Raw genomic sequence first — 55078 nt, 5'->3', positions numbered from 1 at the left:
CGCCGGCCCGCCCTGCTCCTGCTGCCCGCGCTGCCGCTCGCCGCCGTCAACGCGCTGCTCGGCATGGAGGAGGGTTTCGCGGGGTGGAACCGCTGGGCCTATCTGCTCTTCTTCGTCTGCGGGTTCGCGTTCGCCGACGACGAGCGGGTCCGCGAGGCCACCCGCCGTGTCGCGGTACCCGTGGGCGTGCTCGGTGTGGTGCTGTTCGCCGGGGCCGCGCCCGGCTTCGTCGCCGGCGACGACCCGTTCACCGACCGGACCGCGTTCGCGCTGACGACCCGGGCCCTGTTCGGCGCGGCCGGCTGGTGCTGGGTGACCGCGATCCTCGGCCTGCTGGACCGGCCACGGCCCGGGCCCCCGGGCGGGCGGTCCCGGGCGGACCGCGGGTCCGGGTTCCTGGCGTATCTGGGACTCGCGGCGCTGCCCCTGTACGTACTGCACCAGCCGGTCGTCGTCGCCTTCGCGTACGGGGTGGTCGGCTGGTCCGCTCCGATGGCCGTCAAGTACGCGGTGATCGTGGCCGCCTCGCTGGCGGTGCTCCTCCCGCTGTACGAGTACGGGGTGCGCAGGACGGTGGTGACCCGGTTCCTGTTCGGGACGCGGACGGGTGCCTCACCGGGGCCGGCGCCGTCACCGCCCGGCCCGCCGCCCGCGTCCGTGCCGTGATCTGCTTTCCTTCTCACGTCGGACAGGAAACACTCGGCCCGGGCCAGGAGGATCATGCGAGCAGCGGTGCGGCATGTCGCGGACGGCACCTTCCTGGTGCACGGCGAGGACACCAACTGGGTGATCCTCACCGAGGGGGACGCCGTCACACTGATCGACACCGGTTACCCCGGTGACCGCGCGGGGCTGCTCGCCTCCCTGGCCGAGGTGGGGAGCTCACCGGAGGCGGTGACGGCCGTGCTGATCACCCACGCCCACAACGACCACCAGGGCTCCGCCGAGTACCTGAGCGCCACGTACGGCGCCCCGGTTCTCACGCACCAGGCCGAAGTACCGCACGCGCGCCGGGACTTCCTGCACCAGGTGAGCGTCGGGCGGGTGCTGCGGGGCGGGTGGCGGCCGGGCGTGCTGCCGTGGGCCGCGCACGCCCTGCGCAGCGGCGCGACGGCGAACGTCGCGGTCACCGCGCCCGAGCCGTTCCCGGGGCCGGGCCCCCTCGATCTTCCGGGCCGGCCCGTGCCCGTGCACACGCCCGGCCACACCGCCGGACACTGCGCCTTCCACCTCCCGGACACCGGGGTGGTGGTGTCGGGCGACGCCCTGGTCACCGGTCACCCCACCGCACGGGCGCGGGGGCCGCAGATGCTGACCGACATGTTCCACCACGAGCGCGCCACCGCCGTGGCCTCCCTGGACGTCCTGGCGGAGCTGGACGGGGACCTGCTGCTGCCCGGCCACGGCCCGCTGCACAAGGGGCCGGTGCGGGACGCCGCCCGGCTGGCCCGGGAGCGCGCGCAATAGAGTGAGGTGACGATCACCCGCGAGACGAGGACACCGCAGCCATGGCACTGCAGATCAACGCGACCAACCCGGAGCACCCCGCGCTCCTGTTGGAACTGCCGTGGCACCTGCCGCTGGAGGAGTGGCCCGAGGAGTACCTGGTGCCGCTGCCGCGCGGCATCTCCCGGCACGTGGTGCGCTACGCGCGCGCCGGCGACGAGGTGATCGCGGTGAAGGAGCTCGCCCAGCGGCCCGCGCTGCGCGAGTACGAACTGCTGCGCGACCTGGACCGGATCGGCATACCGGCGGTCGATCCCCTCGCGGTGGTCACCGGCCGCACCGACCCGGCCGGGGAGCAGCTGGAGAGCGTCCTGGTCACCCGGCATCTCGGTGGCTCGATGCCGTACCGGTCGATGTTCGAGACGACGCTGCGTCCGGCGACCATGCACCGGCTGATGGACGCGCTCGCCGTGCTGCTGGTGCGGCTGCACCTGGCCGGGTTCGCCTGGGGCGACTGTTCGCTGTCCAACACCCTGTTCCGGCGGGACGCGGGCGCCTACGCCGCCTACCTCGTGGACGCCGAGACCGGGGATCTGCACCCCGAACTGAGCGTGGGGCAACGCGAGTACGACCTCGATCTGGCCCGGGTCAACATCAGCGGCGAGCTGCTCGACCTGGAGGCCTCCGGGGCGCTGCACCCCTCCGTCGACCCCATCGAGTTCGGCACCGAGATCTGCGCCCGCTACCAGAAACTGTGGCAGGAGCTGACCCGCACCTCCGTCTACCCGGCGGGCAAGTACCACTACATCGAGCGCCGCATCCGGCGGCTGAACGACCTCGGTTTCGACGTGGCCGAGATGCAGATCGAGCACGCCTCCAACGGCGACACCGTCACCTTCGTGCCCAAGGTCGTCGACGCCGGCCACCACCAGCGGCAGCTGCTGCGGCTGACCGGTCTGGACGCCGAGGAGAACCAGGCCAGGCGGCTGCTGAACGACCTGGAGAGCTGGATGGCCACCCAGGACGACTACGCCCCGGGCGACCCTCCCCCGGGCTCCCGGCTCCGCTCGGGCGGGGGTGACCACCACGGCGCCCGCCCGGAAGTCCTCGCCCACCGCTGGGTGCGTGAGGTCTTCCGGCCCACCGTGCGCTCCGTCCCGCCGGAGCTGCGCGGTCCGATGGACGCCGCGGAGATCTATCACGAGCTCCTGGAGCACCGCTGGTACCTGTCCGAGCGGGCACAGCAGGACATCGGTCTCGACACGGCCGTCGAGGACTACATCCGCTCCATCCTGCCCAGGACGCGGACCACCCTGCGGCCGGCGGACGACTGAGCCGGCGCCCGGCTCAGGCGGGCGGCACCACGGCGACCGGGCAGTCCGCGTGGTGCAGCACCCCGTAGGCCACCGAGCCGATCCTGGTGCCCACCGCCGTACGGCGGGCACGCCGGCCGACGACCATCAGCTGGGCGGTGCCCGACACCGACAGCAGCACCTGGCCGGCGCTGCCCATCTCCACGTGCTCGACCACCGGCACGTCCGGGTAGCGCTCCCGCCACGGTGCGAGCGCCGCCGCCAGGGCCTTCTGCTCGTACGGCTCCAGCCCTCCGGCCTCGTCCATGAGCTGGAGCGAGGCGGGGCTGTAGGCGAACACCGGCGGCAGGGTCCAGGCGCGCACGGCGCGCAGGCTCGCGCCGCGCCGGGCGGCGGTCTCGAAGGCGAACCCGAGCGCGGCGGCACTGTCCTCCGGGTCGCCCTGCTGTCCGACCACGATCTCCCGCGCGGCGACCTCGTTCGACGCCCGGTCCCCGGCGCGGACGAACACCACCGGCCCGCCCGCCCCGACGATCACCTGCTGGCCGACCGAGCCGACCAGGAAGCCCAGGATCCGGCCGTGCCCGCGTGAGCCGAGGACCAGCATCTCCGCTTCAGCCGTGAGGGCCGTCAGCGTCTCCACGGCGTCACCCTCGAGGACGTCCACCGTCACGGACAGCTCCGGGTGCCGCTCCCGGACGGCGCGGGCCCCCTCCCCGACGGAGTCGCGCACCCACTGCTCCTGGGTCGCGCTGTCCCCGGTGTCCACCGCTTCGTGTGCCTCGAACCGCCAGGCGTGCACCACCCTGAGCGGCAGCCCCCGGCGAACCGCCTCCCTGGCCGCCCAGTCCAGCGCGGCGAGGCTCTCCCCGGTTCCGTCGATCCCTGCCGTGATCGGGTGCGTCATGCGGTTCCTCCAGGCGTCGTGTCCACTGCGCGGGTCCAGTCTTCCCTACGCCGTTGCGGGGACGCCGAGGTGGGAGCGGGTGGGACACCCGGAGCGACACGTTCCTGAGCGGATCGTGGCGAACACCCATACGCTGGGCAGGGCCGGTGCGGTGGCCGACGGCAGAACGGGTTCGCCGTGCCGGGGAGCCCATGCCGACATGGGGGACTCATGGCCGAGGCCGCCGACGCAGCACGGACCGTCGTCGCGACCGTGGACGACGACCCGGGAGCCTCCCGCGCCGTGGCCCGCGAAGCCCGCGACCCCAGGCCGCGCTGCGGGGCGTCGTACCGGATCGTGCGCGCGGAGTCCGGCGAGTCCGCCCTGGACGCGCTGCGCGAACCGGAACTCCGCGGCGACCTCGTCGCCGTGATCCCGTGCGACCACCGGATGCCGTGGAAGAACGGCGTCGAGTTCCCGGAACAGGCCCCGGACGTGCACCCGGGCGCGCGGGGATGCTGCTGTCCGCGTGCGCGGACACCGCCGCGGCGATCGACGCGATGCCGCCCCTCACCGCACCGCACCCCGACGACACCCCCGAGGAGCCCGTAATGACCAGCGAGCACACCATCGACCCCAGTGTCCCGCCGACCGGAGCGGGATGCGCCGACTGTGAGACCGCGGGCGGCTGGTGGTTCCATCTGCGACGCTGCGCGACCTGCGGCCACATCGGCTGCTGCGACAGCTCACCCGGTCAGCACGCCACGGCGCACTTCGAGTCCACCGGGCATCCCGTGGTCCGCAGCTACGAGCCGGGTGAGGCCTGGTTCTGGAACTACGCCACCGACGAGCTGTACGGGTCCGGCCCCGAGCTCGCCCCGCCCGTGAGCCACCCGGCCGACCAGCCGGCTCCGGGACCGGCGGGCCGGGTCCCCGCCGACTGGAGCGCGGCACTGCGCCGCTGAGCCGTGCGGGCGGGAACCCGCGTCGCCCGTGCGTCGTTCTCCGGACACCCCCACCCGGTCCGCGTGACGACGAGATCAGGACGGCGCGTTGAACGACATGGTTCCCGGCGGCAATCTGGCCCTTCCGGGCGGTGCGGTGACCATCCGGGTGACCGGGCCCTTCGACGTGTCCGCGCTGATCACGGACGACGGCGGAAAGGCCGGCGGCGACGGCGACTTCGTGTTCTACAGCCAGCCGTCCGCCCCGGGCGCCCGGCTGGCCGCCGACACGCTCACCGTCGACCCGCGGGCGCTGCGCTCCGGCGCCTGCCGGGTCACCGTGGCGGTCAGCCCCGCCGCGCCCGGCACACCGCTGAGCGCCCTGCCCGCCGCCGTGCTCCAGGTCGCCGACGCCGGCGGGCGTCCGCTCGCTGCGCGGCGGACGGTCGGCGAGAACATAGCCTGCGGACAGCGCTCGGCCGCCGAGGTCGTGGAGGGCTGGATGAACAGCCCCGGCCACCGCGCCAACATCCTCAAGGCCGGCTTCACCCATATCGGCGTCGGTTTCGCGGGCGGCGGCCGGGCGGGTACGTACTGGACCCAGCTCTTCGGAGCCTGAGAGCGGCCCCGCCCGCCGTGCCGTACGGACGGCATCCTGGCGCACGGGACGAGTCCGGGCGAGGATGCCCCCATGAAGGGTGACCTGTTTTCCAGTCAGCACAGGGTGCAGCCGGCGACGGCTCCGGGCATGACGGTCGAGAACGCCAAGTGCGTCCGTTACACGGTCGACGGCGAGATGCTCGCCCGCCAGGGCGCGATGGTCGCCCACCGCGGCGACCTGCGGTTCGAGCGCAAGGGCCAGGGCGTGGGCGGCATGCTGAAACGCGCGGTGACCGGCGAGGGGCTGGCGCTGATGGCGGTGCGCGGGCAGGGCGAGGCCTGGTTCGCGCACGAGGCGCAGAACTGTTTCATCGTCGAGATCGACCCCGGCGACGAGTTCACCGTCAACGGCCGCAACGTCCTGTGCTTCGACTCCTCGCTGTCGTACCGGATCTCGACCGTGAAGGGCGCCGGCATCACCGGCGGCGGCCTGTTCAACAGCGTGTTCACCGGACACGGCCGGCTGGGACTGGTGTGTGACGGAGATCCGCTGGTCATCCCGGTGTCGCCGGGGTGGCCCGTCTTCGTGGACACGGACGCGATCGTGGGCTGGACAGCGGGGCTCACCACCTCGCTGCACCGTTCGCAGTCGGTGGGGTCGATGCTGCGCGGCGGGTCGGGCGAGGCGGTGCAGCTGAAGCTGGAGGGTGAGGGGTATGTCGTGGTGCGGCCCAGCGAGGCGACACCGCACAAGGCCCAGCAGCACTGAACGTTGTTGACCACGGCCCCGGCGCGGTTCAGGGTGGGGCACGGTGCGGATCACCTGGCCCCGCGCCGGAGAGGATGAGCGTCGTGATCGGGATCGCCGACATCGAGACAGCGGCCGAGCGGATCGCCGGGCATGTGGTGCGGACCCCGACGGTGCCGAGCCCCGGGCTGTCGGACCTGCTGGGCGTGCCGGTCACGGCCAAGCTGGAGCTGCTGCAGCGCACCGGTTCGTTCAAGGTGCGCGGCGCGGCGGCGAAGCTGCTGGCGCTGACCGGGGCCGAGCGGGCCGCCGGGGTCGTGGCCGTGAGCGGCGGCAACCACGGGGTCGCCCTCGCGGTGATGGCCGCCGCCCTCGATGTGAAGGCCACGGTGGTGATGCCGCGTTCGGCGCCCGCCCGGGCCGTGGAGACCGCGGAGTCCGCGGGCGCGTCGGTGCGGGTGACCGACGACATGGACGGCGCGTTCGGGTTGACGGAGCGGCTCCGGGACGAAGGGCTGACCCTGGTCCACCCGTTCGACGACCCGGAGGTGATCGCCGGTCAGGGCACTGTGGGGCTGGAGTTCGCCGCGGACGCGGGGGACCTCACGGACGTCCTGGTGAGCATCGGGGGCGGCGGGCTGATCTCCGGTGTCGCGGCGGCGCTGCGGGCGCTGCGGCCCGGGGTGCGGGTCTGGGGCGTGGAGACCGAGGGCGCGCAGGCGATGTCCGAGGCGCTGGCGGCGGGCCGTCCGGTGCCGGTGGAGCTGACGTCGATCGTCTCCACGCTGAGCGCCCCGGCCGTCTCGCACCTGACGTACGCGCATGTGTCGGAGCTGGTCACCGAGGTGCTGGTGGTGCCGGACCGGGAGGCGGTCCGGGGGTCCCTCGAACTCGCGGACCACGCCAAGGTGTGGGCCGAGCCGGCCGCCGGCTGTCTGCTGCCCGCCGCGTGCCGGGTGCTGGAGCGGGTCGGCGAGGGCGCCCGGCTCGGTCTCGTGGTGTGCGGCGGCAACGCCACCACCGGCGACGTGATCGCCTGGGCGGAACACTTCGGGCTTCGCTGAGCCTTTCTTTGAACGGACCCGGCCCGCTCCCCCGTACCACTGGGGACAGCGGGATCCAGCGGTTCGACGAGGGAATGGCCATGGGCAGGGCGCACGTCTCCGGGGACCGGCCGGTCGCCGGCCGGTACCGGCTGGTCGAGGTCACGCACCGGGAGACCAATCGCGTCAGCTGGTACGCCGACGATCTGCAGGCGGGACGCCCGTGCCTGGTCACCCTGACCGAACTGCCCCGGGACGCCGGCGAGGCGGCCCGGCGCGCTCCCTCCCGTGTGCTGCGGGCCACCGAGAGCGTGAGCCGGCTGTGCCCGGGCCGGACCGCCACGGTCGTCGACGCCGTCGACGAGAACGGCTCCCTGTGGACCGTCACCGCCTGGATCGACGGCACGCCCCTCGACGAGGTTCTCGCCCAGCAGGGCACGTTCACCCCCGCACGGGCCGCGAGGATCGCGCTGGAGGTGCTCGACGTCCTGGACGCGGCGCACGCCGAGGCGGTCACGCACGGGGAGCTCAGCCCCGGCCAGGTGTTCCTGCGGGAGGAGGGCCCGGTCGTCGTCACCGGGTACGGCCTGGCCGGCACGACGTCGGCGCCCCGGCTCACGGCACCGTCGTACGCCTCTCCTGAGCAGGCCCGCGACCAGCGGATCGGCCCGGCCGCGGATCTGTGGGCGCTGGGCGCGATCGTCTACACCATGCTCGAGGGCCGCCCGCCGTTCCGGGACCGCGGACGCCCGGAGGCCACGCTGAGAGGGGTGGACCGGCTGCCGCTGCGCGCTCCGCTACGGTCCGGTCCGCTCACCCTGGTCGTCCAGGGGCTGCTGCGCAAGGACGCCCGGGAGCGGCTGAACCGGCAGGTGGTCCGGGAGATGCTCACCCGTGCGCTGTCCGAGGGCCCCGGCGCCGCCGCAGCCGAGCCGGCGAACGCCCGGCCGCGCGGAGCCGGCCGCGCGTGGGGCGGGAGAACGCTGGTGCTCGGTACCGCTCTGGCTGTCGTCACCGTCGCGGTCACCGTGCTCGCCGCGACCCAGGAGCTGCCCGGCACCGGGGACGGAACCGCCGCCGACGCGCCACCGGTCTCGGTGTCCGCGCCGGCCGGTCCCGGCACGCCCGGCGACGCGAGCGGCGGCGCGAGCCCCGGCGGGCGGGACACCGCCCCGCCGGCCGCCGCTCCCACCCCTTCCCCGTCGGGCACGGGAGGCCTCCCGCCCGGATTCCGGACGTACCGGGCCCCGGAGGGGTTCACCGTCGCGCTGCCCGCGGGCTGGAAGCGGCTGGACACCTCGGGCACCCCCGGCCTGGCCTATCGCGTCACCTTCGGCGCCCAGGGGGATCCGCGCACGCTCGCCGTGACCTACAGCGAGCGGGTGGGGTCCGACGCGGTGGCCGTGTGGCGGGACGACGTGGAGCCGCGACTGGTGCGGTCCGGCGGCTACCGGCGGATCGGCGGCATCCGGGCGCGGACCTACCAGGGGCGCGAGGCCGCCGACATGGAGTGGTACGCCGAGGACGACGGCGCCCGGGTGCGTACCTTCGGCCGGGGCTTCCTGCTGGGCGGCGGCCGGGGCTTCTCCCTGCGCTGGACGACCCCGGCCGCCGACTGGGACGAACCCGCGGGCCGGGAGGCGCTACGCACCTTCCTCCGGACGTTCCGGCCGGGCACCGGCTGAGCCGCGCGGGGCGCGCAGCCCGCTCAGCGGCCACGCGTGCAGCGGACGGGTGAGCCAGCGGGCGGTGAAGGTCCGCTCCGCCAGGGAGCAGGTGACCGTCAGCCGGTGCGGCGTGTGGAGGAACACCACGTCCACGGTGAGGGTGCCGTCGTCGGACCACCCGCCGCTCGCGGCGGCCGGGACGGGCTCCTCTGCGACACTCCAGCCCGGACCCGCGAACCGCGCGTCGAACGGCTCGCCGTCCTCCGTGAGGCGCAGCGTCCAGCCGCCGGCGTCCGCCACGACCTCGGCCGCGGTCAGTTTCGGCTGGTCGGCGCAGATGCCGCCCCGCGGGACGAAGGCGGCTCCCGGCCAGTCCCCGGCGCCCTGGGGCGGTACCGGACTACCCGCGGCCGGGGGCAGCGCGAGCCGGTCGAGGCGCTCGCGCAGCACCGCGTCCGCACGGCGGCGGCCGCTCAGCGGCGCGGGCCGGAAGGCGGGCAGCAGGTGCCGCCAGACCAGGTCCAGGTACTCCTGCATCCGCTCGGTGGCCGTCGTCACGGCGATCACGGCGTCCTGATCGGGCAGTACCAGGCAGAACTGCCCGTACGCGCCGTCGCCGCGGAAGCCGTGCCGGGAGATCCAGAACTGGTGTCCGTAGCCGCGGTCCCAGTCCTGCCGGTCCCCCTCCCCCATGGCGCCGCGGGTCGATACGTGCGGGCGTGAGGCGCGGGCGGCCCATCCCTCGGGCAGCAGCCGTTCGCCCTGCCGGACCCCGTCGTCCAGGTACAGCAGGCCGAGCCGTGCGACGGCGTCGGTCGCGGCGTACAGTCCGCTGAAGCCGATCTCACGGCCGGTACGGTCCCGCTGCCACACCGTCTCGCCGATGCCCAGCGGGTCGAACAGCCGGGGCCTCAGGTAGTCGGTGAGCGACTGGCCGGTGACCCGCTGCACGATCGCGCCGAGCGTGTAGGTGCACGGCTGGTTGTAGGCGAAGACGGTGCCGGGCTCACGCTCGGGCGGCTGGAGCAGGAAGCCGCGCACGGGTTCGGCGCGGTCGGCGGCGTACGCCGCGTCGATCATCTCGCGCTCGTGTCCGCTGGCCATGGACGCCACATGCCGGACCAGCATCGCCCGGCTGCGCGGGTCGGTGACGTCGGCCTCGAACTCCGGGAAGTACGACAGCACCGGGGCGTCGAAGTCGAGCAGCCCCTCGCCCTCGGCGAGGGCGGCGGCGGTCGCCGTGAAGCTCTTGCTGAGCGAGTACAGCAGATGGAGGCGCGGCGCGGTGTAGGGCGCCCACCAGCCGGAAGCCACGAGATGGCCGTGGCGCAGGATCATCAGGCTGTGCGGCTCGATGCCGGGGGCGGCCTCGAGTGCGTCGAGGAAGGCGTGGACACCGGACGCGTCGACGCCCTGGGCGGCCGGATCCGAGGGGGGAAGGGGGCGAGCGCTCATGGGGCCATCCTGCCCGCGGGGCCGACGGGTGATCCACCGTTTTCACCGCCCGCGTCCGGGGGACCCGGGCGTCATGGTGCGCATCGGATACACGATGATGACGGAGCAGGCCGGGCCGCGTGAGCTGGTCGGACATGTGGTGCGGGCCGAGGAGGCGGGCTTCGACTTCTCGGTGACCTCGGACCACTACTTCCCCTGGCTGGAGTCGCAGGGGCACTCGCCGTACGCCTGGAGCGTGCTGGGCGCCGCCGCGCAGGCCACCTCGCGCATTCCGCTGATGACGTACGTGACGTGTCCGACGTTCCGCTACCACCCGGCGGTGGTGGCGCAGAAGGCGGCGACGGTGCAACTGCTGTCCGAGGGCCGGTTCCGGCTCGGGCTCGGCTCCGGGGAGAACCTGAACGAGCATGTGGTGGGCGGCGGCTGGCCGTCGGTGGACGTGCGGCACGAGATGCTCGAGGAGGCGGTGGAGATCATCCGCGGTCTGTTCGAGGGCGGCCACGTGAACCACCGGGGAACCCACTTCGACGTGGAGTCGGCCAAGTTGTGGGACCTGCCGGACCGGCCGCCGCCGATCGGTGTCGCGGTGTCCGGGGCGCGGTCCTGCGACCTCGCGGGCCGGCTCGCCGATCTGGTGATCGCCACCGAGCCGAAGGCGGAGCTGCTCGACGCCTTCGACCGCAGTGGTGGCCGGGGCAAGCCGCGGGTGGGACAGCTGCCGGTGTGCTACGACCCCGACCGGGAGGCGGCCGTCGCGCGCGCCCATGACCAGTTCCGCTGGTTCGGCAACGGCTGGAAGGTCAACTCCGAGCTGCCGCACCCCGGTTCCTTCACCCTGGCGACCCAGTTCGTCCGTCCGGACGACGTCGCCGCGTCCATCCCCTGCGGCAGTGACCCGGAGGCGTTCGTCGAGGCCGTCCGCCCCTACGCCGAGGCCGGTTTCACCGAGGTCGCCCTGGTGCAGATCGGCGGCGAGTCGCAACCGCCCTTCCTGGACTGGTCGGAGAAGACCCTGCTGCCGGCCCTGCGGGACGCCTTCGGCTGACACCGGCGGCCCGGTGCTCGGCACGGGTGCGGACGGGACGCGTCGCGAGTGCACCCGTACCGGGCCCGGATTCACCCGTCCAGTCGAGCATCACGCGCGGATGCGGGGTACTAGAGGGCTCTACGCCGGTACTGCCCGAAAGGCCTTCACGTGAACTCGTTCGTGCACAAGACCCTGGTGGTGGAGCTCCAGGCGGGCGTCGCGGACCGCTTTCCGGTGCTCGCTCACCTGAGTTACGACCCCTGTGACCCGTTCGCCGTCACTCTCGTCTTCAGTCATGACGGCCGGGTCCTGGCCCGCTGGCAACTGGACCGCGAGATGGTCACCGACGGTCTCGACCGCCCGGTCGGCATCGGGGACGTCCGGCTGTCCCCGGAGTCCCGGGGAGTGGGTCAGGAACTGCGGATGGAGTTCCTCGGTGAGGCGCGCGCCGACGGCGGCCGGCATCACGCGGTGGTGTTCGCCTGGGCCGAGAGCGTCGGGGAGTTCCTGCGGGAGACCCGCGGGATGGTGGCGCCGGGGTGTGAGGAGGTACGCGTGGACGACTTCCTCGCGGACGTCCTGGCCGGGAGCTGAGCCGCCGGGAGCGCGAACCCGGCCGCCGGGCGCGCCCACTCCCCGTCAGCGCGCCGTGTGGCGGTGCCGGGCCCACAGCGGCAGGCCGAACCAGCACAGCAGGTACCAGCACACCACTCCGGTCACCAGGTACGGGACGAAGTCGTCATGGGTGGCCACGCGCAGGATGAGCAGCAGGGAGCAGCTGGTGGTCGCGAGCAGGAGCAGCAGGCCCAGCAGGGTGAGGCGGGACGCCCAGCGCACCGCGTGCGCCTTGATGCGCCGTCCGGAGACGAGCCGGTGCAGTGACACCGGGCCGATGAGCGCACCGGTGGCGCAGGCGCCCAGGACCACCGTCACAATGTAGATCGTCTGATCGGTGTCGGACAGTTCGGCGTACTTCGGGGTGAACACGACGGTCAGCAGGAACCCGAACAGGATCTGCACGCCCATCTGGGCGACGCGGACTTCCTGGATGAGTTCCGTCCACATCCGGTCCGCTCTCTCGTCCTCGGTCTCGTCGCGCCCCCGGCGCACGCTCCCACCCCGCTCCGTGTCCGGCACAGCGCCTCCCTGTCGTGCGGCATCGGCAAGTCCCCAGAAGTCCGACGGGCACAGGCCCGCGGCGCGCGACTGTGGCGTCGGACTCCTACCTGCTTCCCCGAAAACGCCGGCCCTCCCCCGCCGGTCTCCGGTTTGGGCCCGCGGGGCGCGGTTACCCGGGCAGCTCGATGTCAGCGAGGCCAGGAGGTCGTGGGACGTATGCCGGACACCCAGCTCACCGTGACGCTCAGCGGCGGGGACGCCGACGATGCCCGAGCGGTCGTCCGGGCCCTGGAGGCCACCTTCGGTGCGCCGCGGGAACAGCCCTCCGGGGAGCGTGCGACGGTCCGCGTGGCGACCTTCACCGGGGAGGGGGAGGGCCCGCCGGCCGGGCACCGGGACGCGGGGCTGCTGTCGGCGCCGGTGGACGTCACCGTGCAGGGCACTCCGCAGGCGGTGCGACGGGCGGGCGACGCCCTCGCGCGGTCGTTCACCACGCGCGACGAGGGCACCGCCGCAGGCGACCAGGAGCAGGAGAGGCAACTGCGCCTGGAGCCGTGACGCCCGCCGCTACCAGCGGGCCTCCACCTGGTCCCTGACACGGCGGTCGTAGAGGTCCCCGATCGCCGAGAGGGTCGCTTCGGAGAGTTCCGGCAGCCGGGCGGCGGCCGCGTTGGCGCGGGCCTGCTCGGGCGAGCGGGCGCCGGGGATGACGGTGGTGACGCCGGGCTGCTGGACGATCCAGCGCAGCGCCAGCTGGGCCGGGGTGTATCCCTCGGGGGCGAGCGCGGCGAACTCGGCGGCCGCTTCGACACCGGTGGTGTAGTCGACCCCGGAGAAGGTCTCGCCCTGATCGAAGGCCTCGCCGTGCCGGTTGAAGCTGCGGTGGTCGTTCTCGGCGAAGACGGTGTCCCGGGTGTACTTGCCGGAGAGCAGTCCGGAGGCGAGCGGGACCCGGGCGATGATGCCGACGCCCGCCTCGCGGGCGGCCGGGAGCACCTCGCGCAGGGGCTTCATGCGGAACGGGTTGAGGATGATCTGCACGCTCGCCACGTTCGGGCGGGCGATGGCGGTCAGCGCCTCCGCGCAGGTCTCCACGCTGACGCCGTAGGCGGCGACGCGCTCCTCCGCCACCAGGGTGTCGAGGGCGTCGAAGACCTCGTCGGTGGAGTAGACGGGGGTCGGCGGGCAGTGCAGCTGCACCAGGTCGATCCGGTCCACCCCGAGGTTGCGCCGCGATCGGTCGTTCCACGCGCGGAAGTTGTCCAGTACGTAGTTCTGCGGGAGCTGCTCGGCCCGGCGGCCCATCTTGGTGGCGACCATGACGTGCAGATCGGGCCGTCCGCTCAGGAACGACGCGATGGTCTGCTCGCTGCGTCCGTCACCGTAGACATCGGCGGTGTCGAAGAAGGTGACGCCCGATTCCGCGGCGGTCTCCAGGACCGTGAGGGCCTGCTTGTCGTCGACGTCACCCCAGTCGGCCCCCAGTTGCCAGGTGCCGAGACCGATCACCGATGCGTGCTGACCCGACCTGTCGAATGTGCGCTCGTCCATGGGGGTCAGTCTGTCATCCGTGTCACCGGGACGCCGGGCGGCTCCCCCGTGGGCGGGCGCCGCTCAGACGCTCTGGGCCGTCCGGCACTCGGGGTGGCCCCAGCCCTTGTCGTTCTTGGCGATGGCCTCGCCGGCCGCGTAGGACCGTCCGCACGGGCAGCGGCCCGCGAACTTCGCCTTGATGGTGCGGCCCGGAGAGCCGCCGCCGCGCTGCCGGGGCGTCTTCTTCCCGCCGGACCCGCGCTTCGCCGCGCCGCCCGCCGGGCGGTCCGGGGCGGCCGGCGGTTCGGGCGAGCCCAGCGCGCTGCCGGCCCCGTCCTGCACGACGGCCGCCTGGCTCGCCGCGCGGTCGGCGAAGTCATTGAGGCGGTCGCCGTCGACCTGGTGGGCGGGCACGTAACGGAACTCCACCGAGCGGTCGCTCAGCAGGCCGTCGATACGCACGACGAGTTCCTGGTTGGCGACCGGTTTGCCGGCCGCCGTGCGCCAGCCGTTGCGCTTCCAGCCGGGCAGCCACGTGGTGACGGCCTTCATCGCGTACTGCGAGTCCATCCGCACCTCGAGCGGCACGGCCGGGTCCGTCGCCGCCAGCAGCCGCTCCAGAGCGGTGAGTTCGGCGATGTTGTTGGTGGCCGTGCCCAGGGGCCCCGCCTCCCAGCGGACCGGCGTCCCGGACGCGTCGGCGACCACCCAGGCCCAGCCGGCGGGCCCGGGGTTTCCCTTCGAAGCCCCGTCGCACGCGGCCACCACTCGTTCACGCATACGCCGATCATGCCACGCCCTCCGGCAGCTCTCCGCCGTGGTCCCGGGACCGTCCGGCCGCCTCCGCGTGCGTCCTGGGCCGCGGCACACGCACACCACCGCGCGCCGCCCTCCTGGCCCGGTACGGGCGGTAGGACGGCCGCCACCACCCTGCCGTCGGCGTGGGCCCGGGGTGCGGTCGCCGGGCTCCGGCGACGACCCGCCCAAGGCCCCGCGAGGACGGCGCCGCAGGTGCTCCTGGCTCCCTCGACGCCGTGGGCCGCCGCGTCGGCCCGGCACGGGGCACCTTCGGATGCCGTGGGCTTGGCCGCGGCTTGTGCGGACAGGTCGTTCGGTCCGGCTTCTCGCGCCGGTCACCGTTGTCGCGGCCCGCACGCCGGACGCCGGCCCGGCCGGGGCCGTCCGGTGCGTGCGGCGACCGTTCCGCGGGCAGTGCGAAAAGCGTTCGACACCGGATGCGGTCGCTGCTGGGATGAGCGGCATGGGTACGCCGAGGATGCGTCCGGACGAGGTGGACATCGACGTCCCGCTGGTGCGGCGGCTGATCGCGGACGGGTTCCCGCGGTGGGCCGGGCTGCCGGTGGAGCGGCTGTCGTCCTCGGGGACGGAGAACGCCATGTTCCGGCTCGGTGCGGAGCTGGTGGTGCGGCTGCCCCGGCATCCCGGCGCCGTCGGCAGCGTGGCGCACGAACAGCGCTGGCTGCCCCGGCTGGCACCTCGGCTGCCGTTCGCGTCGCCGGAGCCCCTGGGCCGGGGTGAGGCCGGGCACGGGTTCCCGTGGCCGTGGTCGGTGTACCGCTGGCTGGACGGCTCCAACCCGGTCGTGGGGGCGCTGGAGGACCCCGGTTCGCTCGCGGCCGACCTCGCCTCCCACATCACCGCCCTGCGCGCGGTCGTCACGGCGGACGCTCCGGCGTGCCCCCGCGGTGTCCCCCTGTCCACCCGGGACGCTCCGACGCGCGAGGCCATCGCGCGGCTGGCGGGGCGGACCGACACGAAGACGGTGACCCGGCTGTGGGAGGAGGCACTGGATGTCCCCGACTACGCCGGGACGCCGCTCTGGGCGCACGGTGATCTGTCGCCGGGGAACGTGCTGACCGCCGGCGGCCGGCTCGCCGCGGTGATCGACTTCGACTGCGCCGGCGTGGGCGATCCGGCGGTGGACCTGATCGTCGCCTGGAATCTGCTGCCCGCCGGGGTGCGGGACGTCTTCCGGGAGGCGGTGGGCGCCGACGAGGCGGAGTGGGCGCGGGGGCGGGGCTGGGCCCTGTCGATCTCGCTGATCCAGCTGCCGTACTACTGGGACACCAATCCGGCGCTCGCGGCGAATTCACGCCATGTGATCGCGGAGATCCTGGCGGAACGCGGGTAGCGGCGGCGGGACCGTTCGGCGACCGTCCCGCCCACGGCCGTCACTCCCCCGCGTAGGCCTTCTCCAGGGTGGCGATGTCGAGCTTGCCCATCGTCATCATGGACTTCATCGCGCGGTCCGCCTTCTGCCGGTCAGGGTCGCTGATCATCTCGGTCAGCCGGACCGCGTTGACCTGCCATGAGACGCCGAACCGGTCCTTGAGCCAGCCGCAGGGGCCGTGTTCGCCGCCGCCCTCGGCGAGCCGGTCCCAGTAGTGGTCGATCTCCGCCTGGTCGGCGCAGTCGAGCTGGAAGGAGATCGCCTCGCTGAACGTGAACTCGGGTCCGCCGTTCAGCGCGACGAACTTCTGGCCGTTGGCCGTGAAGTCGACGGTGAGCACGGAGTCCTCGGCGCCGGGCGTGGCAGCGGTGTTCCGGACGACGGTGCCGATGCCCGAGTTCTCGAAGACCGAGACGTAGAAGTTCGCGGCCTCCTCGGCCTGTCCGTCGAACCAGAGACACGTGGTGAATCCGTCGGTGGTCATGAGTACCTCCTGTGCGTGCAGCGCGGTCATCAGTGTCGACCGTCGCGTGCTCCGGAACTCATCGCTGCCGCGAGAAGTGGCTCCGGGCGGCGGAGCCGGACGACGGTGGTGGCGGTGCGCCGCCGCTCCCCGGGACCGGGGCGGGCCGGCCGGACCCGGTCGGCCCGGGGCCCGACGGAGCAAAGCCCGACGGAGCAAGGCCCGGCAGAACGGGCCCGGTGGGACGGGCCCGGCAGAACGGGCCCGGTGGGACGGAGCCCGGCAGGGGCACGACCGGACGGGGCAGAACCGGCGGAGCGATACGGGGCGTACCCGGGGGGACAAGGCCCGGTGGGCAAGGCTCTCGGACGGGCCCCTTGGGGCGATGCGGTTGCGCTCTGCCGGTAGCCGATCTGCCAGGGGCAGAGAAGCCCCCGTCCGGCCCGCCGCCCGGTCAAGAGTGGAGGAACGCGGTCGTCCCGGCCGCGCTCGACCGACGACCCCTCAGGAGCGCCGATGTCTCCATTCGCGGCCGGCCCCCGGCCGGCCCCACCGCTTCCCCGGGCCGAGGAGGGCGACACCCCGCCGACCCGGTACGACGACGATCTCGCCGCCCAGCTGCTCGCGCAGCGGATCGTGCTGCTCGGCACCCAGGTCGACGAGGTCTCCGCCAACCGCGTCTGCGCGCAGTTGCTGATCCTGTCCGCCGAGGACCCGCGCACCGACATCAGTCTGTACATCAACAGTCCCGGCGGCTCGGTGCACGCGGGTCTGGCCATCTACGACACGATGCGGCTGATCCCCAACGACGTGTCGACGCTGGCGATGGGCTTCGCGGCCAGCATGGGCCAGTTCCTGCTCTGCGTCGGCACGCCCGGGAAGCGGTACGCCCTGCCGAACGCGCGCATCATGATGCACCAGCCGTCGGGCGGCATCGGAGGCACCACCGCCGACATCGAGATCCAGGCGGAGAACCTGGAGTTCACCAAGCGGACGATCGAACGGATCACCGCCGAACACACCGGACAGTCCGAGCGGACCATCTCCGGGGACGGGGACCGGGACCGCTGGTTCACCGCCGAACAGGCCCTGGAGTACGGGATGGTCGACCGGGTGGTGGAGTCGCTCGACGACGTCCGCCCGGCGTCGGCACGGCGCAGGATGGGGCTGCAGTGATGGGGACGTACACGATTCCGAACGTCGTCGAGCGCACGCCGCAGGGCGAGCGGTCCTACGACGTGTTCAGCAGGCTGCTCTCCGAACGGATCATCTTCCTGGGGACCGAGATCGACGACGGGGTCGCCAACGTCGTCATCGCTCAGCTGCTCCATCTGGAGTCGGCGGCCCCGGAGAGCGAGATCGCGGTGTACATCAACTCCCCCGGCGGCTCGTTCACCTCGCTCATGGCGATCTACGACACGATGACCTTCGTACAGGCGCCCGTCTCCACGTTCTGTGTCGGGCAGGCGGCCTCCACGGCGGCCGTGCTGCTGGCCGGCGGTGATCCGGGGCGGCGGTTCGTGCTGGAACACGCGCGGGTGCTGCTCGGGCAGCCGGCCGCGGGCGGGGCGCGCGGCACGGCGTCCGATCTGTCGCTCCGGGCCAAGGAGATGGTGCGGATCCGTTCCCAGGTCGAGGAGGTGCTGTCGCGGCACACGCACCACGACGCGGAGACGCTGCGGGCGGACATGGACCGCGACAAGGTGTTCACCGCCCGGGAGGCCGTGGCGTACGGCCTGGCGGACGAGGTGCTGGCCCGGCGCCTGGTGCGGGTGTGAGGCGCCGGGCCGGGGTCAGGCGGCCAGGCACATTCCGTCGTGCGCGGAGCCGGACACACCCCGCGGCGCGGCAGTCCGCCGGCCGGTGACGCGGACCAGCTCGCCGTGGGCCCGGGACAGCAGGTCGCCGAGGCCCAGACCGAGCGCGTGGGCGGCGGCCGCGAGAACCTCCGAGGAGGCTTCCTTGCGGCCCCGCTCCACCTCCGAGAGGTAGGGCATGGAGATCCGGGCCTCGTCGGCGACGTCCTTCAGCGTCCGCTCCTGGGCGAGGCGCTCCGCGCGGAGCACATCGCCGACGAGGTCGCGCCACAGCGGATCCCGGGGGACGGCGTGCGGGGCGGGCGGCCGGGCCGGTGCGGGTCGCAGGGGGATGACGCGGGCGTCAGGGGCGCGGTGCGGCGCTGGATCGGTCACGTTCTCACCCTAGGAATTCCGCGGCGGAGGGGAAGACCGCGGCATTCCGCCCTGAGTGAAGTCCGGGTGACGACGGCGCGGCTCGCCGTACCGGGCTGCCGTGCGGGGCGGGACGCCGTACTCTCGGACGCAGACACACGGTGCGCGCCGCGTTGCCGGGCGCCGGGAAATCCGGTGTGCATGAGTTCGTGCGCACCGGGTACTCGCGAGGCCAGGCACATGGCAGCCGTGACGTTCTTGGGGAGAGGAAATGAGGACCGCCGTGAACCGGTCGCAGGCGCAGGTAGTCGAAGGGCACACCGAGGCCGGAGCGGATGGCGGCGAACCGCTGGAACTGGACGCACGGAGCGTCGCTCCGCGCGACGCGAGGATGCTGTCCCGCCAGTTCTTCCGCCGTATGGCGGAGCTGGAGGAGGGCACCCACGACTACCAGTACGCCCGCAACACCCTCATCGAGATGAACATGTCGCTGGTGCGGTTCGCGGCCGGAAGGTTCCGCGGCCGGGGCGACGACATGGACGACATCGTGCAGACCGGGATGATCGGTCTGATCAAGGCGATCGACCGGTTCGAACTCTCCCGCGAGGTGGAGTTCACCTCGTTCGCGCTGCCGTACATCGTGGGGGAGATCAAGCGGTTCTTCCGGGACACCACGTGGGCCGTGCATGTGCCGCGGCGGCTGCAGGAGCTGCGGGTCGAGCTGGCCAAGGCCCGCGAGGAACTCGCAAGCCGGCTGGACCGGGAACCCACGGTCGCCGAGCTGGCCACCCTGATGAACATCACCGAGCGGCAGGTCGTCGAGGGGCAGATCGCCGCGAACGGGTACAACTCCTCGTCGCTGGACGCCGCGCTCACGGGTGACGGCCCGGAGAGCGGCGAAGCGGTCCTCGCGGACTTCATCGGGATCGAGGAGCAGGGGCTGCGGCTCGTCGAGGACTTCCACACGCTGGCCCCGCTGATGGCGGAACTCAGCGAGCGCGACCGGGAGATCATTCATCTGCGGTTCGTGGAGGAGGCCACCCAGGCGGAGATCGGCGAGCGCCTCGGCTGCTCGCAGATGCACGTGTCCCGTCTGATCAAGCGGATCATCGCGCGGTTGCGCGAGGGCATGCTGGGCGAACTCGGCTGCGCCTGAGGGCGGCTCGCGGCGGGTCAGTCGCCGGCGAGGTCCAGTACGGCTCGTACGCGCTTGCCGACCGGTACCCGTTCCACGCCGACCTCCAGTGCCAGCGCCCGGACGATCTCCAGACCGTGCCGTCCGACCCGCTGGGGATCGCGGGGGAAGACGCGGGGCAGGGTGGCACTGCTGTCGTAGACCGACACGGTGAGTGAGGTGTCCGTGCCCTCGAGTTCCAGGACGTACGGGCCCTCGCTGTGCCGGTCCGCGTTGGTGACCAGTTCACTCACGACCAGCAGCACCGCGCCGTCGGACCGCGCGCCGATCGAGGCGCACCACTGGGTCCTGAGCTGTTCGAGGAAGTCCCCGGCGAAGGCCCGCGCAGCGGCGATGCATCCCGGCTCGCCGGTGAAGTGTGCCGCCCGCCGCAGCGGCTCCACGGGCACGTCGGAACCACTCGGTATCACTGCCTCGTCCAAGCGATAGGTCATGCGTTTTCTCTCTGCGAAGCCGGCCCGGCCGGATGATCTGCACCAGTCCTGGTACCCCGAGTCCGGCGGTGCAGTCCACCTGATCCGTGTTCGGTTCCGAGCCGTTGGGAACCCGGGAGTCGCCGGACGCGGCGGAAGGGTGCGCGATGAACGGACTGACCGGCGTACGGAGCCTGACGACCCTGCCCGTGGTGACGCTGGGCGGGGACGTCGTGGCCCATGTGAAGGACACCGTCCTCGACGCCCCGGCCGGGCGGATCGAAATGTTCACCCTGACCGGCCGGACGCTGCTGTCGGGGCCCCTGCCGTACTGTCTGCCCTGGCCCGTGGTGCACTGTCTGGGCCGTCATGCGGTCATGGTGCGCGACGCGGGGGCGCTGTGCGGCCTGCCGCTCTCGGCGGCGCGCCGCGAGGCGGTGCGCGGACGGCTGCTCGGGGCGCAGGTGGTGACCGACGAGGGCGAGACGGTGGGGACGGTGCTCGACGTCCTGGTCGAGGGCGGCACCAGCGGTCGGCTCGTCGCCTTCCGGCTGGCCGCGCACCGGGAGCTGGTGCACGGCTCCCGGCACCGCCGGCACCGGGTGTACGTGCCCCGGGGCGAGGCCCTGAGCGTCACCGGCCGGACGCTGGTGATACCCGCGCACGCGACGACGTACGTCACCGACGACCTGCCGGCGTTCACGGCCCGCGTGGGTGCCCGTCACGACCGCGGACGGGGTGTGTCCCGGTGATGCTGTTCTCCCGGGTGCGAGGGCTGCCCGTGCTGACTCCCGGCGGGGACGGCCGGGTCGGCGTGGTGCGGTCGCTGAGCGTGGACGGGGCGCCCTGGCGGGTGACGCACGTCGTGGTGGCCCGCGGCCGGCTGCACAGGAGCGCGCGGGTGGCGTGGGACGCCCTGCGCGCCGCCGGACCCGGCACGCTGGTCGTCCGCGGGACCGGCGGACGGTCCGGCGGCGGTCCGGGCAAGGTCACGGACCACCACGAACTGGTGGGGAGCCGAGTGCTCACGGAGTGCGGGGAAGAGCGCGGCACCGTGCTGGACGCGGCGTTCGACCCGGTCGACGGCCGCATCGAGGCGGTCCTCACGACGGCCGGCGAAGTGCCGCCCGACCGCCTGCTGGGGCTCGGCGACCACGCCCTGGTGACGCGCGCCGACCACGCCCGCCACGACATCCGGGCGGCGTAGGCGTCCCGCGACACCGGGGACCGGGAGGTCCGTCCGGCGACGCGGACGGACCTCCCGGCAGGCGACGCCGACCGGTGCTGCTTAGCGTGCACACGTGAGCGCACCCACCTCCTCCGGCCCCGCGGTCTCCCGCCACGGCTGGGCGCAGGCCCTTGTCACGGTCCTCGGCGCGCTTGCCGCGATGGGCGTGGTGGCCGCGCTCGGGCTGTGGGCGTCCGGCGCCACGGACCTCCCGGGAGACGCCTTTCCCCAGGTGGTCGCGGCCGCCGTGGTGACGGCCGTCGGCGGCACGGTGGAACTGTCCGGGGACGCCGGCGGACTGGCCGGCACCGAGGGCGGCCTGGCGGTCATTCCGCTGTCCGTCACCCTCACCGGGGCGCTGGTCATCGGCTGGGGGTTTCTGCGTCCGCAGCGTCGCCGGGCGCTTGCCGGCGCGCCCGAGCTGGGCTGGTGGGCGGCGAGGATCGCCGTGCTGTGGCTGCTCGCGCTGCTCGGCCTGGCGCTTGCCGCCCGGCACACCTTCGCGATCTCCCTCGGCGACGGCCCGCTCGGTGACCTCGGCGACCTGTTCGGTTTCCGCCCGGTGGTCGGGTTCTCCGCCGATGTGCTGCCGACCGTCCTCATCGGCCTGGTCTGGCTGGCGGGGGTGCTGCTGGTGGCGCTGATGGTGTCCCGTGGCGCGCCGCTGCCGGGCGGACTGCCGCGCGCGCACGCCTCGGTACGACCCGCGGCGCTCGCGATGGTGCGGCTGCTGCTCGCCTCCGTCGTCATCGCTCTCGTCGTCGCGCTGGTCGTCGCCGCCACCCGGGGCCACCCGGTCGAGACGTTCGCGGTGACGCTGCTGGGTCTGCCCAATGTGGCCTGGCTCGCGTTGACCGTCGGGCTCGGTGCCACCTGGGACGGCCGGGTGGAGGGGCCGTTCGGGCTGCCCGTGCCGCAGGTGCTCGACGAGGTACTGCGCACTCCGGATGTCTCGGAGCTGAACCTGGGGGCGCTCGTGGACCACGACGGGGGCAGGTGGTGGTGGCTGCCGGTGGTGGACGCGGTGCTGCTGCTGACCGTCGCCTTCGTGATGGCGGCCGCGTCACCGCCGCGCGTCCGGATCTGGCAGCACGCGGTGCGCCTGGCGGTGGCGCTCGCGCTGACGGTGCTGATGATCTGTGCCACGGTCCGGATCTCCGCACGGATCGGTCTGTCCGTGCTCGGCATCGGCGACCTGGGCGAGGGGCTGTCCGGAGAGGTGCTGCTGAAGCCCCGGCTGTGGGGAACCCTGGGCCTCGCGTTGCTGTGGGGGCTGGCGGCCGGCTTCGCGGGAGCTTGCGCGGCAGCCGTCGTACGCCGGCGGCGCGGCGGAACGGACCGCTGATCCGTTCACCGGGGTCCGCATCCGCTCAGGCGACCGGGACACCGAGGACACGCGCGGCGCGCTGCATGCGCAGGGCGTCCACGGATTCGGCCAGCAGTTCGTACTCGGTGGTGTCGTCGCCGGTGGCGAGGCGCACCAGGCGTCCGGCGGCGAGCGCCTCGGCCACCTCTTCCTGCCGGGCGTCATCGCCGCACCAGGTGCGCAGCACGGCGGGTACATCGGGCACGCCGTCGGCGACGGGGACGAGCGCGCCCGGCGGTAAGTGCTCGGCGTCGGGCTGCGGGTCCAGCCGCTCGGCGATCCAGGAGGCGCGGTCACGCAGCCACCACAGGGCCAGGGCGAGCGTGGGAGCCCGGTAGGTGCCCAGCGGTACGCCGATCCGGCGGCCGTCGCAGACTCCGTACGCCGTGACGTGGCACAGGAATTCGTCGTGCACGTTCCCGTTCCCTCCCCCGCTGCGTTGCTCGCCCGCCGGGCCGGGCCGGCTGCCCGCCTCGTGGCTCGCATGCTGTGCGTGAGGGCGCCGTCGCGCGGTGTGAAGCGCTCTCGTTGTCGAGTATGTTCACCTGTGAACCACTGTCACCATGTGTTTCCGGCCAGTCTCCTGGCATATTCACGGTGATGTCTGGCCGAAACGGTTCGCCGGGTGGCCCCCCGAGCGTGTGACCACGCAGGGGAGCCGGTGGACGAGGCGGGCGGTCCGGCTCCCGCGGCGGGGGCGGAGGTGATCGTCCTGGACACCGTGGGCCGGAGCCGGGCCGGGTACGGCCGCGGGGAAGGGCCGGGTGCACGCGAGCGCGTGACCCCGGCCCGCCGGGGTCTGTCCTACGCCTTCACGACCGCGTCGACGCGCTTCAGCTCGTCCTCGGTGAAGTCGAGGTTGCGGGTGGCGGCCACGCTGTCCTCGAGCTGCTCCGGGCTGCTCGCGCCGACCAGCGCGGAGGTCAGCCGGCCGCCGCGCAGGACCCAGGACAGCGCCATCTGCGCCAGGGTCTGGCCGCGGGAGGCGGCGATCTCGTTCAGCGACCGCAGCCGGTCCACCAGCTCCCCGGTGAGCGCGTCGGTGTTCAGGAAGGGGCTGTCGCTCGCGGCGCGGGAGTCCTCGGGGATGCCGTCGAGGTAACGGGCGGTGAGCAGCCCCTGCTCCAGCGGGGAGTAGGCGATGGAGCCGACCTGGAGCTCGTCCAGGGCGTCCATCAGCCCCTCGTCCTCCGGGCGGCGGTCGAGCATCGAGTAGCGCGGCTGGTTGATCAGCAGCGGGGTGCCCAGTTCACCGAGGATGCGGGCGGCCTCCCGGGTCTGCTCGGCCGAGTAGTTGGACACGCCGACGTACAGCGCCTTGCCCTGCTGGACGGCCGAGTGCAGGGCGCCCATCGTCTCCTCCAGCGGAGTCTCAGGGTCGAAACGGTGCGAGTAGAAGATGTCGACGTACTCCAGACCCATGCGGCTCAGGCTCTGGTCCAGCGAGGACAGCAGGTACTTGCGCGAGCCCCACTCGCCGTACGGGCCGGGCCACATCAGGTAACCGGCCTTGGTGGAGATCACCAGTTCGTCGCGGTAGGGCGCGAAGTCGGCCCTCAGCGCCTCGCCGAGGGCGGACTCGGCCGCGCCGGGCGGCGGCCCGTAGTTGTTGGCCAGGTCGAAGTGGGTGACGCCCAGGTCGAAGGCGCGGCGCAGGATGGCGCGCTGGGTCCCGGCCGGACGGTCGGGACCGAAGTTGTGCCACAGTCCGAGCGAGAGCGCGGGGAGCTTCAGGCCACTGCGTCCGGCGCGCCGGTAGGGCAGGTCCGCATAGCGGTCGGGGTGTGCGGTGTACAACGCGACTCCAGGGGGGTAGGCACACGTCTCGGCGGTTCCTCGAACCGCCCTTCCACTCTGTCGTGACCTGCGGGCAGTGGTCCAACAGGAGAATCCGATGGAATTCAGCGGATACGCTTCTCAATCATGGAACTGCGCCATCTCCAGCACTTCGTCGCCGTCGCCGAGGACCAGCACTTCACCCGCGCGGCGGAACGGCTGATGGTCTCCCAGTCGGGCCTGTCGGCGTCCATCCGGGCGCTGGAGCGCGAGCTGCAGACACCACTGTTCGTCCGGACGACCCGCAGGGTGACGCTCACCGAGGCCGGGCGGGCGCTGCTGACGGAGGCGGAGCGCGTCCTGGCGCAGGTGCGGGCGGCGCACGAGGCGGTGGCGGCGGTGCAGGGTGTGCTGCGCGGCACCCTCGCGCTGGGCAGCGAGCAGTGCATCGCCGGGGTGAACGTGGCGGAACTGCTCGCCATGTTCCGGCGGCGGCACCCGGACGTGGAGATCCGCCTGCGGCAGTGGGGCTCGGCCGCGCTGGCCGAGGAGGTCGCGGCGGGGCGGCTGGACCTGGCCTTCGCCTACCGGACGGAGGCGGACCCGGAGCAGTTGCGGTCCGTGGCGCTGACCAGCGAACCGATGACCGTGCTGTGCCATCCGGACCACCGGCTCGCGCGCGCCGGGATGCCGCTGACCCCGCACGACCTGGCCGACGAGGTCTTCGTCGACTTCCACCCCGACTGGGGTCCGCGCCGTGCCACCGACGCCGCCTTCGCCGCCGCCGGCGTACGGCGCACGGTGGCGCTGGAGGTCAACGATGTGCACAGTCTGCTCGACCTGGTCGACGAGGACCTGGGCATCGCCGTCGTGCCGCGGCACTTCCGGCACAAGCGCGAGGCCCTCACCGCGCTCGCGCTGAAGGACACCGACGAGGCCGCGTACGAGACGGTCGCCCTGGTGCCGTCCCCGCGGGCGGCCAGCCCGGCGGCGCGGGCGCTGATGGCTTTGCTGGACAACGGGGGCGCGTGAAGGGCCCGGATGCGCGAAGGTGGAGGCATGCATGCCAAGGACATCCTCATCGAGGGCTTCGGCCGCATCCGGGAAGAGGTCCACGCCGCCGTCGGAGGGCTGGGTCCCGACGAGCTGAACGCCCGGCCCGGCCCCGGCGCCAACTCCGTCTCCTGGCTGGTCTGGCACCTCACCCGGGTGCAGGACGACCACATCGCCGACGCCTTCGGCCTCGACCAGGTGTGGCTCTCCGGTGACTGGGAGAAGCGCCTGGCCCTCGGCCTGTCCCGGCACGACACCGGCTACGGTCACACCGCGGCGCAGGCCGGCAGGGTCCGGGTCGACTCCGGTGACCTGCTGACCGGCTATCACGACGCGGTGCACGAGCGGACCCTGGAGGCCCTGCGCGCGCTGACCGCCAAGGAGCTGGAGCGTGTCGTCGACGAGGGCTGGGATCCTCCGGTGACGCTGGGCGTACGGCTGGTCAGCGTCCTGTCCGACGATCTGCAGCACGTCGGACAGGCCGCGTACGTGCGGGGGCTGGTTCAGAGCGCCGCGTCGTAGCCGGGCAGGATCACGTCCCGGATGAGGGCGGCGCGCTCGTCGAACGGGAGGAAGGCGCTCTTCACCGCGTTCACGGTGACGGTGCGCAGGTCCTCCGCCGTCCAGCCGGCCTGCTCGACCAGCAGGGACATCTCCCGCGTCATGGACGTGCCCGAGACGAGACGGTTGTCGGTGTTGAGGGTGACGCGGAAGCCGAGGTCCTTCAGCGCGGTGATCGGGTGCTCGGCGATCGAGCCGGCGGCGCCGGTCTGGAGGTTGGAGGTGGGGCACATCTCCAGGGCGATGCGGCGGTCGCGCACCCAGCCGGCGAGCCGGCCGAGCTTGCCGGCCGCGAGGTCCGGGATGTCCTCGGTGAGTCGCACGCCGTGTCCGATGCGCTGGGCGCCGCAGACCTGGAGGGCCTGGTGGATGCTGGGCAGTCCGTGTGCCTCGCCGGCGTGGATGGTGAACGGCACGTTCTCGCGGCGCAGGTGCTCGAAGGCGGCGAGGTGGTCGGCGGGCGGGAAGCCGTCCTCGGCGCCGGCGATGTCGAAGCCGACGACCCCGGCGTCCCGGAACGCGACGGCCAGGTCGGCTGCCTCGCGGACGCGGTCGAACATCCGCATGCCGCAGAGCAGGGTGCCCACCCGTACGGGCGTCCCGGCGGCGGCCGCCTTGGCCATACCGGCGGCGAGCCCTTCCTGGACCGTCTCCACGACCTCGCTCATCGTCAGACCGCCCCTGGTGTTCAGCTCGGGGGCGTAGCGCACCTCGCCGTAGACGACGCCGTCGGCGGCGAGGTCGAGGACGTACTCCTCGGCCGTGCGCAGCAGGCCCTCGCGGGTCTGCATCACGGCGAGGGTGTGCTCGAACGTGGCTATGTAGCGGACCAGGTCGCCGGACCCGGCGGCTTCGACGAACCAGGCGGCGAGCTCGTCGGGGTCGGTGGTGGGCAGGGTGTGACCGACCGCGTCCGCGAGCTCCACCACGGTGGCGGGGCGCAGCCCGCCGTCGAGGTGGTCGTGCAGGACGGCCTTGGGGAGGTGGCGGATCACAGCGGTGTCTACGCGCGTAGCGTTCATGGCGGGGCCTTCCTTGAGCGGGCGGTTCGAAGCGGCGGAGAGATCAGGCGGCACAGCCGGGGCCGGGCGGCGCGAGTGGGGTCAGGCTGCCGGAGCGGGCCGGGCGGCGGGCTGGAGCAGGTCCCAGCGATTGCCGTACAGGTCCCGGAAGACGGCGACCGAGCCGTACGGCTCACGGCGCGGCTCCTCCAGGAAGGTCACGCCGGCGGCGGTCAGGCGCGCGTGGTCACGGGCGAAGTCGTCCGTGTACAGGAAGAAGGCCACCCGGCCGCCGGTCTGGTCACCGATCCTGGCCCGCTGCCCCTCCCCCACGGCGCGGGCGAGCAGCAGTCCCGTACCGGTGTGCCCGGCGTCCGGTTCGACGACGACCCAGCGGCCGCCGTCCGGCCGGGGCGCGTCCTCGGCGAGCCGGAATCCGAGCGCCCCGGTGTAGAAGCGGATCGCCTCGTCATAGTCGTCCACGACGAGGGTGACCAGGGGAATGCGTCTCATCGTGACCTCTCGCAGGGGGATTGACCGGAGAGGTTATACGTAAAACCACCGCGGACGCCAATCCCGTTCCGGGGCCTTTCCCCGGAACGGGCCGGACGAGCGGCTAGGGATACGTGTAGGTGTTGAGAGCGGTGACGGCGGACGCGGAGGCACCGAGGTCGTAGTGGTCCACGGCGAGATAGTTGGGCTTCTTGCGGGCGGCAGGCTGGCAGAAGCGGCGGGCCCGGTCGGCGAGCTTGGAGTTGTCGGTCCCGGCCGTGGAGGTGATCGCCGCGTCCCTGAAGTGGTTCATGACGAACAGGGGGCGGAAGCCGGGCTCGGTGCGGGTCAGCGGGAGGTTGGTGCCCGCGTCGTACCAGCGGCTGTAGCAGGACCAGTCGGAGGCGCCGACGCCGGGACCCATGGACCAGTAGTTCTCGACGGTCCATTCACGCTGGTACATCACGCCGAAGGTGTCCCTGGTCAGGCCGGCGGCCCGGTCGGCGTCCCGGCTGTGGTCACTGAAGATCAGCAGCCGGTGTCCGGCGGCGGCGAGCTCCCCCGTCGTCGGCCAGCCGTTCTCCCTGACCCCGGTGCGATCCGGCCGGTAGAGCACATCGTCCAGCCCCTGGACGCGGGCGAGTTCGGCGCGCAGCACCCCCGGATCGACGTAGTCCTCCAGGAACACGGTGACGAACTGGTCGGGACGGGCGCGCAGGAAGTCGACCATCCGCTGGAGGTCGACCCACAGGGCGACCGGTCTGCGCACCAGGGCGCAGCTGTTGTGGCAGAGGATCGCACCGTCCGGGGTCTGGTGGATGTCCAGCATGAACCCACGGACACCGTCGGCGAGTTGACGCTCGATGCCCCGGCTCTGGTTGGGGAAGAGGTCGACGAAGGGCGGGGCGAAGCCACCGTCCACTCCGTTGGCGTAGGCGTTGTGGGCGGTGAGGAAGGTGACCTGGTCCAGGGTGCGCAGGTGCTGCGGCGGCATGGGACGGGTGGCCGGGTCGACCGGGGTGAGGTACCAGCCCGCCAGGCCGTCGGAGCCGGCTCCGACGGCCAGCGGGGCGGGGTGGTTGGCCCCGGAGGGTTTCGGGGCGACGGTGAGGCGGCGGTCGGTGCCGGGGACGGTGAGCGTGAACCGGTCCGCGCCGACGGGGGCGAGCTCCCAGCGCGCCTCCGGGCTCGCGCAGCTCACGGTGCGGGCCCGGTCGCCGGTGCGGCCGAGGCAGGCGCCGGGGCTGTCGGTGCTCTCCAGGGTGCCGTCGGCGTGCAACTGCCACCGCTGGCGGCCCTCGTCGCCGCGCGGCCGGTGCTGTTCGACCGCCCCCGCGGCGTCGGCGGCGTTGAGTCCGGTCGTCGCGCTCTGGACGTAGTAGGCGCCGGGCGGCACAAGGGCGTCGGCGGCCGAGACGGGCGCCGGTGCCACGACCGTCGCGGCCAGCGCGGCGGCCGAGACGGTCGTGGCGAGGAGGGCGTGGGGGGTGCGCATGATGGATGCCCTTCGTCCGGGCACGGCCGTGCGCGCGAGGCGGGCGACGACCGTGCGGATGGTCAGGGGCATGACACCACGGCGTACGGTCCCGCGTCAGCAGTACAGGTTGCCGCCCGGAGTGGTTCCCAGCATCTGGGCGAACTGCTGATACTTGGTCACCCTGCTCTGGACCTGCTCCGGGTTCTTGCCGTCGCATTCCACCCAGCCGTTGATGGCACGGATGGTGTGGCCGAATCCCGCCTGGTTCACCATGGCGTTGTGCGCCGTCATCGAGCCGGGGCCGGTCTGGGTGTTCCAGTACCAGAGGGCCGTCTTCCAGGCCACGGCGGAGTCGTTCTGCACCAGCCAGGGGTTGTTCAGCAGGTCGATGCCGAGCGCATCGCCCGCGGCCTTGTAGTTGTAGTTCCAGCTCAGCTGCACGGGTCCGCGTCCGTAGTACGCGGCCTGGCCGGCCGGGCAGCCGAACGGCCGTCCGTAGTCGCAGTAGTGCGGGTAGTTGGCGGTGTTCTGCTCCACGATGTGCACCAGGCCGCCGGTCTCGTGGTGGACGTTGGCCAGGAAGGCGGCGGCCTCCTGCTTCCGCACCGCGTCACTGCCGGTGTTGGTGAAGCCGGGGTAGGCGCTCAGCGCGGCGATGAGCCCGCCGTAGCTGTAGAAGCCGTTGCGGTTCGGGAACATCTGGTTGAACTGCGCCTCGGTCACGACGAAGTTGCCGACGGGCGTCCCAGGGCCGTTGTCACAGGCGTACGGTTCCCAGTACCAGGTACTGATGACGGGGTCGTACCCCGGGTTGGCGTGCTCGGCGATGTAGGCCCGGCCGTCGGTGTAGCGCACGATGTCACCGGCGTTGTACCACTGACCGGCCCTCCAGTTCGGATAGCTGGAACAGGCGGCGGAGGCGGCGGTCGCGGTCGCGGTCGCGGCGGGAAGGATCACGGGGGCACTGCCGGCGAGGACCAGGGCGGCCGTCACGGCGGCGATGCGGCGTCTCGACAAGGGATCAACTCCTCTGCGGGACACGGCCGCTCCCGGGCGGGAACTCGCCTTGAGCGGGGTCTCGCCCGCACGCGCCGAAGGGGCCGGTCACGGTGGGGGGCGGCCGTGGTGGGGGTGTGGAGCACACTCAACCGCGTTGGTCTGTACCAGTCAAGGGTTTAGACCAATCGTCATGCCTGTGCCCGGTGACTCCCTGGGAGTCACCGGGCACAGGAGCGTGCGGCAGCACGGTCCGTCGTCCTCCGGCGGGGCCACCACGGGGTCCGTCGTCCCCCGGCGGGGCCATGGATCAGTCGCCCTCCGGCGGGACCGCTGTATCAGTCGCCGCCCGGCGGGACCGTCGTCCCCCGGCGGGACCACTGCATCAGTCGTCCCCCGACGGGACCACGACGAGAAACGCGTCCGACTCCAGATCCATGACGACGGTCGCGGGCTCGCCCCCGGCACGGCGCCGGGCCGCGTACTCCTCGGCGGGCCAGGATCCGCGCGGGGACCCCGCGGGGAATCGCTCCAGCACCTTGGCTCCCGTCACGGTGTTCATGTCGGTGGGCACCTCCTGCCGGCCCGCGGCCCGCAGCGCCGCGCTCTGCCGTTCGTCCGTTCGCCGTCCGTGTGCGCCGTCCGTCCGTGCCTGGCCGTCCGCCCTTCATGGATCCGCCGGCCGCGTCCGTCGTCGTGTGGTGCGGCTGCCCCGGATCGCGCCGGACATGTCCGGCGCGATCCGNCCCCCCCCCCCCCCCCCCGGCACGGGGTCCCGCGCCCGTGGCCGCGGGACCGTCAGTCGCGCGCCTCGGCACGCTCCTTCGAGAGCCGGCCCGGCCACCAGGCGACCGGACCGAGGTCCAGGGCGAGGGCGGGCACCAGCAGGGAGCGGACGACCAGCGTGTCGAGGAGGACACCGAAGGCGACAATGAAGGCGACCTGCGCCAGGAAGGCCAGCGGGATCACCCCGAGCGCCGCGAAGGTCGCGGCCAGCACCACGCCGGCCGAGGTGATCACCCCGCCGGTGCTGACCAGCCCGCGCAGCACGCCCTGCCGGGCTCCGTGACGCAGTGACTCCTCCCGCACCCGGGACATGAGGAAGATGTTGTAGTCGACGCCGAGCGCCACCAGGAACACGAAGCCGTACAGCGGCACCGAGGGGTCGGTACCGGTGAATCCGAACACATGCGGGAAGACCAGCGCGGAAACACCCAGTGTGGCGAGGAAGTTGACCCCGACGGTGGCGACGAGCAGCGCGGGCATCAGCAGCGAGCGCAGCAGCACGGTCAGCACGAGGAAGATGACGACGAGGACCACGGGGACGATGAGTCCGCGGTCGCGTTCCGCCGTCCGCAGGGTGTCGTACTGCTGGGCCGTGTAGCCGCCGACCAGGGCGTCCGCGCCGGGAACGGCGTGCAGGGAGGTCCGCAGCCGGGCCACGGTGTCCTTCGCGGCGTCGCTGTCGGAGGCGGCGTCGAGGGTGACGTCGACGCGGACGCGCCCGTCGACCACGAGAGGTTCGCCGCCGGGACGCCCGGAGGCCGTCGTGCCGGCCGCCGAGGCGACACCCTCGGTGTCCTCGGCGGCGGCCACCACCTGCTCCAGCCGGCCGGCGTCGGCGATGACCACGGTGGGGTTGCCGGAGCCACCGGGGAAGTGCTCGGACAGGGTGCGCTGGGCGGCCACCGAGGGCGCGTCGTTGACGAAGGTCTCGTCGAGCGGAACGCCCTTGGAGGTGAGGGCCGGTGAGAAGGCGGCGCACACGACGAGCCCCGCCAGGGTGAACGCCCACACCTTGCGCGGGGAGCGGCCGACGAGGGAGGCGACCCGCTGCCACACGCCGTCACCGGCGCGCCGTTCCTCGGCACTGTGCGGCTTCGCGGGCCAGTACGCGGCGCGGCCGAGCAGGACCAGCACCGCGGGCAGGAAGGTCAGGGTGCTGAGCACGGAACAGGCGATACCGATCGAGCCGACCGGTCCGAGCGCGGCTGTGTTGGTGAGGTCGCTGAGCAGCAGGGCGAGCAGCCCCAGTACGACGGTGGCGGCACTGGCCGCGACGGCGCCCCAGGTCCGCTTCAGCGCGGACCGCATGGCGGTGAAGCGGTCGTCCCGGGCCAGCTCCTCCCGGAAGCGGGCGGTGAGCAGCAGGGCGTAGTCGGTGGCGGCGCCGATGACGAGAATGGACAGGATGCCCTGGACCTGGCCGTCGACCCGCACGATGTCGTTCTTCGCGAGGGCGTACACCACCGCGCAGGCCAGGGCGAGCGCCATGACCGCGGAGGTGATGATCACCAGGGGCAGCAGAACGCTCCGGTACACCAGGATCAGGATCACCAGGACGGCAACCAGCGCGACGCCGAGCAGCAGGCCGTCGATCCCGGCGAAGGCATCGGAGAGGTCCGCCTGGGTCGCGGCGGGGCCGGCCACCTGGACCGTGGTGCCCGGTACCTGCCCGGCCGCCGCGCGGATGCGGTCGAGCGCCTCGGCGAGTTCGTCCCCGTCGGCGGGTTCCAGCTGGACGACGCCTTCGAGCGCCTCACCGTCCTCGGAGAGGATCGCCGGGGATGCCTTTCCGGCGATGCCCGGGGTGCCGGCGAGGGAGGCGAGCGAGCGCGTGGCCTCGCCCTGCCGCTCCTTCACCGGCTCGCCCTCGTCGGCGGTCCACAGCACGATCGCCGGCAGCGTCTCGTCCTGGTCGAAGGCCTTCTGCTCTTCGATGACCTCCGTCGACTCGGCGCCGCGCGGCAGGAAGCCGGCCTGGTCGTTGGTGGCGACCTCGCCGAGCCTGCCGGCGTAGGAGCCGAACGCCCCGCCGATGCCGAGCCACACGACGAGCAGCAAAACGGGGACGAGCCGGCGGGCCCATCGGGACGAGGCGTTCATCGCTCTCCAGGTGCGGCGAAACCATCTGAATGAATGACTATCTCAATGATTGAAATAGATTGCGGTGGTGATCGTAGACCACACAGGGACCGCACCGGCGAACGGCACGGGCGGGTCGGTCACGGCGGACGGGACGGACGGTCAGGGCCGTCCGGAGGTACCGCGGAGCGCTAGTTCCTCGTTCAGCGCAGTCAGAAACCTCAGGGCGGCGTCGAGTTCCGCACCCTCGAAGCGAGCGAGGGCGGAACCGGCGGCCTGCGCGAGCGGGCGGAAGTAGGTCCGGGCCGCCGCCCTGGCGTCGGCCGCGTAGTGCAGGTGGACGACCCTGCGGTCGCTGCTCTCGCGGACCCGGACGACATGCCCCGCGCGCTCCAGCCGGTCCACGCACGCCGTCACCGCCCCCGAGGTGAGCCCGAGGTGTTCCCTGAGCCGGCCGGGGGTCATCGGCTCGTCCGCGTCCAGGATCGCCGCGAGCGCCTGGACGTCGGTGACATGCAGTCCGTCGCGGAGTGCGAAGCCGTGGACCATGCGGTTGATCTCGCCGTTCATCCTCCGCAGCTGCACCGCGAAGGCATGAAGGTCGGCCGCCGCCGGCGCAGGGGAACCGCCGTCTCGCGCCGTCTGCCGCTCCGCGTCGTCTGCTGTGGCCACAGGGTCACCCTATAGAAGGCCCCGGGAGCCGCCGCCGTCCCTGAAGCACTCCCCGCCAGGGTCTACACATAAGGGAAAAATAAGTCCAGAATGGGATAGCGCGGCCCTATGCCGCACACAGCACGAAACAGCTCGAAGCGGTCACGCCTGCCAATCGAAGGAGACGACTCATGGCCAACGTCTCGCACCCGCGCGGTGACATCGCGAGCCACCCCGATGCGCCCGAAATGCGGGCACGCTACGACCGTATGCTCGGCGGCCGCGATGTGGCCCTGGTGGACGGTCCGGTGTTCCTGCTCGGCCTCTACTGCGCGGTGTCCCCGTGGATCGTCCACTACACGACGAGCCAGCCCGCGCTCGTGACCCACAACCTCATCGTGGGCATCGCGATCGGCCTGCTCGCCCTGGGGTTCACCGCCGCTCCGGCACGCATGTACGGCCTCAGCGGGGCCATGTGCGCCCTGGGCGCGTGGATGATCGTCGCGCCGTGGATCGTCGGCACCAACCCCGACGCCGGCGTGATCTGGAACAACGTCATCATCGGCGCTCTCACCGTCATGCTGGGCACGGTCTGCGCCGCCACGGCGGTCAGGAGCGCGCCCAAGTCGTAGCGCCGGCGGCGGAAGGAGAGCCGGGAGCCGGTCCGCGTCAGCCGCGGACCGGCCCTTTCCCGTCCGTCCCGGAGTGTTCGCGCGGCGAGGGGGCAGACGCACTGCAGCGGACGACTCGAGGAGAAGGGGCGAGATGGAGATCGACGGCATCATCAGTGCCATCGTCATCGGCATTGTCATCGGCATTCTGGGCCGGCTCGTGGTTCCGGGCCGGCAGCGCATCGGGATTCTCTGGACGATCCTCGTCGGCATCGTCGCCGCGCTCATCGGTTCGGCCATCGCCGCGGGCTTCGGGGTGGCCGACACCGACGGCGTCGACTGGGCGGAGTGGCTGATCCAGATCGGTCTCGCCGCGGTCGGGGTGGCCGCGCTCGACCGGTCGAAGGCCGGCCGCTGACGAGCCCGGCGGCACCTGTCACAGACGGGACAGCCACTGCTCGTACCAGGTGACCGTCGCGTCCACGGTCTCTTCGAGCGGCGTCGGCGCCAGGCCGAAGGCCCGCTCGAAGGCCGTGGAGTCCAGGATCTGCGGCTCGGTGTTCCGGTGGACATCTCGGGGCGAGCGGGGGCGGGCGGGCCGGCCGTCACCGCTGTCGCGGCACGTACACGTACGGGGTCGTCGTGGTCAGGGCGGTGAAGCCGAGACGACTCAGGATCGGGCGGCTCTGATCGGAGGCGTCCACCTGGAGGTAGCGGTAGCCGCGGTCCGCGGCGATCCGGGCCCGGTGTGCCACGAGCGCCCGGTAGATACCCCGCCCCCGCCACTCCCGCACGGTGCCACCGCCCCACAGCCCGGCGAACCGCGCCCCTGGAGTCAGCTCCATACGGGCCGCGCTCACCGGTTCGGCGCCGGCCAGGGCGACGGCGGCGACGACCGTGCCGGGAGAAGCGGTCAGCTGGTCGAGCAGGTGCCGGCGGAACCGGGACGCGTCGGCGCCGAACGCCTTCTCGTGCACCTCGGCCAGCAAGTCCGCTCCCGCCCGGCCGGTGACGGGCACGATGCGGACACCCTCGGGGGGCCTCACGTCGCGCGCGAGCCCGGCCACCTCGCCGACCATCAGCGTCTCGTCCGGCTCGGCCGTGAACCCGGCCGCGACGAGCCGCCGGCCGAGATCCGCGGGCAGGTCATGTCCGTACCGCTTCCATTCGAACTCGCGGTCGCGCCCGGTGAAGTGCGCGATCTGCTCCGCGATCGCCGCGTCCGCGTCCGCGTGCTCCAGGGCGGACCAGACGACACCGTTCCAGCCGTGCGCGGGAGCGGTCTGGCGTACCACGGCGCCGGCCCGTTCGACCACGGCCCCGGGGCCGTCGGGCCGCGCCCCTTCGCGCATGTCACGGTCGTACAGGGCGAGTACCGCGGAGTTGTCCATGCGGGCGACCTCAGCACGGGCCCTGCCCGGGAGCAACCGAATTAGGGTGGCGGTGGATCAGGCCGTCGCGCAGAGGAGGAAACTGTGGCCGGGATGGTCGTGAGGGACGACGAACTGCCGTATCTGCGGCGGTGTGTGGAGCTGGCGGCCAAGGCGCTCGAGTCGGGTGACGAGCCGTTCGGCTCGGTCCTGGTCGCCGGGGACGGCACGGTGCTGGCCGAGGACCACAACCGCGTGGCGACCGGCGACCGGACCCGGCACCCGGAGTTCGAGCTGGCACGCTGGGCGGCGGCCCGTATGACCCCCGCCGATCGGGCCGCCGCCACGGTGTACACCTCCGGTGAACACTGCCCGATGTGCGCAGCCGCGCACGCCTGGGTGGGTCTCGGACGCATCGTGTACGTCGCCTCGTCCGCGCAGCTGGTGTCCTGGCTGACGGAGCTGGGGGTGCCCGCCTCGCCGGTGCGGCCGCTGCCCGTGCCCGAGATCGCCCCGGCCGTGGCCGTCGCCGGGCCCGTGCCCGCGCTGACCGAGGAGGTCAGGGAACTGCACCGGCGCTTCCACGGCGCCGCCGGCTGACCCCGCGGGTTCCGTCCCACGGTGACGTCCGCCGCCGGGCCCGGCACCGCGCGACGCACTCGGCCACGGATAGCGGGCAAGCTCCGGCCGGCGCGGGGCGCGCGGCGATCCTCAGCGGCCGGGGGCGGCCCGCGGAGCCGCGACGGCGGGATCCCGCGCGCCTCGGCGTCTCCCCGGGCAGGTCAGCCGCCCGCCCGCACACGGGCCCTGCGGTACAGAGCCACGCCGGCGAGGAAGAACGCGGCCCCGGTCCCGAGCACCGGAAGCGTCCGGCCGGCTCCCGTCTCGGCGAGAGCCACGGGCTCCTGCGGCACCGCGTGGGGTGCCGGGGCGGGGAGGGTGCGCGGCGGCGCCGGAGGTGCGGGTCGCTCCTGGCGGTCGGGGCGCTCGCCCGGGGTGTTCGCGGAGCTGTTGCCGGCGGCGGCGTTCCCCGCGCCGGCCACGTTCACGCTGTTGCCGCTGATGTTGACCGGGAGATCCACCGGCAGCTGCACCCCGTTGCCGGACAGGACGCCCGGGGAGCCGTGCGTGCCGCTCCCGGCGGCGGACGTGGTGGAGGAGCCCGGGGAGGAGGGGTTCCGCTCCCCCGCGTCCTCGTTGACACAGGCGTTGCCCGCGGCGGGGTTGAGGAGACCCGCCACGTTCACCGTGTTCCCGCACACGTTCACCGGGACATGCACCGGGAGCTGGATGGCGTTGCCCGCCGACACCCCGGGTGAACCGGCCGCGGCGCCGTCCGCCCCGGCGTCGGCGTACGCCGGCATCGCGACGGCCATCGCGCCCGACGCGGCGGCGACGGCGAGTACACCGTTTCGGGTAACCCGTCTCATAGGTTCCCTGCCCTTCAGACATGGTCGCGAGCACTCGCCCGCACCGGATGGAACGCGGCTGCGGCATCCGGGTTATGGCTCATCCGTATGCCGCAACCGGTTCACCCCATCGGGGGCCCCGCCACTCGAACCCCGGGCAAAGCCGGTCGAACCCCCGGCGCACGGACGCGGATCCGGGCGACAGGGTGCCGCCGTGCGGCCGACGAGCGGGGGTCCCGGCGCCCGCCTATGGTGAGCGAGGGCGCCGGTCGGGGCGTCCCTGGAGGCATCGATGCTGGCCAAGCTGACCGTGCGACTCCGTTTCCGCCGGTACGCGGTCCACCCCTCGGTCGGGCGCTGCGCGGCCGCCGGGGCGGTCGGGCTGGCCCTGCTGGGCACCGGCCTGACCGCGACCGGCCGCTCCGGACCGGACCTCGACCCGTTCTACGACCAGCGGATCGAGTGGGCGGCGTGCGAGGGCGGCATGGACCTGCCCAAGGACATCCAGTGCGGGAAGATCACCGTTCCGCTCGACTACGCGGAGCCCGGCAAGGGCACCCTGGATCTCGCCCTCGCCCGCTACCGGGGCTCGGGCCGGCCCCGGGGTTCGGTGGTGCTGAACTTCGGTGGTCCGGGCGGCTCCGGAGTGCTGGGGCTGGCGCACGGCCGCAAGCACTTCCTGGGCCTGACCGACGACTACGACGTGGTCTCGTTCGACCCCCGCGGCGTCGGCCGCTCCGCACCGGTCAGCTGCGGCGCCGAGGCGACCGGCCGGGCGCTGGAGGCGACCGACGGCGAGGACATGTCCGATCCGCGCGAGACGCTGCGGCAGTTGCGCGAGGTGGCCGCCGAGTGCGCCGCACACTCGGGCCCCGTCCTCGATCACATCGGCACCGTGGACGTCGCCCGCGACCTTGACGTGATGCGCCAGGCACTCGGCGACAAGAAGCTCAACTACCTGGGATTCTCCTACGGAACCCGGCTGGGAGCGGTGTACGCGGCCCAATTCCCCCGGAAGGTCGGGCGCATGGCACTGGACGGCGTCGACACCCTGACCGAGCCGCTCGCCGAGCAGGGGCTGGCGAGCGCGCGGGGACAGCAGACCGCTCTGGACAACTTCCTCACCTGGTGCACCGGGGAACTCGCCTGTCCGTTCGGGCAGGACGCGCGCCACGCCCGCACCGAGGTCGTGGACCTGGTCGACTCGCTCGACGAGAACCCGGTGCCGACGGACTTCGGCTACGAGTTCACCGGCCAGGACCTGGCCGCCGCCATCGGTCAGGGGCTGTACACCAAGGAGATGTGGCCGCTGTTGCAACGGGCGCTCGCCCAGCTCATGGAGGACGGGGACACCAGCGGGGTGGAGGCCCTCGCGACGGGCGGGGTGGCGCTGCCCGCGCCGCAGCGGGCCGACGAGCCCCTGGCCGACCCGGAGGACGTACCGATGGACAACCTGCCGGCGGCGCTGATGGCGGTGAACTGCGCGGACGATCCCGACCGGCCGGACGCCGAGCGGCTGACCCGGGACCTGGCCCGGCTGCGGACGGCCTACGAAGAGGCATCGCCGGTTTTCGGCCGGTACCGGCTCGCCCAGGTGATGCTCTGCTTCGGGAGGCCCCGGGGCACCGGCTACATCCGGGAGAAGGTCAAGGATCTCGACACGCCGGACATACTGCTGGTGGGTACCCGGGGCGACCCGGCCACACCGTACCGGTGGACGGTACAGACGGCCGAGCGGCTCGGCTCCCCGGCGGTGGTACTGGACAACCGGAACGAGGGCCACACCGGCTACGGCTCGTCCGAGTGCGTACACCGCAAGATCGACGACTTCCTGCTGCACGGCTCCCTGCCACCGGACGGCAGTTCCTGCGGCCGCGAGGACGACGGCCGGGTCTGACCGGACAGCCCGGGCACCGAGGTGCCCGGCTCCCCGCCGCCCCGCGGACGTTCCCTCACGGCGTTCCGGCGGCCTCCCTTCGCCGGACACGGAGAAGGCGGGCGGCACGCGGGCCGGACGTCCAGGCCGGCGCGGCCCCCGCACCTACGGCCGGGAAGTCCCGGGCGGGGGTGGGTGGGTGCACCGTTCCCCGCTCGGAACCGGCCGGGCCGGCGGCCGCCGGTGTCCGGGGTACGAGCCACGCGTCGCACGCCGTCCTCCGCGTGTCACGCCCATCGCCCGCCGCTCCGGGTCCCGGGTCCGGATACGGGTCCGGATACAGAGCCGGATACAGAGAGGGTCGTCTCCCGCGCCGGCGTGCAGCGCCTGGCTCACCGGCCCGTACCCCACACCGGGATCCTTGCCCCAAATGCCGCATCCCGGAATTCGCCCTATGGTGCTGTCATGGAGCACGATCTGAGTCCCGCGACCCTTGCCGAGCTTCGCCGCCCGCGCCCCTACCCCGCGGTGTCCCTGCTGACGCCGACGCACCGGCGCGATCCCCTCAACGCCCAGGACGCGGTCCGGCTGCGCAACATGGTGGCCGAGGCCAAGAAGAAGCTGGAGGACGATCCCGCGGTCACCCGGGACCGGCGCGCCGACGTGTCCCGCGAGCTGGACCGGGCCCTCGCGGAGGTCGACCTGTCCCACACCGAGGACGGTCTGGCCATCTTCGCCGCCCCGGGCGAACACCAGGTGTGGTCCCTCGCCCGGAGCGTGCCCGAGCGGGTCGTCCTCTCGGACACGTTCCTGACCCGGAACCTCGTCTCCGCCCACACGGCGGAGCGGCCGTTCTGGGTGCTCTCCGTCTCCGCCGACCGGGCCACCCTGTGGAGCGGCGGGGTGGACCGGGTCACCGAGGAACGGGCCGGCGGTTTCCCGCTCGTCCGCGAGGAGCCCAACTTCGACCCCGAGCGCCAGGAGCGGGCCGGCGACCAGCCGAGCAACTTCCGTGACGAGGACACCCGCCGGTTCCTGCGCGAGGCCGACGCGGCGATCGGCGCACTGCTGCGCCACCACCCGCGGCCGTTGTACATCACGGGCGACCCTGCCGCCCTGTCCCTGCTCGGTGAGGCCGGCAGCGCGACCAGGGACGCCGTGCAGGTACCGCACGGCGGGCTGGCGCACGGGACGCACGAGGCGGTGTGGCAGGCCGTGCGGCCGGCGCTCGAGGAGGAGGCGCGCAGGAGCACCGAGGACGTGGCCCGGTCGCTCGAGTCGGCCCGCGGCCGCAAGGAGTTCGCGGCCGGGGTGGACGAGCTGTGGCAGAGCGCCCGGGAGGGCCGGATCCGGCTGCTGGCCGTCGAGGAGAACTACCGGATCACGGTGCGTGACGCCGGAGAGCATCTCGTCGTCGTCGGGGACGGGGACCTGGACGCCCGCGAGGACATCGTGGACGAGATCGTCGAGCAGTGTCTCGAGACGGGAGCGGAGGTCCGCTTCGTCCCGGACGGCGCCCTCGCGGACGCGGACGGGATGGCCGCGGTCCTGCGCTACTGAGCGCGGGCCGGGCCGCCCGGGGGCGGGACCGCATTGCGGGGCTACCCGCCGGTCACCTCGACACAGACACCTGAGCGTCGAACGCGTGAGTGAGCAAGTCCGCCGGCCGAAAGGTCACTCAAGTCACTTGCGTACCAGAGGAGTTGGTGAATCCACCGGGCTACCCGCGGCTACCCCCGGGTAGCCCGTAAAGACGGTGGCACATGCCATGGGCATCGCCTTGTCGCGTGTTGCCGAATCCCTTACAGGCTGTCGCGGGCTGTGCCACAGTCGTTACGGTCCCTCCGCCGACCCGAGGGCCGTACCGTCCCGCATCGGAGTGCGTCATGCCGTCCCACCTCTCCGCGGACCGCCCAGCCGCCCAGCCGCCCCCGCGCGGCCCGGTCGACGCGCTCATCTCGCAGGCCCGGCGGCTCAAGGGCGACGTGGACGCCGTACGGCGTGACTCACCGGCCGACGAGGCGGACCCGAGGGAACGCTGGCGGCGCGCGCTGTGCGACCTGGCGCTGCATCAGCTCGACGACCTGGACCGGCATCTGGCCCAGCTCCGGGACGACCCCCTTCCGGGACCGTCCGCCGGGGACCGCGCAGCGCCGCGGCGGGACTCCCTGCTCAGCCGGGTCGGCAGCGCCGAGTGGAACCTGCTCACGGACGAGGTGAGCTGGTCCGGTGAGCTGTACCGCATCCTGGGGCGCGACCCGGACGCTCCCCCGCTCTCCCTCGACGAACTGCCGTCACTGGTACTCGACGAGGACCGTCCCGCACTCACGGCGATGGTCACCGGCTGCCTGGTCGACGGCCGCCCGATCGACGGGGAGTTCCGTGTCCCGCGCGCGGACGACGGCGTGCGGACCGTGCACATGATGGGCGAGCCGGTACTCGGGGCCGACGGCGGTACCGTCTCGATGTGGGCGGTACTGCGTGATGTCAGCGAACTGCGCCGCCGCCGGCGGGAGGTGAGCGAGACCCGTGACTCGCTGCACCATCACCGGCATGCCGCCGCGCGGACCGAGCACCGGCTGGCGGCCGAGCTGCAGGCGGCCGTGCTGCCACCGTGGCGCGGCTCCCTGCAGCTCCCGCACAACGGTCCGCGGACCCTGGACATAGCCGCCGCCCATGTGCCGCCCCCGGTCCACGCGCCGGTCGGCGGGGACTGGTACGACGCTCTCGAACTCTCCGACGCCGGCACACTGCTGAGCGTCGGCGACCTGACCGGACGCGGGGTCGGCGCTGCCTCCGGCATGGCGATGCTGCTCGGGGCGGTGCGCGGCATGGCGATGACCGGCACCGAACCGGGCCCGCTGCTCGCCTGCCTGAACCGTTTACTGGACACAGCAGCGCAGCCGGTCCTGGGCAGCGCCGTCTGCCTGCGCTACCGGCCCGCGACCCGCTCACTGCTGTGGGCCCAGGCCGGACACCCCGCCCCGCTGCTGTTCCGCGGCGGGACGGGGCGGGCGCTGAAAGCGCCACGGGGCGTACTGCTCGGAGCCGCCTCCGGCTCCGCCTACGAGCAGGCCGAAGAGACCCTCGAGGTCGGCGACCTGCTGCTGCTGCACACCGACGGGCTGGTACCCGGACAGGCCGGGGCCGCCGCTGCCCACCGGCTGCTCGGCCTCGCCCCCGGTCTCGCCGGGGCCCGCGCGGCGCAGGACTGCGTCCGCGCGGTGATACGGGAGTTCGGCGAAGGGGAACGCGAGGACCACGCCTGCGTGCTGGTGGCCCGGGTCGCCTCCTAGCGGCCCCGCGGGGGCCTGACCCTCAGGCCTGGGCGCTTCCCTTCTTGCCCCGGGGCCTGGGCAGCGCCAGCTCGATCTCCTCCCTCAGCTCCTGGATCCTCGGATAGGTGGAGTACTCGGCGGTGAGCCGGTACATCTCACGGAGCCGGTCCCAGGTGCGGCGCGAGGAGTTCTGCCCCATCGACACCAGGGCGAGACGCGCGAACCGGTCCGCCTGTTCGGGATCGTCGGCGATGAAGCAGGCGGAGGCCATGGACAGGAAGTCGAAGATCTTCGACCGCTGCTGCGCCTCGACCCTGAGGGCCAGTGCCTTGTCCGCGTAATGCTGGGCGTGCGTGGCGGCGTCCGGTTCGAACTCCGCGAGCGTCCGGTACGCCAGGGCCTGCATGCCGTACAGGTCCGCCTCGTTGAACAGCTGCATCCAGTTCGGCGGCGGCACGTCCCCCTTGTCGGAGACGAACAGGTCCTCGGCGCGGCCCAGGGTGCGGCGCATCGCCTGTCCCTTGCCCATGGACGCCTGCGCCCAGGCCTCCACGGTGTGGAACATCGCGCGGGTGCGCGGCAGTACCTCCTCGCCCGAGCCGGACTGGGCGAGCTTCATCAGATCCATCGCCTCGTCGGGCCTGCCCAGATGCACCATCTGACGGGCCGCCCGGGACAGCGCCTCACCGGCACGCGGACGGTCGCCGCCCTCCCGGGCCGCGTGGGCGGCGATGACGAAGTACTTCTGGGCCGTGGGTTCCAGCCCGACGTCGTGCGACATCCAGCCGGCGAGCACGGCGAGGTTGGCGGCGACGCCCCACAGGCGCCTCTGGAGATGGGGTGGATGGTGGTAGGCGAGCATGCCGCCCACCTCGTTGAGCTGGCCGACCACCGCCTTGCGCTGGAGGCCGCCGCCCCGGGCGGCGTCCCAGGCGCGGAACACCTCCACGGAGCGCTCCAGTTCCTCGATCTCCTGCGAGCCGATCGGGGCGGCCTCGTACCGGTCGAAACCGGCGGGGTCGGCGCGCAGCGGATCGTGTTGTCGGGGAGCGTCGGCGGTCAGGGCCGGATCGGTGTGCAGCCAGTCGTGCATGGCGCTGCTGAGTGCGGAGCCCGCGGTGAGCGCGGCGCCCGCGCCCACCAAGCCGCGTCGGTTGAGCATGAGGTCCATTCCCGTGAATTCGGTGAGGACCTCGGCTGTCCGCTCGGGCGCCCACGGCACTCCGTCGGGATGTTCCGCACTCCCGGGGCGTGGCCGTTTCCCCGTACGCCCGTGCCGGACCAGACCGAGATCCTCGATGGTCACGACACGGCCGAGACGCTCGGTGAACAGGGCCGCCAGCACCCGCGGTACGGGATCACGCGGGATCTCTCCCATGTCGATCCACCGCCGCACCCGGGAGGTGTCGGTCGCCAGCTGGGGGTGGCCCATGGCCGCCGCCTGCCGGTTGACCAGCCTCGCGAGTTCGCCCTTGGACCAGCCGGCCAGGCCGAACAGGTCCGAGAGCCGGGTGTTGGATTGTCCGCTCACGTCAAGCCCCCAGGTTCTCGGCTGAGTTGACAGTAGCCCGGTGCGGGTTGCCGGGCGACTATTCGCCATGGTTCGCCAGGGTGCGCCAGATGGTGTGCCAGGGGCCATCGGGTGTCGAGTAGGAACGCGCCACCACGACCCCGTCGCCGCAGGGACATTCCCCCAGGGTGCGCCGGGTGTACGGGGCGGGTGGTGCACTGACGTCGCAGGCACACGAAGGGATCTGTATCACCCATGTACGCAGCATCGTCCTCCGTGTCCGCCCCGCCCCGGCCGCTGCGTCCGCGTCCGTCGGACAGCGGCCCCTATCTCTCCCCCGCGCGCCCGGCGACCCCGGTGCTCGGCGCGGGCAGCGCACGGCGCACCGCGGGACCGGGCACCCAGCCGCTCAGCGGGCGGCTCGACCTGTCCGGACCGCAGGGCGCTCAACTGCGTACCGCGATCGCCTCGGTGCACCGCATCTGTCCGGAGTTCGCCCCGGTCCAAGTGCTGCGCCGGACCGGCAGGTCCGTCCTCCTGGTCGGCACCACGGGCCGCAGCACCGCGGTCGCCAAGTGCTTACTGGACCACTCCCCGGCGTGGAGTGAGCGCATCCGCCACGAAATAGCGGCATACCGCTCGTTCGTCCGGCACCGCCCCCCTGTGCGGGCGCCCCGGCTGATCGCGGCGGATCCGGACAACTGCACGCTGGTGATCGAGCGGCTGCCCGGCCGGGTGGCGGCGCTCCAGCGGCACCCGGCGGAGGCACCACCGCGGGCGGACATCAGGGCGGCGCTCGGCGCGATCTGCCGGCTGAACTCCTGGCGGCCGCCGGCCGGGACGTTCGACGCGCCGCTGGACTACGCGGCCCGCATCTCCCGCTACCACGAGCTGGGGCTGCTCACCGACCGGGACCTGGGCGACCTGCAGAAGCTGCTGCACGGGATCGCGCTGGCGACCGGGCGGCAGGGCATGGGCCAGTTCTGTCACGGCGACGCCCTGCTGTCGAACATCCTCATCTCGCCGGCCGGCCCGGTGCTGGTGGACTGGGAGCACGCGGGCTGGTACCTGCCGGGCTACGACCTGGCGACGCTGTGGTCGGTCCTCGGGGACGCGCCGGTCGCCCGGCGCCAGATCAGCCAGATCGCCCAGTCGGCGGGTCTCGCCTCACGGGACGCGTTCCTGGTCAACCTGATGCTGGTGCTGACCCGGGAGATCCGTACCTATGAGACGGCCGTGCAGCGCTCGATGCACGAGACGGTGCCGGCGGGGCATCCGGGCGCCGTCCCCTCCGGCGAGGAACAGCGCCTGCTGCTGCGCCGCCTCCACGACGACTGCCAGCTGGCCCGCCGGGCGGTACGGGCAGCGGTGGGCACCCGCTAGCTCCACGCGACAGGGGCCCTGAGCGGGCGCGGGCGAGTGGGTCACGCGGCCCGGCGCGAGCCGCCGGCCGCGACCACCGGTGTACACCACTGACGCGTCGCAGGTCCCGTCACCGCCCGCCACGAAACAAGCGCGCACCACGATGAACAGAGGAATCGACGCCCTCCTGGGCATGATTGACGGATTATCGGCTGACCGGTAGCACTGACACGCACCGCTCGGCTCCACGCGGCGCATCGTGCCCCGTCCGTCCCAGGAGGCTGCATTGCCACGACCCCCCACCGACCCCGGCCGTGCGGCCGGGCCGTCACGACGCGCCGCCCTCCCCCACTCCCGGCTTCCCCTCCGGTCCCGACCGCGCTCGAACGGGAGGGCCTCCCTCGCCCTGCGCGCACTCGCCGCGGGAGCCCTGACCCTCCCCCTGCTGGGCGCCGCGCCCACCCCGGCCCCACCGGCCACGGCCCGCCTGCAGCAGGCGTTCACCGCCGCCTCCGCCGAGTACGACGTGCCGCAGAGTGTGCTGCTGGGCGTCTCCTATCTGCAGTCCCGCTGGGACGGGCACGGCGGCGCTGCGAGTGTGACCGGCGGCTACGGGCCGATGCATCTCACCGACGCCCGCACCGCGCTCGCCGCAGCCGACCACCACGGCCAGGGCACGGAGGACCCGCGCGGCGACGACGCCCGGCCGGCGCTGCGTCCCGGGGCACCGGCACCGCGCACCGCCGGGTTGCCGGACCGGCTCACCACGCTGCCGAAGGCCGCCCGGCTGACCGGGCTGAGCCCCGAACAGCTGCGCGAGGACCCGGTCGCGAACGTGGCGGGCGGCGCGGCACTGCTGGCCGAGGCGCAGCGACGGCTGGGCCGTGCCGGGAGCGAGGACCCGGCGGACTGGTACGGGGCGGTCGCGCTCTTCTCCGGCGCGGACGACACGGCGTCGGCGCAGACGTACGCCGACGAGGTGTACGAGGTCATCCGGGCCGGGCAGGAGCGGATCACGGACGCGGGGCAGCGGATCGCCCTGGCCGCCCGCCCGGGCCTCGCGCCCGACACCTCGGCCCTGGCCCGGGCGGGACTGCGCGAGACCTCCGCCGCCGGGACGGAGTGCCCGACGACGGTGTCGTGCGAGTGGATCCCGGCGCCCTACGAGGAGTTCGGGGACGGCGACTACGGCAACCACGATCTCGGCGACCGGCCCGCCTCGCAGAAGATCCGCTACATCGTCGTCCATGACACGGAGGGCGCCTGGGAGGGCGTCCTGGACATGGTGCAGGACCCCACCTACGTGTCCTGGCAGTACAGCCTGCGTTCCACCGACGGGCACATCGCCCAGCACGTGAAGGCGAAGGACGTGGCCTGGCACGCGGGCAACTGGTACGTCAACGCGGGATCCATCGGCCTGGAGCACGAGGGTTTCCTGACGGCCCCCGACGCCTGGTACACCGAGGCGATGTACCGGTCCTCGGCCCGGCTGGTGAGATACCTCGCCGAGAAGTACGACATCCCGCTGGACCGGCAGCACATCCTCGGCCACGACACGGTGCCGGGGACGACCACGGCGACCATCCCGGGCATGCACACCGACCCCGGACCGTACTGGGACTGGCGGCACTACTTCGAGCTGCTGGGCCGCCCGCTGAAGGCGACGGCCGGCAAGCACTCCGGCGTGGTCACGATCCGGCCCGACTACACCGCCAACCGGCCGGTCTTCACCGGCTGCGACAGCGTGGGCGAGCCCTGCGCGACGCACGGGTCCAGCGCGGTGCGGCTGTACTCCGACCACGACGAGAGCTCCCCGCTGATCCGGGACATCGGCCTCGGCTCGGCCCCCACCACCGGGGTGAACGATCTGTCCTCGCGGGTCTCCACGGGCCAGAGTTACGCGGTGGCCGGCCGGTGGGGCGACTGGACCGCCATCTGGTACCTCGGCCGGAAGGCGTGGTTCAGGAACCCGGAGGAGCGTCCCACCGCGGTGCCCGCGAAGGGCATGGTGGTGACTCCGAGGAAGGGACTCGCGTCCGTGCCCGTCTACGGCAGGGCGTATCCGGAGAAGGAGGCCTACCCGGAGGGGGTGCCGGCCCAGGCGGTGTCGCCGCTGCCCTACACCGTGCTGAAGGGCCAGAAGTACGTGACCGGGGGCAAGGTGCCCGGCGAGTACTACTACGCGGTGACCTTCGACGGGGCCTCGCACCGGGTGGTGCGGGGCAAGGACCAGTACTACGGGATCCAGTTCGGCCACCGGGTCGGTTTCGTGCGCGCGGCGGACGTCACGGTGAGGCCGTCGTAGCGACACCCGCAGCACCGGGCGCATGACGAGGGCCGGGTCCCCGCGGGGGACCCGGCCCTTCACGCGCGGCCGTCGTCGGTGCTGCGGTCAGCCCTGCTGGAACAGTTCCGCCGGCAGCGGCTTGAGCAGGGCGTACAGATCGTCGGTGATGGGGCGGTCCCAGGCCGCGATGGTCACCAGGACGTTGTCGCTGCGGTCGAACTGCACGCAGGAGATCCGGCTTTCGGAAAGCTTGACGCGCCGCACGATCAGCAGGTTGTCGCCCTGCATCACGGGCGCGTCCTCGGTGCCGACGACGGTCACCTCCTCGTCGTTCTCCAGCGCCAGCAGCAGCTGTCCCACCTCGAAGGGGACCTCACCCTCGGGGACGTCCCGCGCCGGCGAGTCCTCGGGCAGATTGCCGATGATCATCGCCGGTCCCCGGCCGCCGAACAGGTCGTACCGCAGGAAGACGCCCTGGCAGCTTCCGTCGGGGGCGGGCAGCAGCCCGGCACCCAGATTGCCGGGCCAGTCGCCCGGGTCCATGGCCAGAACGTCGAATTCGGGCCCGGCGGGCGTGGCACTGCGGCGGCGGAGGAACGACATGCCGCCATGGTACGTGTCCGGACGGGCGCACGGATGCTCGGGCGACGGCCACCGGTGCCAGGGACGCGTCCCGTTCCCGGCGCCGCGGTCCGCGGGAGCGGGCCGCCCCGGCGGCCGGCCATCGCCCGTCCGGGCTACCCCTCCACGGGGGACGGCGGTACGACCACCACCGGACACTCGGCGTGGAGCAGCACCGCCTGGGTGACCGACCCCATCATCCTGGCGGGGGCCAGCAGCCGGCGGCGGTGTCGTCCCACGACGACCAGCTCCGCTTCCCTGGACGCCTCGACCAGGTGACCGGCGGCGTCGCCCGGCAGCACCTCGACCTCGGCGGCGACCCCGGCATGCCGTTCCCGGTGAGCGGCGAGGAACCCCTCGGCGAGGATCCGCGTCTCGTGTTCGACCGCGTCCTGGTCGATGTCCGGCGGTGGCATCTCCCCCGGCAGCATCCAGGTATGCAGTGGCCACGGATAGGCGGCGACGACCCTGAGCCGGGCACCGCGCAGGGCGGCCTCGGCGAAGGCGAAGGCGAGTGTCGCGTCATCGGGGCTGTCGGCGTTCACGCCGACCACCAGGGGACCGGCTCCGGCCGCCCGGTCGTCCTGCGCCGGGCGGGGCACCACGACAACGGGGCACTCGGCGTCACGGGCCGCCGCCAGCGAGTTGGAGCCGAGCAGCAGACTGGCGAAACCGCCGCGCCCCCGGGAGCCGAGCACCAGCAGCCCGGCCGTCTCCCCCACCTCCGGCAGCAGCACGCCGGGCGCGCCCTCCAGCACGACGTACTCGACGGCCGGGAGCACGGACTCCGTCGCCAGACGGCTCCGCGCAGGGCCGAGGACGGGATCACCGTCCTGTTCGGGCGTCCCGACGGCCAGGACGTCCGATTTCGTCCAGTGGGGGTACTGCCGCACATGGACGATCCGTAGCAGGGCCTCGCGCCGGCGCGCGGCGTCGAGCGCCCACTCCAGGGCACGCAGGCTGTCCTGCGAACCGTCGACCGCGGCGACGACCGGCTGGCTGCTCATGAGTTCCTCGCCTTCCAGGTACGGTCTCCGGCTTCCCCGGCCGGTCCGGCTCATTCATGGCCGGGGAGGACGCATCGGCTCGCGTTTCCGGACGTACGCGGGGAACCCTGCCCCCGGCCGCCGGCGCCCGGCGGCCGCGCCGCTCACGTCAGATCGAACTCCCCTTCGCGCGCCCCGGACACGAACGCTCCCCACTCGGCGGGGGTGAAGATCAGGGACGGGCTTTCCGGGCGGCCACTGTTGCGCATGGCGATGAATCCCTCCACGAAGGCGATCTGGACATCGCCCCTGCCCCGGCTGCTGGACTGCCACTGCGCGTTGCTCAGGTCCAGGTCCGGCTTGTCCCAGCCCGTGAGCGGGCGCTGCTGGGTGGTGCTCTCGGCCACGTCCGTGCTCCTCCCGATGTCGTCGTCCGCGGTCAGCCTAGCGACCGGGTCCTGCCCCCGACAGGCCACGGAGCAACTGGGACGCGGAGCCCGTTCCCCGCCCCGGGCGGGCGGGGTCCGCACCTGCCGCGCCCGCCGCCCCGGTCCGGCGGAACACCCCCCGGCGGCACCCTGGCACGGGCAGCCGCCGTCTGACTCGCTGAGCCGGAGGACCGACCGAAGGGAGAGACCCGACGACGGACGCGGCGGCCCCGGCCGGGAGGCATCGGCCGGTGCCGGCCGGGCGGCGGCGCGCCGGCCCCGGGCGGTGCACTGGCGTTCGCCGCCCTGCCGGCCGACACGACCGTCTCGGCGGCGCCCGCGCGCGGTGCGAGGCCCACCCTGCGGCACGGATCGCACGGATCGCACGGATCGGCGCGCCGTGCCGGACCGCTGCCGGCTCCGCTGCGCCAACTCGTCACCGACGCCGAGGCGTTCCTCGCCCCGTCCCCCACGCCGCACGGCCGGCTCTTCGACGAGGCGCGCCCGGCCGACGCGGCGCGCCTGCGGGCGGAGGGGTGGACCCGGTCGGCCGGCTGAGCCGGCGCGTCGGTTCCCCCGCCGCGCCTCCTCCGGGTCTCAGTCCTTCCCCGCCTCCAGGACGGCCATGGCCGCGTTGTGTCCCGGCACTCCGCTCACCCCGCCGCCGCGCACCGCGCCGGCACCGCACAGCAGGACGTTGGTGTGCCGGGTCTCCACGCCCCAGCGGCCGGTGCCGTCCTGGGCGTGGGGCCAGGAGAGATCACGGTGGAAGATGTTGCCGCCGGGCAGGCCGAGGTCACGCTCCAGGTCCAGTGGGGACCTGGCCTCCAGGCACGGGCGTCCGTCGGCGTCGGTGGCCAGGCAGTCGGCGAGGGGTTCGGCCAGATGGGCGTCGAGCTGAGCGAGGGCCGACTTCAGCAGTTCCTCGCGTACGGCGTCGTTGTCCTGCTCGAACAGCCGCGCGGGGGTGTGGAGTCCGAACAGGGTGAGTGTCTGGTAGCCCCGCGCGGCCAGGTCCGGGCCGAGGATCGTCGGGTCGGTGAGGGAGTGGCAGTAGATCTCGGAGGGCGGGGCGTCCGGCAGTTCGCCCGCGGCGGCCCGCTGGTACGCGGCGGCCAGCTGGCCGTACCCCTCGGCGATGTGGAAGGTGCCGGCGAACGCCTCGCGCGGGTCGACGGAGCTGTCGCGCAGTCGGGGCAGCCGCTCGAGGAGCATGTTCACCTTGAGCTGGGCGCCCTCGGCGGGCGGCGGGGGTGTGTCGCCGGTGAGCGCCGCCAGCTCCCGCGGGGAGGCGTTGACCAGGACGTGCCGTGCGGTGGCGACGCCCTCGCCGCCGGCGGTGCGGTGGGTGACCTCGGCCGTGCGGCCGTCGGTGTCGATGCGGACCGCCTGGTGACCGGTGGCGATGACCGCTCCGGCGGCGCGGGCGGCTCCGGCCAGTGCGTCGGTGAGGGCGCCCATGCCGCCGACCGGCACGTCCCAGGCGCCGGTGCCGCCGCCGATGACGTGGTAGAGGAAGCAGCGGTTCTGCCGGAGCGTGGGGTCGTGGGCGTCGGCGAAGGTACCGATGAGGGCGTCGGTGAGGACGACGCCGCGCACCAGGTCGTCGGCGAATCGCTCCTCGACGGCGACTCCGATGGGCTCCTCGAAGAGGACCCGCCAGGCCTCCTCGTCGTCGATCGTGCGGCGCAGTGCGTCGCGGGTGGGCAGCGGTTCGGTGAGCGTGGGGAAGACACGGCGGGCGACGCGGCCGGTCATGTCGTAGAAGCGCTGCCAGGCCCGGTACTCGTCCTCGGAACCGGTGAGGCGGGCGAAGGCCTCGCGGGTGCGCTGTTCACCGCCGCCGACGAGCAGCCCGGTGGGCCGTCCGCCGCGTTCGGTGGGCGTGTAGGAGGAGATGGTGCGCGTACTCAGCCGGAAGTCGAGGTCCAGGTCCTGGACGATCTTCGGGGGAAGCAGGCTGACCAGGTACGAGTACCGGGACAGCCGGGCGTCGACGCCGGTGAAGGGGCGGGTGGAGACCGCCGCCCCGCCGGTGTGGTCCAGCCGCTCCAGCACCAGTACCGAGCGCCCGGCGCGGGCGAGGTAGGCGGCGGCGACGAGGCCGTTGTGGCCCCCGCCGACGATCACGGCGTCGTATGTGCGGGAGTACGTCCGGGATCCCTCGGGTGCGGTCATGGTTCTTCGTAGCACGCGGTCACCCGTACCGCCCGGACGCGGTCCGCTCAGGCTCCGGCTGCCGGCCGCTGGCGCAGTGCCGCGACCTTCCGGTACAGCTCGGCCGCCTCCTTGTCGCGGCCCAGCCGCTCCAGGCAGTGCGCCTCGTCGTTCCGGGCGGCGAGGGTGTCCGGGTGATCAGCGCCGAGGACCCGCTCACGGGCCCCGGCGACTCCCCGGTACCCGTCCAGGGCGTCCGCCCACCGGCCCAGCCAGCCGCAGCCCACGGCGACCTCACGGCGGCTGACCAGGGTGTCGGGATGGTCGGCGCCGAGGACCCGCTCGCGCAGGGCGTACACCTCGCGGGACTCGGCGAGGGCGTCGGTCCAGCGGCCGAGGCGGCCGAGGTTGACCCCGAGGCCGTGCCGGGCGCGCAGGGTCTCGGGGTGGGCGGGCCCCTGCACGCGGGTGCGGTCACGGACGAGGCCGCGGTAGAGGTCGAGGGCCTCGCCGGTGCGGCCGAGCCGGCCCAGACTGATACCGGTCTCGTAGCGGGCGGCGAGGGTGTCGCCGTGGTCCGGGCCGAGAGCCCTGGCGCGGGCCTCGGCGACCTCGCGGTAGGTCTCCAGGGCCTCCGTCCAGCGACCCAGCCTGCCGAGGGTGTAGGCGACCTCGTACCGGGTCACGAGGGTGTCGGGATGCTCGGGTCCGAGCACCCGGGCGCGGGCGGCGGCGACCTCGCCGGCCATCTCGCGGGAGTCCTCCAGACGGCCGAGTTCGCCGAGGCTGAAGGCGAGATTGTGGCGGCAGCGCAGGGTGTCGGGATGGTCGGCGCCCACGGTCCGCTCCCGGGCGGCGAGCACCGACCGGTAGACCTGGTGGGCGTCGAAGGGGCGGCCCAGCCGGCCGAGGACGTATCCCATCTCCTGGCGGGCCGCCAGGGTGTCGGGGTGGTCGGCGCCGAGCGCGCGGATACGGGCCTCGGCGACGCCCTTGTATCCGCGCAGGGCCTCGGCGGGACGGCCGGTGCGGCTGAGGGTGAAAGCGACCTCGTAGCGGCTGGCGAGGGTGTCGGGATGCTCCGGGCCGAGGAGGTGCTCACGCTCGGCGGCGACCGCGCGGTGCACCTCCCCCGCCTCCGCCCAGCGGCCGAGGCGGCCCAGGCTCAGGCCCGCGTTGTGCCGCCCGGCGAGGGCCTTCAGCGCCTCCGGATCCGGGGCGGGCCGCTGCCGCGGTACGGGCGTCGGAGGGGCGCCGGTGGCGGGGCGGGCGGTCCACTCACCGGACAGGCCGGCCGCCGGGTCGGGGGGTGTGGCGCGTGGTCCGGCGGCGGCCGCCTTGTGCCCGGTGGTCATGCCCCGGGTCCAGGACGGCAGCCGGGCCGTCCGCCCCGCCGGCTCCAGCTCCCCGGCCCGCCGGCCGGTGTCCGCGTGCCCGGTCGCACCGGGCGGTCCGGTGGGTCCGGTGGGTCCGGTGCTCCCGGCCGCCACCGCGGCCGGGACGGTGCGCAGTGCGCCCACCCGGTCCACGAGTTCACGGGCACTGTCCGGCCGGCCGGCGGGTTCCTTGGCCAGCAGGTCCAGGATGATCCGCTCCAGACGCTCGGGCAGTTCGGCGCGGTGGCCGCGCGGCGGCCGGGGCGGGGTGTCGCGGTGGCCGACGAGGATCGCCCAGGCGTCGTCCAGGTCGAACGGCGGTACACCGGTGGCGATCTCGTACAGCACGCAGCCGAAGGAGTACAGGTCGCTGCGCCGGTCGACCTGCGAGCCGCTGATCTGTTCCGGCGACATGTAGTGCGGGGTGCCCATGGCGACGCCGGTGCCGGTCAGCCGCGAGGTGAAGCCGACGTCGTGGCCGAGCCGGGCGATGCCGAAGTCGCAGATCTTCACGGTGCCGTCGTCCAGCCGCACGATGTTGGCGGGCTTCAGATCGCGGTGTACGACGCCCTGGTCGTGGGTGTAGGCGAGGGCCGCGGCGACCTGCCCGGCGATCTCCACCACGTCGTCGAGCGGCAGCGGGTGCTGCTTGTTGTCCTCGAGGAGCTGGCTGAGGTTGCGGCCCCGGAGCAGTTCCATCACCAGATACAGCACGCCCTCGGACTCCCCGAAGTCGTGTACCACGGTGATCCCGCGGTGCTGCAGGGCCGCGGCCACCCGGGCCTCGCGCCGGAACCGCTCGCGCAGCACCCGGCCGAACGACTGGTCGTGCTGCGGGCCGGCGGGCTTGAGGCACTTCACCGCGACGTGCCGCCCCAGTGACTCGTCCCGGGCCCGCCACACCTCCCCCATGCCGCCGCGTCCGATCCGGTCGAGCAATCGGTACCGGCCGTGGATCAGCCTGCTGTCCCCCATCTCCTTCGCCCGCCCCCGTCGCAGTCCGCCCCGCTCCCCCGGCTCGTCCAGTATGGCGACAACTCGCCCGAGTTTGTACGGTGCCGGGCGCCGGGCGGCGGCTTCCGACCGTTCCGGACGGTCAGTTCAGGGTGGCGAGGAACTCCGTGCAGGCACGGGCGCAGGCCCGGCACGCCTCGGCCGTCCCCTCCGCCCCGGAGTGGCCGTCGAACACCCGCGCGCTCTCCAGGCACAGCTGCCGGCACCATTCCACCTGGATCCGGATCGTCGCCTCGTCCATCTGACTCTGCTCGGACAGCACCCGGCAGGTCGCGTCGCAGACCTCCGCGCACATGATGCCCTTGCGCCGTACGAGTTCCTGGTTCTCGGCGCCGTCCGGGTCCGCCAGACTGGCCCGCGTCGCACAGGCACGCGCGCACTCGGTGCAGGCCTGGGCACAGGCGAAACGGTCCTCCAGGAACCGGAACAGCTCCTTCTGCGATGTCGTGGTCACACCGCGCGAGTAGCCGTCGTCCCGGCGGTCAAACGTGGGCCCGTCACGGGGGGCGTAGTGCGGCCACGGCGGAAACGCGGGCCCGGCACGGGTGCGGCGCGGGCCGGGGGTACGGGCGCGGGGAGGTGTGCCGGGTTCGCGCCGGGGAGCGGGGGTACCCGCGAGCCATGATGAACACCGCATGGATGGAGACGGCCGACCTCGCGGCGGGCCGCGGCGCCCTCGGCATCGGCCTCGGGCTGGCGGCAGTGGCGGTGCTGGCCCTGTTGATCGGCATGTTCGTCCTCGGCAGCCGCCGGACCAGGAACAGCAGCACCCGCCGGCCCCGGCCGGAGGAGCAGCCCCGGATGCCCGAAGGGGGGCCGGTCCGGGAGGTGCGGGAGCACCGGGAGCCGAACGAGGTCCCCGCGGGCGAGGAGCGCCTCACGCCGCACGACCTGGGCGGCCATGGCAACGCGGGCAGCCGTCCCAGCGCGCCGGGGGGGCGCCCGCGCTGGGACGAGGGCAGCGGAGGGTCGTTCGGCAGCGGCGGACCGGGCGGCCACTGACCGTCCCGCGCCGGCGGCCACCGCCGTCGGCCTCGCGGCGCGGTCCCGGCCACGCGCGGACCGTGACTGACGCCGCCCGCGGCTGCCTGCCGCCGCCCTGCCGGTCAGGGG

Annotated in this window: 55 protein-coding genes and 3 pseudogenes (1 of these 58 cut by a window edge); 31 read left to right on the top strand and 27 right to left on the bottom strand. The window is 73.3% G+C overall.

Going from position 1 to position 55078, the window contains the following annotated elements:
* The 3 genes in view from HTV45_RS30435 to HTV45_RS30425 are tightly spaced (at most 54 nt apart) and all read left to right on the top strand, a layout consistent with a single transcriptional unit that may run on beyond the window.
* A protein-coding gene (locus tag HTV45_RS30435; protein WP_215209131.1) for an acyltransferase family protein crosses the window boundary here: on the top strand, window positions 1-666 show its 3' portion. 573 nt of this gene lie to the left of the window's left edge; 666 of the gene's 1239 nt are visible here — the last part of the coding sequence; the start codon falls outside the window, past its left edge; the stop codon is at window positions 664-666.
* 54 nt (window positions 667-720) lie between these two features.
* Window positions 721-1467, top strand: coding sequence for an MBL fold metallo-hydrolase (locus tag HTV45_RS30430; protein WP_215209130.1), 747 nt, complete (start codon window positions 721-723; stop codon window positions 1465-1467).
* A gap of 41 nt (window positions 1468-1508) precedes the next feature.
* Window positions 1509-2780: a DUF4032 domain-containing protein gene (locus tag HTV45_RS30425; RefSeq protein WP_215209129.1), complete on the top strand. Its 1272-nt coding sequence runs from the start codon at window positions 1509-1511 to the stop codon at window positions 2778-2780.
* A 13-nt stretch (window positions 2781-2793) separates the two neighbouring features.
* Here the strand turns inward: HTV45_RS30425 and HTV45_RS30420 are convergent, their stop codons facing one another.
* The gene (locus HTV45_RS30420) at window positions 2794-3666 is read right to left on the bottom strand and encodes a universal stress protein (protein WP_215209128.1); all 873 of its coding nucleotides are present in this window, start codon (window positions 3664-3666) and stop codon (window positions 2794-2796) included.
* A gap of 210 nt (window positions 3667-3876) precedes the next feature.
* Here HTV45_RS30420 and HTV45_RS30415 point away from each other — a divergent pair.
* The 6 genes and pseudogenes from HTV45_RS30415 to HTV45_RS30390 form a co-directional block, all read left to right on the top strand.
* Window positions 3877-4208: pseudogene (locus tag HTV45_RS30415) on the top strand (fused response regulator/thioredoxin-disulfide reductase); the annotation flags it as partial.
* A gap of 48 nt (window positions 4209-4256) precedes the next feature.
* A complete protein-coding gene (locus HTV45_RS30410; RefSeq protein ID WP_215209169.1) occupies window positions 4257-4610 on the top strand; it encodes a UBP-type zinc finger domain-containing protein in 354 nt (117 codons plus the stop codon).
* Between the two features lie 88 nt (window positions 4611-4698).
* Complete coding sequence (locus HTV45_RS30405; RefSeq protein WP_215209127.1) at window positions 4699-5208, top strand: CAP domain-containing protein; 510 nt, start codon at window positions 4699-4701, stop codon at window positions 5206-5208.
* A gap of 72 nt (window positions 5209-5280) precedes the next feature.
* Window positions 5281-5958 (top strand): AIM24 family protein, encoded by a 678-nt coding sequence (locus HTV45_RS30400; protein ID WP_215209126.1) that lies wholly within the window; start codon window positions 5281-5283, stop codon window positions 5956-5958.
* Window positions 5959-6041: 83 nt separating this feature from the next.
* Window positions 6042-7001: a pyridoxal-phosphate dependent enzyme gene (locus tag HTV45_RS30395; protein WP_215209168.1), complete on the top strand. Its 960-nt coding sequence runs from the start codon at window positions 6042-6044 to the stop codon at window positions 6999-7001.
* Between the two features lie 80 nt (window positions 7002-7081).
* On the top strand, window positions 7082-8665 hold the full coding sequence (locus HTV45_RS30390; protein ID WP_215209125.1) for a serine/threonine-protein kinase: 1584 nt from the start codon (window positions 7082-7084) through the stop codon (window positions 8663-8665).
* Here the strand turns inward: HTV45_RS30390 and HTV45_RS30385 are convergent.
* On the bottom strand, window positions 8624-10102 hold the full coding sequence (locus HTV45_RS30385; protein ID WP_215209124.1) for a serine hydrolase: 1479 nt from the start codon (window positions 10100-10102) through the stop codon (window positions 8624-8626). The genes HTV45_RS30390 and HTV45_RS30385 overlap by 42 nt on opposite strands.
* Window positions 10103-10175: 73 nt before the next feature.
* Here HTV45_RS30385 and HTV45_RS30380 point away from each other — a divergent pair, with 73 nt between their 5' ends.
* Together HTV45_RS30380 and HTV45_RS30375 are read left to right on the top strand one after the other, a co-directional pair.
* Entirely contained in the window at window positions 10176-11147 is a 972-nt protein-coding gene (locus HTV45_RS30380; RefSeq protein ID WP_215209123.1) for an LLM class F420-dependent oxidoreductase, read from the top strand.
* Window positions 11148-11297: 150 nt separating this feature from the next.
* Window positions 11298-11723 carry an SsgA family sporulation/cell division regulator gene (locus HTV45_RS30375; RefSeq protein ID WP_215209122.1) on the top strand — a complete coding sequence of 142 codons (426 nt, stop codon included), beginning with the start codon at window positions 11298-11300 and terminating at the stop codon, window positions 11721-11723.
* A gap of 45 nt (window positions 11724-11768) precedes the next feature.
* Here the strand turns inward: HTV45_RS30375 and HTV45_RS30370 are convergent, their stop codons facing one another.
* Window positions 11769-12266 (bottom strand): DUF6328 family protein, encoded by a 498-nt coding sequence (locus HTV45_RS30370; protein WP_215209121.1) that lies wholly within the window; start codon window positions 12264-12266, stop codon window positions 11769-11771.
* Window positions 12267-12464: 198 nt separating this feature from the next.
* Here HTV45_RS30370 and HTV45_RS30365 point away from each other — a divergent pair, with 198 nt between their 5' ends.
* Complete coding sequence (locus HTV45_RS30365; RefSeq protein ID WP_215209120.1) at window positions 12465-12806, top strand: hypothetical protein; 342 nt, start codon at window positions 12465-12467, stop codon at window positions 12804-12806.
* A gap of 9 nt (window positions 12807-12815) precedes the next feature.
* Here the strand turns inward: HTV45_RS30365 and HTV45_RS30360 are convergent, their stop codons facing one another.
* Together HTV45_RS30360 and HTV45_RS30355 are read right to left on the bottom strand one after the other, a co-directional pair.
* On the bottom strand, window positions 12816-13799 hold the full coding sequence (locus HTV45_RS30360) for an aldo/keto reductase (protein ID WP_215209119.1): 984 nt from the start codon (window positions 13797-13799) through the stop codon (window positions 12816-12818).
* A 63-nt stretch (window positions 13800-13862) separates the two neighbouring features.
* Window positions 13863-14561 (bottom strand): ribonuclease H, encoded by a 699-nt coding sequence (locus HTV45_RS30355; protein WP_215209118.1) that lies wholly within the window; start codon window positions 14559-14561, stop codon window positions 13863-13865.
* A gap of 481 nt (window positions 14562-15042) precedes the next feature.
* On the opposite strand from HTV45_RS30355, the gene HTV45_RS30350 reads away from it, so the two are divergent.
* On the top strand, window positions 15043-15933 hold the full coding sequence (locus tag HTV45_RS30350) for an aminoglycoside phosphotransferase family protein (RefSeq protein WP_215209117.1): 891 nt from the start codon (window positions 15043-15045) through the stop codon (window positions 15931-15933).
* 40 nt (window positions 15934-15973) lie between these two features.
* On the opposite strand, the gene HTV45_RS30345 is transcribed toward HTV45_RS30350, so the two are convergent.
* On the bottom strand, window positions 15974-16456 hold the full coding sequence (locus HTV45_RS30345) for a VOC family protein (RefSeq protein WP_215209116.1): 483 nt from the start codon (window positions 16454-16456) through the stop codon (window positions 15974-15976).
* Between the two features lie 495 nt (window positions 16457-16951).
* On the opposite strand from HTV45_RS30345, the gene HTV45_RS30340 reads away from it, so the two are divergent.
* The gene (locus HTV45_RS30340) at window positions 16952-17611 is read left to right on the top strand and encodes an ATP-dependent Clp protease proteolytic subunit (protein ID WP_215209115.1); all 660 of its coding nucleotides are present in this window, start codon (window positions 16952-16954) and stop codon (window positions 17609-17611) included.
* Window positions 17611-18213, top strand: a complete 603-nt coding sequence (locus HTV45_RS30335; RefSeq protein WP_215209114.1) for a ClpP family protease — start codon at window positions 17611-17613, stop codon at window positions 18211-18213. Before HTV45_RS30340 ends, HTV45_RS30335 begins: the two co-directional genes overlap by 1 nt.
* Before the next feature lie 15 nt (window positions 18214-18228).
* Here HTV45_RS30335 and HTV45_RS30330 read toward each other — a convergent pair whose 3' ends face one another.
* Window positions 18229-18627 (bottom strand): RodZ family helix-turn-helix domain-containing protein, encoded by a 399-nt coding sequence (locus HTV45_RS30330; protein WP_215209113.1) that lies wholly within the window; start codon window positions 18625-18627, stop codon window positions 18229-18231.
* A gap of 250 nt (window positions 18628-18877) precedes the next feature.
* Between HTV45_RS30330 and HTV45_RS30325 the strand changes: the two genes are divergently transcribed.
* On the top strand, window positions 18878-19762 hold the full coding sequence (locus HTV45_RS30325) for an RNA polymerase sigma factor SigF (RefSeq protein ID WP_215209112.1): 885 nt from the start codon (window positions 18878-18880) through the stop codon (window positions 19760-19762).
* A gap of 17 nt (window positions 19763-19779) precedes the next feature.
* On the opposite strand, the gene HTV45_RS30320 is transcribed toward HTV45_RS30325, so the two are convergent.
* The gene (locus HTV45_RS30320; RefSeq protein WP_215209111.1) at window positions 19780-20235 is read right to left on the bottom strand and encodes an ATP-binding protein; all 456 of its coding nucleotides are present in this window, start codon (window positions 20233-20235) and stop codon (window positions 19780-19782) included.
* A gap of 146 nt (window positions 20236-20381) precedes the next feature.
* On the opposite strand from HTV45_RS30320, the gene HTV45_RS30315 reads away from it, so the two are divergent.
* The 3 genes from HTV45_RS30315 (at window position 20382) to HTV45_RS30305 (ending at window position 22787) form a co-directional block, all read left to right on the top strand.
* Window positions 20382-20966, top strand: a complete 585-nt coding sequence (locus HTV45_RS30315) for a PRC-barrel domain-containing protein (protein ID WP_215209110.1) — start codon at window positions 20382-20384, stop codon at window positions 20964-20966.
* Window positions 20966-21421, top strand: coding sequence for a PRC-barrel domain-containing protein (locus HTV45_RS30310; RefSeq protein ID WP_215209167.1), 456 nt, complete (start codon window positions 20966-20968; stop codon window positions 21419-21421). The genes HTV45_RS30315 and HTV45_RS30310 overlap by 1 nt, the downstream gene beginning before the upstream one ends.
* A 94-nt stretch (window positions 21422-21515) precedes the next feature.
* Window positions 21516-22787: a streptophobe family protein gene (locus tag HTV45_RS30305; protein WP_215209109.1), complete on the top strand. Its 1272-nt coding sequence runs from the start codon at window positions 21516-21518 to the stop codon at window positions 22785-22787.
* 25 nt (window positions 22788-22812) lie between these two features.
* On the opposite strand, the gene HTV45_RS30300 is transcribed toward HTV45_RS30305, so the two are convergent.
* A complete protein-coding gene (locus tag HTV45_RS30300; RefSeq protein WP_215209108.1) occupies window positions 22813-23223 on the bottom strand; it encodes a hypothetical protein in 411 nt (136 codons plus the stop codon).
* 389 nt (window positions 23224-23612) lie between these two features.
* On the bottom strand, window positions 23613-24605 hold the full coding sequence (mgrA, locus tag HTV45_RS30295) for an L-glyceraldehyde 3-phosphate reductase (RefSeq protein ID WP_215209107.1): 993 nt from the start codon (window positions 24603-24605) through the stop codon (window positions 23613-23615).
* A 126-nt stretch (window positions 24606-24731) separates the two neighbouring features.
* Here mgrA and HTV45_RS30290 point away from each other — a divergent pair, with 126 nt between their 5' ends.
* Window positions 24732-25616: a LysR family transcriptional regulator gene (locus HTV45_RS30290; protein WP_215209106.1), complete on the top strand. Its 885-nt coding sequence runs from the start codon at window positions 24732-24734 to the stop codon at window positions 25614-25616.
* 27 nt (window positions 25617-25643) lie between these two features.
* On the top strand, window positions 25644-26159 hold the full coding sequence (locus tag HTV45_RS30285) for a DinB family protein (protein ID WP_215209105.1): 516 nt from the start codon (window positions 25644-25646) through the stop codon (window positions 26157-26159).
* Here HTV45_RS30285 and HTV45_RS30280 read toward each other — a convergent pair.
* The 7 genes from HTV45_RS30280 to HTV45_RS30250 all read right to left on the bottom strand — a co-directional run bounded on the left by HTV45_RS30280 (window position 26141) and on the right by HTV45_RS30250 (window position 33701).
* Complete coding sequence (locus HTV45_RS30280; RefSeq protein WP_215209104.1) at window positions 26141-27220, bottom strand: adenosine deaminase; 1080 nt, start codon at window positions 27218-27220, stop codon at window positions 26141-26143. The two genes, HTV45_RS30285 and HTV45_RS30280, sit on opposite strands and share 19 nt — an antisense overlap.
* An 81-nt stretch (window positions 27221-27301) precedes the next feature.
* Window positions 27302-27712: a VOC family protein gene (locus tag HTV45_RS30275; RefSeq protein ID WP_215209103.1), complete on the bottom strand. Its 411-nt coding sequence runs from the start codon at window positions 27710-27712 to the stop codon at window positions 27302-27304.
* A 103-nt stretch (window positions 27713-27815) separates the two neighbouring features.
* Window positions 27816-29186 carry a PI-PLC domain-containing protein gene (locus tag HTV45_RS30270; protein WP_215209166.1) on the bottom strand — a complete coding sequence of 457 codons (1371 nt, stop codon included), beginning with the start codon at window positions 29184-29186 and terminating at the stop codon, window positions 27816-27818.
* A gap of 96 nt (window positions 29187-29282) precedes the next feature.
* Window positions 29283-30185 carry a glycoside hydrolase family 19 protein gene (locus HTV45_RS30265; protein ID WP_215209102.1) on the bottom strand — a complete coding sequence of 301 codons (903 nt, stop codon included), beginning with the start codon at window positions 30183-30185 and terminating at the stop codon, window positions 29283-29285.
* Window positions 30186-30549: 364 nt separating this feature from the next.
* Window positions 30550-30726, bottom strand: coding sequence for a hypothetical protein (locus tag HTV45_RS30260; protein ID WP_215209101.1), 177 nt, complete (start codon window positions 30724-30726; stop codon window positions 30550-30552).
* 236 nt (window positions 30727-30962) lie between these two features.
* Window positions 30963-33050, bottom strand: a complete 2088-nt coding sequence (locus HTV45_RS30255) for an MMPL family transporter (protein ID WP_215209100.1) — start codon at window positions 33048-33050, stop codon at window positions 30963-30965.
* Window positions 33051-33191: 141 nt separating this feature from the next.
* Entirely contained in the window at window positions 33192-33701 is a 510-nt protein-coding gene (locus tag HTV45_RS30250) for a MarR family transcriptional regulator (RefSeq protein ID WP_308309786.1), read from the bottom strand.
* Window positions 33702-33871: 170 nt separating this feature from the next.
* Between HTV45_RS30250 and HTV45_RS30245 the strand changes: the two genes are divergently transcribed.
* Window positions 33872-34312 (top strand): SPW repeat protein, encoded by a 441-nt coding sequence (locus tag HTV45_RS30245; protein WP_215209099.1) that lies wholly within the window; start codon window positions 33872-33874, stop codon window positions 34310-34312.
* Window positions 34313-34445: 133 nt separating this feature from the next.
* Complete coding sequence (locus HTV45_RS30240) at window positions 34446-34709, top strand: GlsB/YeaQ/YmgE family stress response membrane protein (RefSeq protein ID WP_215209098.1); 264 nt, start codon at window positions 34446-34448, stop codon at window positions 34707-34709.
* A gap of 18 nt (window positions 34710-34727) precedes the next feature.
* Here HTV45_RS30240 and HTV45_RS34590 read toward each other — a convergent pair.
* Together HTV45_RS34590 and HTV45_RS30235 are read right to left on the bottom strand one after the other, a co-directional pair.
* Window positions 34728-34859, bottom strand: a pseudogene (locus HTV45_RS34590) (epimerase); the annotation flags it as partial.
* A gap of 37 nt (window positions 34860-34896) precedes the next feature.
* Window positions 34897-35682, bottom strand: coding sequence for a GNAT family N-acetyltransferase (locus HTV45_RS30235; protein WP_215209097.1), 786 nt, complete (start codon window positions 35680-35682; stop codon window positions 34897-34899).
* Window positions 35683-35775: 93 nt separating this feature from the next.
* Between HTV45_RS30235 and HTV45_RS30230 the strand changes: the two genes are divergently transcribed.
* Window positions 35776-36261 (top strand): nucleoside deaminase, encoded by a 486-nt coding sequence (locus HTV45_RS30230; protein WP_215209164.1) that lies wholly within the window; start codon window positions 35776-35778, stop codon window positions 36259-36261.
* 182 nt (window positions 36262-36443) lie between these two features.
* Here the strand turns inward: HTV45_RS30230 and HTV45_RS30225 are convergent, their stop codons facing one another.
* Window positions 36444-37091 (bottom strand): chaplin, encoded by a 648-nt coding sequence (locus HTV45_RS30225; RefSeq protein WP_215209096.1) that lies wholly within the window; start codon window positions 37089-37091, stop codon window positions 36444-36446.
* A 271-nt stretch (window positions 37092-37362) separates the two neighbouring features.
* On the opposite strand from HTV45_RS30225, the gene HTV45_RS30220 reads away from it, so the two are divergent.
* The 3 genes from HTV45_RS30220 to HTV45_RS30210 all read left to right on the top strand — a co-directional run bounded on the left by HTV45_RS30220 (window position 37363) and on the right by HTV45_RS30210 (window position 42242).
* Window positions 37363-38967: an alpha/beta hydrolase gene (locus HTV45_RS30220; protein ID WP_215209095.1), complete on the top strand. Its 1605-nt coding sequence runs from the start codon at window positions 37363-37365 to the stop codon at window positions 38965-38967.
* Between the two features lie 444 nt (window positions 38968-39411).
* Window positions 39412-40506, top strand: a complete 1095-nt coding sequence (locus HTV45_RS30215) for a chemotaxis protein (protein ID WP_215209094.1) — start codon at window positions 39412-39414, stop codon at window positions 40504-40506.
* 326 nt (window positions 40507-40832) lie between these two features.
* Window positions 40833-42242 (top strand): PP2C family protein-serine/threonine phosphatase, encoded by a 1410-nt coding sequence (locus HTV45_RS30210; RefSeq protein WP_215209093.1) that lies wholly within the window; start codon window positions 40833-40835, stop codon window positions 42240-42242.
* A gap of 22 nt (window positions 42243-42264) precedes the next feature.
* On the opposite strand, the gene HTV45_RS30205 is transcribed toward HTV45_RS30210, so the two are convergent.
* Window positions 42265-43755, bottom strand: a complete 1491-nt coding sequence (locus tag HTV45_RS30205) for a hypothetical protein (protein WP_215209092.1) — start codon at window positions 43753-43755, stop codon at window positions 42265-42267.
* A 234-nt stretch (window positions 43756-43989) separates the two neighbouring features.
* Between HTV45_RS30205 and HTV45_RS30200 the strand changes: the two genes are divergently transcribed.
* Both HTV45_RS30200 and HTV45_RS30195 read left to right on the top strand, forming a co-directional pair.
* The gene (locus HTV45_RS30200) at window positions 43990-45117 is read left to right on the top strand and encodes an aminoglycoside phosphotransferase family protein (RefSeq protein ID WP_215209091.1); all 1128 of its coding nucleotides are present in this window, start codon (window positions 43990-43992) and stop codon (window positions 45115-45117) included.
* A gap of 385 nt (window positions 45118-45502) precedes the next feature.
* Complete coding sequence (locus tag HTV45_RS30195; protein ID WP_251693113.1) at window positions 45503-47401, top strand: N-acetylmuramoyl-L-alanine amidase; 1899 nt, start codon at window positions 45503-45505, stop codon at window positions 47399-47401.
* 87 nt (window positions 47402-47488) lie between these two features.
* Here HTV45_RS30195 and HTV45_RS30190 read toward each other — a convergent pair whose 3' ends face one another.
* From HTV45_RS30190 to HTV45_RS30180, 3 genes are all read right to left on the bottom strand, one after another.
* Window positions 47489-47986: a hypothetical protein gene (locus HTV45_RS30190; RefSeq protein ID WP_215209089.1), complete on the bottom strand. Its 498-nt coding sequence runs from the start codon at window positions 47984-47986 to the stop codon at window positions 47489-47491.
* 134 nt (window positions 47987-48120) lie between these two features.
* The gene (locus tag HTV45_RS30185; RefSeq protein ID WP_215209088.1) at window positions 48121-49011 is read right to left on the bottom strand and encodes a universal stress protein; all 891 of its coding nucleotides are present in this window, start codon (window positions 49009-49011) and stop codon (window positions 48121-48123) included.
* A 143-nt stretch (window positions 49012-49154) separates the two neighbouring features.
* Window positions 49155-49397, bottom strand: coding sequence for a DUF397 domain-containing protein (locus HTV45_RS30180; RefSeq protein WP_145870994.1), 243 nt, complete (start codon window positions 49395-49397; stop codon window positions 49155-49157).
* A 264-nt stretch (window positions 49398-49661) separates the two neighbouring features.
* Between HTV45_RS30180 and HTV45_RS34585 the strand changes: the two are divergent.
* Window positions 49662-49889 (top strand): annotated as a pseudogene (locus HTV45_RS34585) (serine hydrolase); the annotation flags it as partial.
* Window positions 49890-50015: 126 nt separating this feature from the next.
* Here the strand turns inward: HTV45_RS34585 and HTV45_RS30175 are convergent.
* The 3 genes from HTV45_RS30175 to HTV45_RS30165 all read right to left on the bottom strand — a co-directional run bounded on the left by HTV45_RS30175 (window position 50016) and on the right by HTV45_RS30165 (window position 54419).
* Window positions 50016-51596, bottom strand: a complete 1581-nt coding sequence (locus HTV45_RS30175; RefSeq protein WP_215209087.1) for an NAD(P)/FAD-dependent oxidoreductase — start codon at window positions 51594-51596, stop codon at window positions 50016-50018.
* A 47-nt stretch (window positions 51597-51643) separates the two neighbouring features.
* Window positions 51644-53926, bottom strand: coding sequence for a serine/threonine-protein kinase (locus HTV45_RS30170; protein ID WP_215209086.1), 2283 nt, complete (start codon window positions 53924-53926; stop codon window positions 51644-51646).
* A 121-nt stretch (window positions 53927-54047) separates the two neighbouring features.
* On the bottom strand, window positions 54048-54419 hold the full coding sequence (locus tag HTV45_RS30165) for a ferredoxin (RefSeq protein ID WP_215209085.1): 372 nt from the start codon (window positions 54417-54419) through the stop codon (window positions 54048-54050).
* 167 nt (window positions 54420-54586) lie between these two features.
* Between HTV45_RS30165 and HTV45_RS30160 the strand changes: the two genes are divergently transcribed.
* Complete coding sequence (locus HTV45_RS30160) at window positions 54587-54967, top strand: DUF6479 family protein (protein WP_215209084.1); 381 nt, start codon at window positions 54587-54589, stop codon at window positions 54965-54967.
* Window positions 54968-55078: the final 111 nt, after the last annotated feature.

The organism is Streptomyces sp. CHD11, from assembly GCF_018638295.1.
Classification (GTDB): domain Bacteria; phylum Actinomycetota; class Actinomycetes; order Streptomycetales; family Streptomycetaceae; genus Streptomyces.
The sequence above is the reverse complement of the archived record's forward strand: the minus strand, read 5'-3'. Positions and strand labels throughout refer to the sequence as shown.

Coding starts and splice junctions, on each gene's coding strand:
- HTV45_RS30430 (WP_215209130.1), top strand. CDS start 721: ATGCGAGCAGCGGTGCGGCATGTCGCGGACGGCACCTTCCTGGTGCAC.
- HTV45_RS30425 (WP_215209129.1), top strand. CDS start 1,509: ATGGCACTGCAGATCAACGCGACCAACCCGGAGCACCCCGCGCTCCTG.
- HTV45_RS30420 (WP_215209128.1), bottom strand. CDS start 3,666: ATGACGCACCCGATCACGGCAGGGATCGACGGAACCGGGGAGAGCCTC.
- HTV45_RS30410 (WP_215209169.1), top strand. CDS start 4,257: ATGACCAGCGAGCACACCATCGACCCCAGTGTCCCGCCGACCGGAGCG.
- HTV45_RS30400 (WP_215209126.1), top strand. CDS start 5,281: ATGAAGGGTGACCTGTTTTCCAGTCAGCACAGGGTGCAGCCGGCGACG.
- HTV45_RS30390 (WP_215209125.1), top strand. CDS start 7,082: ATGGGCAGGGCGCACGTCTCCGGGGACCGGCCGGTCGCCGGCCGGTAC.
- HTV45_RS30385 (WP_215209124.1), bottom strand. CDS start 10,102: ATGAGCGCTCGCCCCCTTCCCCCCTCGGATCCGGCCGCCCAGGGCGTC.
- HTV45_RS30380 (WP_215209123.1), top strand. CDS start 10,176: ATGGTGCGCATCGGATACACGATGATGACGGAGCAGGCCGGGCCGCGT.
- HTV45_RS30365 (WP_215209120.1), top strand. CDS start 12,465: ATGCCGGACACCCAGCTCACCGTGACGCTCAGCGGCGGGGACGCCGAC.
- HTV45_RS30360 (WP_215209119.1), bottom strand. CDS start 13,799: ATGGACGAGCGCACATTCGACAGGTCGGGTCAGCACGCATCGGTGATC.
- HTV45_RS30355 (WP_215209118.1), bottom strand. CDS start 14,561: ATGCGTGAACGAGTGGTGGCCGCGTGCGACGGGGCTTCGAAGGGAAAC.
- HTV45_RS30350 (WP_215209117.1), top strand. CDS start 15,043: ATGGGTACGCCGAGGATGCGTCCGGACGAGGTGGACATCGACGTCCCG.
- HTV45_RS30345 (WP_215209116.1), bottom strand. CDS start 16,456: ATGACCACCGACGGATTCACCACGTGTCTCTGGTTCGACGGACAGGCC.
- HTV45_RS30340 (WP_215209115.1), top strand. CDS start 16,952: ATGTCTCCATTCGCGGCCGGCCCCCGGCCGGCCCCACCGCTTCCCCGG.
- HTV45_RS30335 (WP_215209114.1), top strand. CDS start 17,611: ATGGGGACGTACACGATTCCGAACGTCGTCGAGCGCACGCCGCAGGGC.
- HTV45_RS30325 (WP_215209112.1), top strand. CDS start 18,878: ATGAGGACCGCCGTGAACCGGTCGCAGGCGCAGGTAGTCGAAGGGCAC.
- HTV45_RS30320 (WP_215209111.1), bottom strand. CDS start 20,235: ATGACCTATCGCTTGGACGAGGCAGTGATACCGAGTGGTTCCGACGTG.
- HTV45_RS30315 (WP_215209110.1), top strand. CDS start 20,382: ATGAACGGACTGACCGGCGTACGGAGCCTGACGACCCTGCCCGTGGTG.
- HTV45_RS30310 (WP_215209167.1), top strand. CDS start 20,966: ATGCTGTTCTCCCGGGTGCGAGGGCTGCCCGTGCTGACTCCCGGCGGG.
- HTV45_RS30290 (WP_215209106.1), top strand. CDS start 24,732: ATGGAACTGCGCCATCTCCAGCACTTCGTCGCCGTCGCCGAGGACCAG.
- HTV45_RS30285 (WP_215209105.1), top strand. CDS start 25,644: ATGCATGCCAAGGACATCCTCATCGAGGGCTTCGGCCGCATCCGGGAA.
- HTV45_RS30280 (WP_215209104.1), bottom strand. CDS start 27,220: ATGAACGCTACGCGCGTAGACACCGCTGTGATCCGCCACCTCCCCAAG.
- HTV45_RS30275 (WP_215209103.1), bottom strand. CDS start 27,712: ATGAGACGCATTCCCCTGGTCACCCTCGTCGTGGACGACTATGACGAG.
- HTV45_RS30270 (WP_215209166.1), bottom strand. CDS start 29,186: ATGCGCACCCCCCACGCCCTCCTCGCCACGACCGTCTCGGCCGCCGCG.
- HTV45_RS30260 (WP_215209101.1), bottom strand. CDS start 30,726: ATGAACACCGTGACGGGAGCCAAGGTGCTGGAGCGATTCCCCGCGGGG.
- HTV45_RS30255 (WP_215209100.1), bottom strand. CDS start 33,050: ATGAACGCCTCGTCCCGATGGGCCCGCCGGCTCGTCCCCGTTTTGCTG.
- HTV45_RS30245 (WP_215209099.1), top strand. CDS start 33,872: ATGGCCAACGTCTCGCACCCGCGCGGTGACATCGCGAGCCACCCCGAT.
- HTV45_RS30240 (WP_215209098.1), top strand. CDS start 34,446: ATGGAGATCGACGGCATCATCAGTGCCATCGTCATCGGCATTGTCATC.
- HTV45_RS30235 (WP_215209097.1), bottom strand. CDS start 35,682: ATGGACAACTCCGCGGTACTCGCCCTGTACGACCGTGACATGCGCGAA.
- HTV45_RS30230 (WP_215209164.1), top strand. CDS start 35,776: ATGGTCGTGAGGGACGACGAACTGCCGTATCTGCGGCGGTGTGTGGAG.
- HTV45_RS30225 (WP_215209096.1), bottom strand. CDS start 37,091: ATGAGACGGGTTACCCGAAACGGTGTACTCGCCGTCGCCGCCGCGTCG.
- HTV45_RS30220 (WP_215209095.1), top strand. CDS start 37,363: ATGCTGGCCAAGCTGACCGTGCGACTCCGTTTCCGCCGGTACGCGGTC.
- HTV45_RS30215 (WP_215209094.1), top strand. CDS start 39,412: ATGGAGCACGATCTGAGTCCCGCGACCCTTGCCGAGCTTCGCCGCCCG.
- HTV45_RS30210 (WP_215209093.1), top strand. CDS start 40,833: ATGCCGTCCCACCTCTCCGCGGACCGCCCAGCCGCCCAGCCGCCCCCG.
- HTV45_RS30200 (WP_215209091.1), top strand. CDS start 43,990: ATGTACGCAGCATCGTCCTCCGTGTCCGCCCCGCCCCGGCCGCTGCGT.
- HTV45_RS30190 (WP_215209089.1), bottom strand. CDS start 47,986: ATGTCGTTCCTCCGCCGCCGCAGTGCCACGCCCGCCGGGCCCGAATTC.
- HTV45_RS30185 (WP_215209088.1), bottom strand. CDS start 49,011: ATGAGCAGCCAGCCGGTCGTCGCCGCGGTCGACGGTTCGCAGGACAGC.
- HTV45_RS30175 (WP_215209087.1), bottom strand. CDS start 51,596: ATGACCGCACCCGAGGGATCCCGGACGTACTCCCGCACATACGACGCC.
- HTV45_RS30170 (WP_215209086.1), bottom strand. CDS start 53,926: ATGGGGGACAGCAGGCTGATCCACGGCCGGTACCGATTGCTCGACCGG.
- HTV45_RS30160 (WP_215209084.1), top strand. CDS start 54,587: ATGATGAACACCGCATGGATGGAGACGGCCGACCTCGCGGCGGGCCGC.